The following is a 57,671-nucleotide window of genomic DNA, read 5'->3' on the forward strand; positions in this document are numbered from 1 at the left end:
GGCTTCACCAACACCGAAGAAGAAGGCGTTGGCCTGACCAAGGTTGTCCCTTTCCTGGTCGAGGACGTGCTCATCGCCCAGGGTGCTGTGTTCTCCAAGGTAAAAGACTGGGGTGTTCATACGGTCGTGGATGGCCAACTCATCACCGGCCAGAACCCGGGATCTTCCGGCGAGGCCGCCGAAGCTCTGCTCACCGCCCTGCGCCAGACCCGTATCCGGGCAGCCTGATCATTCAGCATCGTGGACGGCCGCCAGCAGACGGCGGTCGGCCACCCGAAAATCGGATATCGAGATGATCAGCTCTAAACCAACGCTCTCGGCTGTGCACGCCCGAGAGATGATCGAGACATCAAAGTCCAAGGCGACCGCCTTGAATGTCCCATGCTCGATCGCAGTCATTGGCCCGGATGGCTACCTACTTGCCTTCGAGCGCGAGGATGGAGCCATGTCGGGATCCGTTGAACTGGCGATCAACAAAGCGTTCACCGCTCAGATCTTCAACAACGCGACTGACATGCTGAGCGTGTTGGCTCAATCAGGCGCGGAGCTCTACGGAATTCAGCATTCCCACAACGGTCGCGTGGTCGTGTTCGGGGGAGGCATCCCTATCCAATTCCAGGGGCAGGCGATCGGCGCGATCGGCGTTAGCGGCGGCACAGTCGCAGAGGATGTGGCCATCGCCGAGGCTGGCGCTGGAATTCTGGCCGACCTTCTCGTCCCCGCTCGCTCCTAGGCCAAACATGGTGCCGAAGCCAAATCACCATCGGCCCCGTAATCTGATCCCATTCTGAAATCCGCATGTCCGCGGCTTGATCCCTCGTCGCAGAGCGTGGCGCCCGATTTCAACTTCGGTTGGTCGGGACCGGACAAGTGCGCCTGATCTCACCCCTCATCAATAATTTTTCAAAAGGATGCATCAAATGAAATTCCTGAACTCGCTCATCTCGGCTGTCGCCGCCGTCGCAATCACAGCCAGCGTCGCCTTGCCTGCGGCTGCGGCAGACTTCAAGGCCAAGACCGTTGTCCTCGTTCACGGCGCATTTGCCGATGGTTCTTCTTGGAACAAGGTCATCCCGCTTCTGAAGAAGGCAGGATTGAAGGTTGTAGCGGTCCAGAACCCGTTGGATACCTTGGAAAATGACGTTGCTTTCACTGAACGGGCAATTGCCGATGCTGAAGGCCCGGTCGTGTTGGTCGGTCATTCCTACGGCGGCGCCGTTATCACGCAGGCGGGTGTTAATCCGAAGGTTCACTCGCTCGTGTACGTCGCGGCCTATGCTCCAGAGGTCGGACAGTCGGTCCTCGATACCCAGAAGCCATATCCGGATGCTCCGGGCAGACCATTCATCAAGAAAGATGATGCGGGTTATCTGAAGTTCACCGACGAGGGTGTCTTCAATTACTTCGCAGCCGATCTGCCTCGCGACGAACAGGAACTGATCGCGGCCACACAGGGTGCATTTGGGGTCAAGGCCGTTTCAACGCCCGTCACACAGGCAGCCTGGCACACGGTTCCTTCCTTCGAGGTTGTGTCCACGGATGATAAGGTGATCCCGCCGCAGCTCCAGCGAGACCAGGTCAAGCGGCTCAAGGCGACAGCTGTCGAGGTGGCTGCAAGCCATGTCGTCATGCTGTCGCACCCCGACGTGGTGGCGAAGCTGATCATCGAGGCTGCGAAGTAACTCCTATGTCATGGCGGGTTGGCTTCGTCCGTGCCCGCCATGCCCATCAATCTGCTTCTCGCCCTGGAGATCCCCGATGACACACATTCTTTCCACCCGCCCGTTAGCCGACTATCGTCTTCGGGTTGTTCAGGTTGATGCTGCCAGCGCAGACGTTCCGGCAGCACTCGCCCGCCCGGCGCTTTCGTTCGCCGCCACTGTCGCTGCGATCGTGCTGGTCGCCATCGATCTTCGTCCGGGCATCGTTTCAGTCGGACCGCTGCTGCCCCATATCCGTCAGGAGTTTGGGATGTCCAACGCCGAGGCATCGCTGCTGACAGCCATCCCTGCCATGCTGATGGGCTTGCTGGCGTTTCCCACTCCTTGGCTCGCCCACCGATTTGGCCGCGACAGGGTCATTCTGACCGCGCTGATCGTCCTGATGTTGACGACAATCCTGCGCGCCTTCTCCGGCTCGGTCGCCATGCTTCTGGCTTCCACTGTGGGAGTAGGGGCGGGGATTGCGGTCGCAGGTGCGCTGATCCCGGGCCTCGCAAAGAAGAATTTTCCGAAGCAGGCCGCAGTTCTGATGGGGATCTACGCATCCTCACTGGGCCTCGGCAGTACGCTTGCGGCCGGCCTGACCGAACCGCTTGCAAATCTGGGCGGAGGCTGGAGGTTCGCTGACGGCATCCTGGCAATTCCGTGCCTGACGGCCATAGCCGCCTGGATCGTTGTCGCTGCTGCTGAAGGTAGAAGAAGGGCGCTCGTGGTAGAAACGTCAACATCGGCGCGGCGCCGTCTGCCCACCGCCAATCTTGTTGCGTGGCTCATCGCCCTCTACTTCGCTGCCAACAACATCCTGTTTTTCGGGTTCGTCTCATGGACAGCACCAATATTCAGAGAGCTCGGCATGAGTGCTACTTCGGCAGGGCTCCTGCTAGCAGGCTTCACTGGTGCATTCATGGTCGCGAATCCATTGGCTGGAGTGATAAGCCGTAATGAAGATCGTCGCATCGTGATCGCCCTATTTGCCGCACTGGCACTTACGGGATCGGCTGCCGTCGCGATTTCGCCGACGCTGCTGCCCTTCCTCTTTATCCCGATGATTGCGTTCGGTGTCGGCGGATCCTTCACGCTCGCAATGATCCTGCCCCTCGACAACGCGGCGGATGCCCACGACGCCAACACCTGGACGGCGTTCGTGATGGGGATTGGCTATTCTGCCGGAGCGCTTGGCCCGCTGCTCCTGGGGATCCTTCGTGACAGCACCGGCGACTTCAGGATCCCTCTCTGGATCCTCGCTGTTGTGGCGCTCTTGATGTTTGCTCTCTCACCTTTCCTGCAGCCGCATCACCACCGTCGCCCCAAAGCATAACATTTTCCCCGAATTGCTGGCTTAGGCCCGCATCAAACGGCTGCCTCGCGGGTGGCCAGTACCTCACCAAACTCAAGGACAAGATCATGATCAAAGACAAAGTCGTTCTCATCACCGGCGGCAGCACAGGCATCGGAGCGGAGGTCGCCAGAACTCTCGCGGCAAAGGGCGCAAAGGTGGCGATCGCCGCAAGGCGCCAAGACAAGCTCGATGCGGTCCGTGCCGAAATCGCAGCGCAGGGTGGTGACATCCGGGCGTACGTGATGGACGTTACCGACAAGCATCAGGTCAAGGCTGTCGTCGAGGCCGTGGTTCAAGACTTCGGCCGCCTCGATGTCATCATCAACAATGCGGGCATAATGCCGATCCGGCCGATGTCTGAAGTCAACACGGACGAGTGGGACGCGATGATCGACGTGAACATCAAAGGCACCCTCTATGGGATCGCCGCGGCCTTGCCATTGTTTCTTGCGCAGCAGAGCGGCCACATCATAAATCTGAGCTCCGTCGCAGGCATCAAAGTATTTGCGCCGGGCGGTACCGTCTATTCCGGCACGAAGTTCGCGGTCCGCGCGATCTCGGAGGGGCTTCGCATCGAGGTCGGAAGCGCCGTGCGTGTCACCTCGATCGAACCGGGCGCCGTTGAGAGCGATCTGAAGCTGGGGACGACGGGTACCGCGCGGGACACGGTGCATGGTTTCTACGAACAGGCCATCCCGGCATCGTCCGTGGCACGCGCAATTGCCTTTGCAATCGAGCAGCCCGACGACGTCGATATCAATGCGATCGTGATCCGTCCCACGGTGCAGGAATTCTAGTCGTCTTGGAATCGGGCGGGATTAATTTTCGCCCGATCTCCGTATTCAATCTTGAGAGCCAATGGCAGTCGTCAACCAACCATATTCGACGTTCGGCTAGCACATAGGTTAAGCTCTATACGGCCTCACAACTGTTATCCCGCGGCGAAACAGAGGGTCGACTGTTCGGATCGGCTCAAGAGCTTAACAACTGGCAGCGCCAACTTACATCTGACGACCAAATTCCCTCACTCCGAAATGCGCTCGATCAGCAATGTCTTGTAGCGTATTAAGCTGCCTTGCAGGTGTGTGTTCATTGCCTCTCGTGCGGCGGTTGCGTCCCCGCCAAAAATAGCATTGACGATACGCCCGTGCTCCTCCTGCAGGTGAGGGTTCATCGTCATCGTTCCCGTTTGGGTGCGGTTCAGGATTATGCCGGGTTTGATGAGCAGAAGGAGTTCGCTGAAGCGGCGGTTCTGGGTCGCCTGCGCAATGCCAAGGTGAAACGCGAAGTCGTCATCCCGCGTAGACAGACCCTTTTCGACGTTGGCGCCAATCCGGCGATGCACGTCGATGATGGCTTCGAGCTGGGTCGGAGAACGCCGAGCCGCCGCTAGGCCTGCAGCTTCCGTTTCGCATGCGGCTCGCAGCTCCAGCAATTCGATCACCGATGATATCCGCTCGAGTGAAAGGCCTGAAAACGGCGTTCCCTTAAGTTCCGAATCTGTGACGAAAACACCGACGCCGCGGCGTGCTTCCAGCATGCCCTCTGCTCGAAGAATGGCCACGGCTTCACGAATGACGGCACGGCTGACGGAATGCAGTCCTGTAAGATCGTTTTCGCTCGGCAACTTGTCACCGGGCTTGAATTTGCCGCCCTCGATATCCCGACGCAGCGATGCGGCGACCTGTGTCACCAGCGAGCGACCGACTAGGTCGATCTTTTCCGGATCCCTGTTCTGCTCCACCCAAAAGTCTCCATTCCAATTTTATGTGTTACCCAGCAGACAAGATGACGCCAGACATCAGGTATCTTTTACGCGATTCCTCGCATTGAAGCATAGTTTATCAGCTCTGGCAAAAGGCCTCGCTGTCAGCGATCCAAATGGTTTACCTCGGGCGTGAGAATAAATCGTCGATTAAGGGGATTGACGGACACTCTTCCTTGCCTCTAGCCTGTCTTATGTCATCTATCTGTCGTCAGACAAGTAAGTTTGCTCCTCATGTCTCGGGCGTAGCGAGCAGGCCGCTTCGAAGGCGGAACAAGTTGGGAACACCTATGAACATCATTGATGCCAGTGTACGCACGTTCTGGTACACGACACACGAGGAGATCGACAGTGATGGCCACGCTCATCCTGGACCGGCTCGCAAGGTACGCAAATCCCTGTTGACGCTGACATGTGAGGACGGCACTCAAGGGCATTCTTTTGGCAGCCCGGAACAGCTGCGACCGCATCTGCTCGATCGTTTCATTCGCCCGGTCGTTCTCAATCAGGATGCGCTGGCCCGTGAACGTCTCTGGCAGGATCTAGCGCACTGGCAGCGGGGGAGTGGAGGTCAACTCAGTGACCGGACGGTTGCCATCGTCGATTGTGCGCTCTGGGATCTCGCCGGCCATCTGTTCAAGGCTCCGGTCTACAAGATCATCGGCTCCTACCGGGACAAGGTTCCCGCCTATGGGTCCATCATGTGCGGTGACGAACTGGAAGGCGGGCTTGCAACGCCGGAAGATTACGGTCGGTTTGCCCAGCAGCTCGTCACCCGCGGGTATCAGGCGATAAAGCTTCACACCTGGATGCCGCCGGTCAGCTGGTCGCCCAGCATCGAGATGGATCTCAAGGCCTGTGCCGCCGTGCGTGAGGCTGTCGGACCCAAAATCCCGCTGATGCTGGATGCCTATCACTGGTATTCCCGCCAGGAGGCTTACGAGCTCGGCAAGGGCCTCGAGGCGTTGAACTTCACCTGGATCGAGGAGGTGATGGACGAGCAGTCGATGTCTTCGTACGCCTGGCTTGCGCAGCAGTTGAAGATCCCGGTGATCGGGCCGGAATCGGTTGGTGGCAAATACAAACACCGCGCGGAGTGGATCAAGGCGGGAGCCTGCGACATTCTTCGCACCGGCGTCGAGGATGTCGGCGGCATCACGCCGGCGCTGAAGACCATGCATCTGGCCGAAAGTTTTGGCATGAACTGCGAGGTGCACGGTCATGGAGCGGAAAACCTCACCATTTCCGCTGCCACCAAGAATTGCCGCTGGTATGAGCGTGGTCTGCTGCACCCGTTTCTCGATTATGATGCTTGCCCCGAATATCTGAATGCCATTCCTGATCCTATGGACGAAGACGGCTTCGTCTGGCTGTCGCAGGCGCCGGGTCTCGGGGAGGATATCAATTTCGATTACATCGACGCCAATTTGGCGGAGTGACACGACAGTAAAGTGGAGCGGTCGACGCGAGGCAGAGGAGGCCTGCGGCGTCAATTTGGCCGCAATGGGAGGAACCATGAAACGACGCAAAATGTTGATCGCCGTAGCCCTTATGACAACGACGAGCTTGCTCGGCATGACACCGGCATTGGCCGAAACACCGGCGAACCAGTTGGTCATCGGCTTCTCGATGACCAATGTGCTGACACTTGATCCGGCCGGCTCTTCGAGCAAGGAGCGGGTTCAGGTTCTTGCCAATCTCTACGACGGATTGGTCGGCATCGATCCCGTCGAGCGAGCGAAGGTCATCCCGGCACTTGCCGAGCGATGGGAGGTGGGGCCGGATGAAAAATCAATTCGCTTTCACCTGCGCCCAGACTTGAAATTCACCTCGGGCAACGCCGTGACAGCGGACGATGTCGTCTGGTCGCTACAACGCGTCCTGAAACTCAATCTGGCGCAGGCAACCAACTTGCGTCTGCGCGGCTATAACAGTGACAATGCCGCGCAAAGCTTCAAAGCTCTTGATGCCAGGACGGTCGAAATCGCCATTCTTCAGCCGATTGATCCGCAGATCATCCTGATGACCTTGGCGATGGCGGGGACGGGGAGCGTCATCGATAAAGAGGAAGTTCTGAGCCATGACAAGAACGGCGATCTGGGGGCGGGCTGGCTGACGACAAACTCCGCCGGAACCGCTGCATTTAAGGTGCAATCACTTCGCCCGAATGAGATGGTCGTGCTGGCGCGTAACGACAATTACTGGGGGCCGGCGCCAGCCATGAGCCGCGTGTTGATGCGGCATATCCCCGAACCCCAAAGCCAGCGGCTGCTCATCGAAAAAGGCGATCTGGACATTGCCTATTCGCTCGGTGCTGCGGATCTCGACGCCCTGAAGTCTAACGAGGCCGTCAAGGTTACCACATCGATCGGAAACGGCCTGTACTACCTTGCGATGTCTCAAAAGAACGAGAACCTCGCCAATCCGAAGCTGCGCGAGGCCATCCTCAAACTCATTGATTTCGATGGACTGAACAGGACTGTCATGCCCTATTTCGGTGTGCGGCATCTAAGTCCCATACAGATTGGCTTGGCGAAGGATCCCTACGATCCCGGCCTGAAGATGGATGTGGAGGCGGCTAAGAAGCTTCTTGTCGAAGCCGGATATGCCGATGGCATCGATCTGACAATTCGCACATTGTCGGAACCACCGTTTGATAATCTCGCCATCGTCCTGCAAAGCCTGCTGGGCCAGGCTGGAATCCGCATCAAAATTCTTACCGGCAGCGGCGAGCAAGTTTATGGCCCGATGCGTGAACGGAATTTCGAACTGATCGTCGGGCGTAGCGGGGGCCAGATCTCGCATCCTGATGGTGACATGCGAAGCCTTGCGTATAATCCGGACAATCGCGACGAGGCGAAGTTGACCGGTCTTGTGGGATGGCGCACCTCATTCAAGGATGATGAGCTCAATTCTAGAATTGACGCAGCGCTCGCTGAGACGAGCCCCGACAAACAGGCAGAGCGGTATCAGGATATCGAAAAGCTTTATGCCGATCGCATTCCCGCCATCCAGCCAATTTCGCAGGTGACGGATTCAGTTGCTCAACGCGCGGATATTGAGGGTTTTCGCATCAGTCCTGTATGGCAGACCAAACTCGACGCAGTGCGCAAACGGCGTTGACAGGAGAGAGGCCACCGTACGCGGATCACTGATTGTAGTGGCACCAGTAAACAGCAAGATCGCTGGCTGGTAATAGCTCGACCTGAACGAGGTTCAACCATGCTCCCAACGATGAGGGTACATCAAATCAGAAATGGGCGGGTAGTTGGTTCAAGTCTGGTCAAGAGCTAATAGGGAGATATTAGCGTTAGCGTAATCACTGTAGCTGCGCGGCACCTTTATCTAGCACCCAGTGCACGTTGCCATGTATCTGCAGCAGAGAGGCCGGGCAGGCTTCGCCAAGCTGTCCAGACAGGCTCTTGCGAATGGCTTCCGCCTTGGCCGCTCCGGTTGCTAGAACAACGATTTCGCGTGCATCGATAATGTCGGCAATGCCCATCGTGATGGCCCGTGTCGGTACCCGATCGAGTTGCAGCAGTGTCTGCTGGTTTACGACTAGCGTTTCCGGCGAAAGTTCTACTATCCGCACGCGGCTCGTCACCGGCGAACCCGGTTCGTTGAAGCCGATATGGCCATTGGTGCCGATGCCGAGCAGTTGCAGATCCACGGGACGGGAGCGGACGAGCGCGGCATAACGTGCTGCCTCCGCCGTTTCGTCCTTCGCCGCACCATCGATCAGGTTGATCTTAGATGTATCGAAACTGGCACCGGAAAACAGTTCGCGATGCATGTAGGCAGCGAATGAATCCGGATGTGATTGTTCAAGCCCGCAATATTCATCGAGATTGATGGTTTCGACCTTAGCGAAGGAAACTTTTTCGTCCTGTGCGGCCGCAACCAGCTTCGCATAGACACGGCGCGGCGTCTGTCCGGTCGCAAGCCCCAGCCGGCAGGTCGGGTTTGCCTGCACCAGTGTGACAAGCCTTTCCGCGACGAATTGGCTCGCCTCTTCCGCCGTTGGCAGAATGGTGATCTTGGCGGCGCGAGCGGACGCGATCCGGGGATGGTGATCCATCAGACTGAAACCTTTTAAAATTTGGAGGTGGGATTGCAGCCGGCGGAAACCGGCTGCCCGATGATCAGATGTGACCCTTGTCCATCGCTTCGAGAAGGGCGGCGATGTAGCCGTAGCAGAAGCTGAAGGCGACGCCGACCGGGTCGCGGCCGGAAATGGTCGGCACGTGATCGGGCATGACCATGTATTTGTAGCCGACTTCCTTGTAGATCTTCAGCGAGCGGATCATGTCCATGTCGCCTTCGTCCGGAAAGGTTTCTATGAAGGAAAGCTTGCCGCCGCGAATGTTGCGGTAATGGACGTTGAAGATCTTTTCCCGGCTGCCGAACCAGCGGATGATGTCGTCGATTTCCTCGCGCGGATTGTCGAGCATCTCGCCAATCGAACCCTGGCAGAAGTTCAGGCCGTGATACGGGTTTTCGCGCATCTGCACGAATTTCTTCAGGCCTTCGACCGTTCCTAGAACGCGGGTGACGCCCTTGTAGCCCGGCGGCGTGTAGGGGTCATGCGGATGGCAGGCGAGACGGACCCTGTTGCTTTCGGCAACCGGCACGACGCGCTCGAGGAAATAATCGATGCGCTCCCAGTTCTCGTCTTCGGAAAGAACGCCGGCAAGACCCGGAGCGGCGTCATGGTCTGCCTTGTCCCAGCGCCATGCCTCGTTGAGCGAGCCGCCGCGGCCGCGTTCCATTTCAGTGCGCGGAATGCCGATGATGTTGAGATTGTATTTGGCCGCCGGAATGCCGGCCCTGGCGATGTTTTCGATCATCGCGCAGACGGCGTCGATCTGACGGTCGCGATCGGCACCGCCCAGCAGGATGTCCTGATAAGGCGTTTCTTCGATCGGCCGCGACGACATCGGCAACTGGACCATGTCCAGCGTCAGGCCAAAGCTTTCGACTTTCTCGCGCTGGCGAAGAATATCGTCGAAGGTCCAGCTTGCCGGCTTGCCCGGCGGATCGGCACAAACGTTCTTGATGCCGAGCTGTGCCCAGATGCGAAACTCGTCATCGTCGCGGGCGTCCACCTGTGTTCCGAGATACATATTGGCCTCGTCATTTTTATCGATGTGAATGAAGGCGGCTCTGCCGGAGCCACTGATTTTTCAGATTGCGCTCGCCTCGAACAGCATGCGCGAATAATCGTCGTGGGTGCGGCCCTCGTAGAGGTCGTCTTTGGTCAGTTCGTCGACAAAGACGCCGCTCTTCATCACCAGAACTCGGTCGCACATATGCGCGATCACGCTCAGATCATGGCTGACCAGTACATAGGTCAGCTGACGCGCTTCCTTGAGGTCGGCAAGGAGATTGAGCACTTCCGCCTGAACCGAAACGTCGAGCGCCGATGTCGGCTCATCGAGGAGGATGATTTCCGGCTCCAGCATCAGGGCGCGGGCGATGGCCACACGCTGGCGCTGGCCGCCGGAAAGCTGGTGCGGAAACCGCTCGGCAAAAGCCGCCGGCAGACCGACCTGTTCCAGTGCTGACGGTACACGGTCCCAACCCTTGCCGCGATCCATCGCACGGATCGGTTCGGCCAGAACCCGGCTGATGCGGTGACGCGGGTGGATGGAGCCGTATGGATCCTGAAACACCATTTGCGTCAAAAGCATCTGTTCGCGGGTGCGGGTCTTGTCCACATCGGTGCCGGCAAGGTTGATCTTTCCGGTCCAATGGCGGTCGAGGCCGGCGAGCGAACGCAGAACCGTCGACTTGCCACAGCCTGATTCGCCGACGATGCCGAGCGTTTCGCCCTTGGCGACCGAAAACGATACACTCTTGACGACCTGCCGGGCAGATGCGCCGCTGCCGAAAGAGACGGAGAGATCCTGAACGTCGATCATGGGCGGGTCTCCACGGCATCGATTGCGTTTCTGTCGAGCGTTTTCAGACGCCGCACCGGTGCCTTCAAGTCCGGCATGGCAGCGATCAGACCGCGCGTATACGGGTGCTGTGCTTCTTCAAGGTTGGTCAGAGTTTCCACCACGCGCCCCTTGTACATGACCATGATGCGTTCGCAGAAAGCGGCAACCATGCGGATGTCATGGCTGATCAGCATCAGGCCGGCTTTGTTTTCGCGCACAAGTTCATCGAGCAGATTCAACACGTCGCCGCGCACCGAAACGTCGAGCGCCGACGTCGGCTCGTCGGCAATCACCATGCGCGGTTTTGCCAGTAGCATCATGGCGATCATTACACGCTGGCCCATGCCACCGGAAATCTGGTGGGGATAAAGCTTCATCGTGCGTTCGATATCGGTGATGCGCACGCGTTCCAGCATGGTCGCGGCGATTTTATAGGCTTCGGCCTTGCCGACCTTCAGGTGCAGGAGTGCTGCTTCCGCCACCTGTTTGCCGATCGGCAGGACCGGGTTCAGCGAATAACGCGGATCCTGCATGATCAGCGCCATGCGGTTGCCGCGCAGCGAGCGCATTTGTTTTTCCTTGGCGGCAAGCAGCGGCATGCCGTCAAAGGTCAATGTGTCTGCGGTGACCCGGCCGATCGGTGGCAACAACCGCATGACGGCACGACCAAGGGTCGATTTACCCGAACCGCTTTCGCCGACGATGCCGAGACGTTCCGCCTTGAGGTCGAAACTGACGCCATCAATGGCGGGTTTTGCGTAGCGGCCAAAATGCACGGACAGGTTTTTGACCGAAAGGATTGTGTCTTGATCAGGAGCGTGCATGGCGAGGATCCAGCAGGTCGCGAAGCGTATCGCCGACAAGGTTGAAGGCAAGGCTGGTAATCAGGATGGCGAGGCCGGGCATGACCGCAACCCACCAGTGATCCAGCATGAACTTGCGGCCACTCGAAATCATCGCACCCCATTCTGGCGCCGGTGGCTGCGCACCGAGGCCGAGGAAGCCCAATGACGCTGCCGTCAGGATGATACCGGCCATGTTGAGCGTCAGGCGTACGACGACGGAGGGAATGCACATCGGGGCGATATAGAGAAACAGTAGACGCATTGGCGATGCGCCGTAAAGACGGGCCGCCGCGACATAGTCGGTGTTGCGCACAACGAGTGCCTCGGCACGGGCCAGACGGGCGATCGCCGGCCAGCTTGTCAGCGAGATCGCGATGACGGCCGTGCCGAGACCGGCGCCCAGGGCCGCCGCAAAGGCAAGTGCCAGGATCAGCGACGGAAAGGACAGGACGATATCGGTAAAGCGCATCAGGATTGCATCCGTGCGGCCGCCGACGAAACCGGAGACGACGCCGACGATCAGCCCGATCGGTCCGACAATTACCGTCACCAGCATGATTGTGGAAATGGTGATGCGCGCGCCGAAAACGAGCCGCGAGAAGATGTCGCGGCCGAATTCATCCGTGCCGGCCAGATGCGACCAGCTGGGTGGCAGGAAGGCCGCCTGCAGGTTCTGCACGGTCGGATCGTATGGAGCGATCAGCGGTGCAAACAGTGCGAGCACAAGCAAAACGAACAGAACGAAGAAACCGCAAAGGCCGACCGGCTCGCGAGACAGTTTTTCCCAGATCGCCGCAAGGCCGGAGAGAATGGCCGAACGCGGGCGGCCCGGCATTTCAGTGGCGGTATTTTGCGCGCTCATTGCGTCACCTCGCGGGTGCGCGGATCGAGAACCAGATAGGCAAGATCCGAGATGAAGTTCAAGGCCATGAAGATGGCACCGATGATGAGAGTGCCGGCGAGGATGGCGTTCATGTCGCCGATCATCAGGGCATTAGTCATGTACTGGCCGATGCCGGGCCAGGAGAACACGATCTCCGTGACGACCGCACCTTCCAGCAGGTTGCCATAGGAAATGGCCAGCACGGTCACCAGCTGAACGGCGATGTTGGGCAGGAGATGACCGACGACGATGCGAGCACTGGAAGCACCCTTGGCACGGGCGGCCGTCACGTAGTCCTGGTTCAACTGCTCCAGCGTGAAGCTGCGAGTCATGCGGGTAATGTAGGCCATCGCGGAATAGGCGAGAATGCAAGCCGGCAGGATGATGTGGTGAACAGCATTCCAGAAGGTCTCCGTATCACCGACCAGCAGGCTGTCGACCAGAAGCAGGCCGGTCTGCGGCTCGATCAGCCCATCGAGATAGGTATCGACACGGCCCGGTCCACCCACCCAGGCAAGGCCTGCATAGAAGATGACGAGACCCACCACGCCGAACCAGAAGACCGGGATGGAATGGCCGACCAGCGAAATGACGCGGGCGAACTGGTCGATCCAGGTATCGCGGTAAAAAGCGGCGACCATGCCAAGGGGCACGCCGATGACCGTCGAGATGATGACGGCAAGCGTCGCCAGCTCGAGTGTCGCGGGAAAGGCCTGCGCTAGATCCTTGGTGACCGGATTGCCAGTCAGGATCGCCGTGCCGAGGTCACCCTGCAGCAGAGATGTCACGTAGATCCAGAATTGCTGGTAGATCGGCAGATCGAGGCCGAGCTTTTGCCGCATTGCTTCGAATGCGGCAGGGTCCGCCAGCTCGCCCACAATTGCACCAATCGGATCGGTCGGGAGAACCCGGCCGATCACGAAGGTCACGACAAGCAGGGCAAACAGGCTGACAACCAGCTGTCCGAGCCGCCGCGTGAGTTCTAAGAGGGTAAATTCCTTCATGATCGGCCGTCTCGCTTACTTCGCGTCCGTTTTCGTGACGTTCTCAAGTCGGTTCAGCGACCAGAGGTTCGTGCTGTAGCCGCTTACGCCTGCATTCAGAACGATTGGCGTGAAGGATTCGAACATCGGCAGAACCGCAGGCTTCTGGGCGATGAACATTTCCTGCAGCTGCTTGATCATCTCGGCGCGCTTTGCTTCGTCGCGCTCGCTGTTGGCCTTGTTGCGCAGATCGTTCAGTTCCGGGATGTCCCAGGCCGAGCGCCAGACGAAGTTGCCGGCATTCTTGGCTTCCAGGCGGTTGTCCGGGTTGGTGACGAAGTCGTTCATTGCGCCCAGTGCATTCGGCATGATGGCGGTTGCCTGCGGCAGCAGCAGATCGAAATCGCGGGCGCGGTGGGAGGCGACGATATCGGCGCCATTGCCCTGCTTGATCTCCACCTTGATGCCGATCTGCGCGAGGTTTGCTTGAAGGGCGGTGGCGATGTCGACGCGCGGCGCCTGGGCAATGGTCTTCAGCGTCAGCGAAAAGCCGTCCGGATATCCAGCCTTTGCAAGCATTTCCTTGGCCTTTTCCGGCTGCAGTGAGTAGTCGGGATTGGCGATAGCACCCTTCCAGTCTTCCGGAACCGGCACATTGCGCTGGCGGCCATAGGGGCCGAGAATGGTTTCGGCAATGCCCTTGTAGTCGACACCATAAGCGATCGCTTCACGAACCTGCGGGTTGGAAAGCGGCTCCTTGCCGGCGTTCATGGCGAGAACGAAGAAGCCGCCGATCTTGATCTGTTCGATCTTGAACTTCGAGTTGGTCATAAAGGATTTGACGTCTGGCGCGCTCAGCGCGTTGGCGATATCGATATCACCACGTTCCAGCATGAGGCGAGCGGTCTGGCTTTCCGGTACGTGGCGCATGATCACGCGCGTCATCGTCGGTGCCTTGCCCCAATAGGACTTGTTGGCTTCGAGAATAACAGTTTCATTCGGAACCCAGCGACGCAGCACGAATGGGCCTGAGCCGGCGGTATTGGTGCGCAGCCACTCGTTGCCGTAATCGTTGTTATTGACGTGTTTCTGCACCTCGACGCTGTCGACCACGCTCGAGACGCCCATGGCGAGACGGTAGATGAGGTCCTCGGCGATGACGCGGTCGGTCAGTTCGATGCGAAACGTCTTGTCGTCGACGGCCTTGGCGAGTGTCTCAATATTGTCGGCGGTGTATCCGGCGCTCTTCAGGTACTGCGAAGCCGACTGGTTCAGCTTCAGCAGACGCACCAGCGAGAACACGACGTCGTTTGCAGTGACCGCGTTGCCGGACGCAAATTTCGCATCACGCAGGTGGAAGGTGACGCCCTTGTCATCGGCTTCCCAACGCTCTGCCAGCTGCGGCTTCACCGTGTTGCCGTTGGCATCGTCGGAATAGACGAGGCGGTCGTAGGTGGCCGCCAGGATTTCCTGGGTCTTGGTTTCAGTGCCCTGCTGCGGATCGACCGACAGGACCTGCGCCAGCGAAGTGCCGATCACCAACTGGTTCTTCGGGGTTTCGGCCAGTGCCATCGGCGCTGTCGTAAGCGCGATGGCGAAGGCGACACCTGTCATCAGTTTCGAGCTGAAATGTTGCATGCAATTCCCTCCGTTCAGATTGAAACGCGATCTGCCACAGGCTGATCGGTCTTCGTAGTTCCCGTTTGCGATTTTATGTAGATCTGCTTGGCAAGATTGAGCGCGCCCCTGACCGGTGGATCGAGCAGAAGTGCGGTTTCCGTCGAAGCGCCGAGCAGGCGGCGGACTTCTCGGGTGAACGCGTTGAAAAGTGCGGGTTGGCCGGTGATGACACCGCCGGCGCAAACGATCGTTTCGACGTCGCCGCCACGTCGCTGCAAGAGCACCACGAGTTCGGCAAGCGCAAGCGCATGGTCCTCGATAATCTTGCGCGCACGCAACGAGCCACGTTCCGCGGCCTCGAACACCAGATGGGCGGCCTGCGACCAGATGCGCGGATCGATGGTCGAGAAGGCATGGGTCAGGCCATGCGGATGATCGACGCCGAAATGGGCAAGAAGATTTTCGCTCAGCGGATCCTGCTCGCCCTTGTCATACGCGTCCAGCACCTGTCTTGCCGCATCCCGAACGATACCGACGGCGCCGCCTTCATCGCCAAAGATCCAGCCCCAGCCGCCGACGGTCAATGCCGTGTCTCCGAGCGTTGCCGTCGCCGATGATCCCGTGCCGGCAATCACGCCGGTGCCGGAGGATTTGCCGTAGGCCAGGATCAGCAGGTTGGAATCGTTGACAATGCGGACGACCGGATAATAGGCCGCAAGCGGCGCACGCAGCACTGCCTCCTGTTCGGGGCTGTCATTGCCATGCACGCCTGCCACGATCACCACAGGTTGCCCGTAAGGCGCGCTCGAGGCCCGCACGAGCGCAAGCAGAGTGTCGGCGCGTGTCGCGTCGTCGAGGTTGGCCCAGCCGGTATTCGGTTGAACTTCGTCAGCTAACACATGGCCGTCCAGCGCCGACGCGATCTGGATATGCATCTTGGAGCCGCCGGCATCTATGCCAACCAGCAGGGGGGTCTGAAAATCGTTCATTATATTTTCGTCAAACTATCGGTTTTTGTGTCGATCCGCTGAAACGCAGCTTCATTGATGTCGAAGCCGCGAATGTCGGCGGCGTGAAGCGTCAGTTTCTGGGCAATGAAAGTGGAGGCAATCGCAAAGGAGATGGGATCGCTTGTCTCGAACGGAAGAACCAGCCTGTGGCAGCCGTCGGGGACGGCATCCGTGCTGCTTCCGGTGACAAGGGCAAGGCGTTTCGTTCGTTCCGAAAGCTGGGCAAGAAGCCGTGCTTCACGGTTTCCACCAAACAGCAGATGCGCGCCCGGTCCGGCGGCATCCATCGGTCCATGAAGGTACTGCCGCGTCTCCATCGCCGTCGCAAAAAGCCTCGGTCCCTCGCGCAGCATCAACACGCCTTCTTCCGCCACCGACATCAAGGGGGCAGGCGCCACGATGTCGATGCTCGCCGAATAAAGAAGCATTTCCGCCACGTCGCGGATTTCGCCGTCCAGCCGATCGGCCGTTTCCGCCGCGAGACTTATCAGATGCTTCCAGTGTTCGGTCCGGGTCCGGTCCGTCCAGCGCTCGATCAGCATGGCAAGTGCCAGCATCGTGCCGGTGAAGCTGACGACGGAAACAGAACTGTCGGGAAGGTTGCCGAGGTTGATTTCGCGGCCGCAAAGCGTGCCGAGCGGGGAGGGGGTGTAATTGGTGATGGCAACCTGACCGGAGCCGATGCCATGGCGTACGAGATCGACCACCTCGGCGCTTCGGCCGCTCTGCGAAATCAGGACTGTCAGGCCGTGATGACCCGACAGTCCTGCCGGAAGCTCGCTTGGGAGAAAACGGTGAGCATCCAGTCCATGACGACGCATTTCGTAAACCGGGGTGGCGGCGGCCGCATGGCTTGCACCGATGCCGACCAAAGTCACACGCAAAGGTTTTTCAAGGCGCGCCTGACGAAGCTGATCGTCCAGCCTGTCGACCATCGCGATCAGTTCGTCGGCCTGCGTGGCATAAGATGCCTGCGCCGAAATCCATTCGCGTCTGGGAAAAACCGCCGTGTTCAACTCTTTATCCCCTCCTTGAGATAAATTAAAGTTATCGACTTTAATAAATGCGTCAAGCGTCTTTTACGAAAATGCAGGGTCGGTTACACAAGGGTGTGATTTGATGGAGAAATTAATGAGCGCTGCTGTGGATCGTGCCCTTTCGGAAGTGGCGCAGCTGGTTTTCGCACACCTCCTTGAGGTCGGTGAGGCGACGCGGAAACTGCTTGCCGAGAGCGCCGGTTTGAGCTTTCCCACGGTCACTCTGGCGCTCACGGAACTGACCGCGAAATCCATGGTGTGCGAGTTGCGGCGAGAGCAGGGCGCGCGCGGGCGTGCCACGATCGTATACGGCGTGAGCGACGATGCGGGCTGGATTCTCGGCGTCGATATCGGGTCGACACAGATCAGTTTTTCCGCCCGTCTGCTCAATGGACACATTCTCGCGCAGGAAAGCCGCAAGCACGAGGGAGGCGCGGAAAAGCTCGGTGGGCTGGCGGGGCAGCTTGTTGCCAACTCTCCCGCGCTAAAGGTGATAGGGACGCCGCCGCTCGCGGTCGCGCTTGCGCTCAACCAGGTCGTGCCGCGGCGGCTGGTGCGCGAGGGCAAGCCGCGACCGCTGGCGCTCGAGATTGCAGAAATGTTCGTCGCGGCATCGCTGCTGCCGCGCAGCACTCCATTTTTACTGGAAAACAATGTCAACTGTGCAGCTGTCGCCGAACATCAGGACGGCCTCATGCGTGGCCACGACGATGCAGCCTACATGCAGATTGGCGTTGGTATCGGTCTCGGATTTTTTGCGGATGGCGCGCTGATCAGGGGCGGACGGGGCGGCAGCGGTGAACTTGCACAGATACCGCTGTCGTGGAGCAGCGACGTTGTTTCCGGGGTTGATGCCATTGAGCGCAGGTACGGTTCACTCGGGCTCATGCAATCGGTGTCTGGGGCCTTTGCAGGCGATCTCATGCCCGCCTCACCGGAAGCACTTTTTCTGCTCGCGACCAGCGGTGATGAGAAGGCAAGGCTGTTGATGTCGGAACACGGCGTGGCGCTTGGTCGCCTTGCCGCGACTGCCGCGACCATTCTTGATCCGGAAATCATCGTGTTGGGCGGAGGTCTCACCCGCAACGAAGCCTTTGCTCGGATCATTCTTGATGAATTCCAGAGCCGGAACCAGGATACGCAGCTGGAAATCTCTCGAAAGGGTGCCGAGGCGACCGTTCTGGGGGCTTGCCTGCTGGCAAGGGATCTGGCAATCGGCCAGCTTGTCGAACGGTTTCATAAACCGCTATCGGCTAGGCCAACTCTCTTGCCGTCGTAAGCACACGACCTTCTTTACGATCGGCCTGCCATCACAGTCCCTGCTCTTCTTTCACGCGATAGACGAAACAGGAAAAATCGGCCGCCATTGCCTGCCCGCTCGTGTCATTGGCGGACATGCCGATGAAGGCGCCGGTAAAATTGGCATGTTCCCCTTCGCCACCTTCATCCGAAAGGACGGAGTGATCGAGGACCGGGCCGATCCTTGCCCAATCGTCATCTTTCCAGAAATAGAAGCGCCCGGCCGCTCCTCTTACCTCCAGTTTCATGCGCACGGGACCATCGGGTACAGACACCGGCACCTCAAGCACCAGATCTATCATACCTTTCGGCCAACCGCCTGCGCAGGAGAGTACTTGCAGCACACGACCAGCCGTTTCGTCGTGGGTCAGGCAAAGATAGTGATACGCAAAGCTGTTGTAATACGAGACCAGTCCGGCCATCTGATGATAGCTGGAAGGTTCGGCATCGACTTCCGTTTCCGCGTCAAAATCGAAATCCGTCTGACGCCGCGCCACGAGAGATTGCTCGAATGAAGAGCCAATCGCTTCGCGGCCTGTCAACCTCAGGTGACCCGGTCTCGCCTGAAGGGAAAACAGGCGTTCGGGAAACGGCGTTCGCAGCCATTGGAAATCGGCCGGCAACCCAGAAGTTGGTGCGAATGAGTAGCGCTCGGTTCGCCCAATGCGTTCGGTCGTATCGACGCCTTTTGGCAACAGGATGCGTTCCTGTGGCACGTAGGGCTCTCCCTCCAGCCTCAACCAGCCATCTTCACCCCACTTACATTTCTGAATGGCGGTTTCCCGGCCAAGGACGGAGCGCCTGATACCCTGCAGCGGACGGCTGCACAGGTGCACCATATAGGTCTCGCCGTCCGGCGTTTCGACGATGTCGCCATGGCCGGCGCGTTGCAACGCCGCGTCCGGGTGAAAGCGGCTGGTGATGACGTGGGTGTCAGGGTGAAGCTCATACGGTCCCATCAGATCGCGTGCGCGCGCCATCGTCACGGCATGGCGCATGCCGGTGCCGCCTTCGGCGACCAAGAGATGATACCAGCCATCACGCTGGTACAGATGGGGGCCTTCCGCCAGACCATGCGAGGATCCATGGAAAATGTTGGTAACCGGGCCGACTAGTTTGCCTTGCCCATGGTCGTATTCCTGCAGGACGATGCCGCCGAAGGCTGTTGGCCGACGACGGTAATCCCATGTCAGGCTCACCAGCCATTTGCGGCCATTGTCGTCGTGAAAGAGCGATGGGTCGAAACCCGAGGAATTGAGATAGGTCGGTTCGGACCATGGCCCCTCGATTGTGTCCGAGGTGACGAGATGGTTGTGGCAGTCCTTGAAGGAACCGGATTTGCGTTTCACGTCCGTGTAGATCAACCAGAAGCGGCCGTCTGCATGCGTCAGACACGGTGCCCATACGCCGCAGGAATCCTGTGCGCCACGCAAATCGAGCTGTTCGGCGCGGTCGAGAGGCCGGGCCGCCAAGGTCCAGGTCCGAAGGTCGCGTGAGTGGTAAATCTGAACGCCGGGATACCATTCGAATGTGGAGGTGGCGATGTAGTAGTCCTTGCCGACCCTGCAGATTGAAGGATCCGGATGGAAACCGGGAAGAATGGGGTTCTGGATCATGTCGGTCTCGGATGCTTGAATCTCTGAATACGCCTGTCATGACCCGGCGCGTCGAAAAACTATGCGGGCAATGCCGCGCTGTCAGACTTCCGCCTCTCGCTCACATAGCCGCGGCTGCCATCCATCAGGATACGCGTATAGGGATGCTCTACGGTATTTTCGAGCAGCTGCTGCCGCGTCGCAACCTCGACGAAACCGCCGCTCTGCATGATCGCGACCCGATCACACAGATGCGCGACCACTGCGAGATCGTGGCTGACAAGGATATAGGTCAGCTGTTCGCGCTCGCGCAGATCCTTGAGCAGATTGAGGATTTCAGCCTGAATGGACACGTCCAGCGCGGATGTGGGCTCGTCCAGCAGCAGGATTTTTGGCTCAAGAATCAGAGCCCGAGCAATGGCCACGCGTTGCCGTTGTCCCCCGGACAACTGATGCGGATAACGGTAGCGGAAGTTCAGCGGCAGACCGACATCGGTCAGCACCTTTTCGATACGCTCCTGACGCCGGTCCTTGCCGTGGATCTCCAGCGGTTCGAGCAGGGTGCGGCCAATCGTGTGACGCGGATGAATGGAACCGAACGGATCCTGAAACACCAGTTGCTGTTTTGCCAGCTGGCTGCGCGTGCGTTTCTGGCCGATCTCCTCGCCGTCGATTTCAAGCGTGCCGGTCCACTGTTTGTTGCGGCCTGCAAGTGCCCCCAGAATGGTGGATTTGCCGCAACCGCTTTCCCCGACGAGGCCGAAGGTTTCGCCTTTCTGCACTTCGAAGGAGACGTCTTTGACAACCTTGAGGGCTGCTTCGCCGTGGCCGTAGGACACGGCCAGATGATGGGCCTTGATCATGGACATGTTCAGTTCTCCAGCCATGCCGGGTCGCGACGCAGAACTTCCAGCCTGTCCTTCGGATTGTCGAGGCTTGGAAGCGCGTTGAGGAGACCGCGTGTGTAAGGATGTTGCGCCTGATCGAGATCGGCTGCGGCGATCGTTTCGACCACACGGCCCGCATACATGATGATGACGCGGTCGCAGAAACTGCGCACGAGATTGAGATCGTGGCTGATGAAGATCAGGCCGATATTGCGCTCCACCACGAGATCGTCGAGGATCGAGAGAACTTGCTGGCGCACCGTCACGTCGAGTGCGGAAGTCGGCTCGTCGGCGATGATCAGCGATGGCTGGGCGATCAGCATCATCGAGATCATGATGCGCTGGCCCATGCCGCCGGACACTTCATGCGGATAAAGATCGAAGACCCGTTCCGGATCGCGGATGTTGACCCGTTCCAGCATGGCAAGGGTTCGGCTGCGTGCCTCCTTCGGCGTGGCGCGTTCATGCAGGATCACCGTTTCGGAAATCTGTTCGCCCACGGTCATCACCGGGTTCAGCGAATATTTCGGGTCCTGCAGGATCATGGCGATGCGGCGTCCGCGAATGGCGCGCATCTCTTCCTCGGTTGCCGTCAAAAGATCGATATCCTCGAACTGCATGCGGCTGGCTTCTACGATCGCCTGCGGCGGTTGCAGTCGCATGATGGCGCGGCCGGTCGTGCTTTTGCCCGAACCGGATTCGCCGATAATGCCGATTTTTTCGCGGCCGACGCTAAAGGACACGTCGCGCACTGCGGTGGTGACGCCGGACAAAGTCGGGAACTCGACGGACATGCTTTCGACCGTCAGAATTGTGTCGGATGTGTTAGCCATTGCGGGGATCCATGATATCGCGAAGCCCGTCGCCGAGCAGGTTGAAGGCAAGGCTGACGGTCAGGATCGCGATGCCCGGAACCGTCGTCAGCCACCATGCGTCGAGCAGATACTGTCGGCCGGATGCCGCCATTGCGCCCCACTCGGCCATCGGCGGCTGGGCGCCTAGCCCAAGAAAGCCGAGTCCGGCGGCTGTCAGGATGATGCTCGACATGTTGAGCGTGAGACGCACGATGATGGAGGGTGCGCAAAGCGGCACGATATGGCGCAACAGGATGCGTCCGGTGCCGGCGCCCTGCAGTTCTGCGGCGATGACGAAATCCGCATGACGGAAGGTCAGGGTTTCGGCACGCGCCAGACGCGCGATCGGCGGCCAGACGGTGAGCGCAATGGCGATGACCGCGTTTTCGATGCCGGGACCAAGTGCTGCCGAAAACGCCAGTGCGAGAACGAGGCTCGGGAAGGAGAGAAAGATATCGGTGATGCGCATCAGCACGACATCCACCCAGCCGCCGAGATAACCGGCAGTGGCGCCGATGACGAAGCCGATCGGTGCGACGATGACGGTGACGAGGATAGTGATATAGAGCGTCGTGCGCGCCCCATAGATCAGCCTCGAGAAGACATCACGCCCGAACTCGTCGGTGCCGAACCAGTGCACTGAGGAGGGCGCCTGCAATGCGATGGCGAAATCCTGCGTGAAGGGATCATGGAAGGCGATGACAGGCGCCAGCGCCGCGACGACCACGAGCAGAAAGACGACCGCAAAACCTGCGAACGCCAGAGGGTTTGCAAGAAGGCTCAGCCAGGCGAGATAGATGCTGTGCAGTCTGGCCTGACGCGCAGAGGTGAATTCCTCGCTGATCAGCCAGTCATGCAGATTTGAGAAAGTGCCGGACTTTGCCATTTAGCGGGTCCTCGGATCGATGAAGCGGTAGACAATGTCGGAGAGCAGGTTGATGGCGATCGAAATGATGCCGATCAGAAGCACGCTGCCGAGCACGGCGTTCATGTCGGCGAAAAAGAGTGCCGAGGTGAGATAGGAGCCAAGGCCGGGCCAGGCGAAGACGGTTTCGATCAGCACCGTGCCGTCCAGCAGGCCGCAATAGGCAAGCGCGATAACGGTCAGGAGTTGGACGCGGATGTTGCGAAACGCATGCCGCCAGACGATCGGGCGTTGACCAAGGCCCTTGGCGCGCGCAGTCAGAATGTATTCCTGCCGCATCTGCTCGAGCATGAAGCTGCGCGTCATGCGGCTGAGATAGGCCATCGACGCGTAGCCGAGGATGACGGCCGGGGCGATGATGTGATGCAGCGCACTGCGAAACACATCCCAATGACCACCAAGGGCGGAATCGATCAGGATGAAATTCGTGCGCGCCTGCACGATGCCCTCGTCATAGAGATAGATGCGGCCACCGGGTGGAATGGCGCCGAGATAAGCGTAAAAAACGAGAATGACGATGGTGCCGAGCCAGAAGATCGGCGTCGAATAACCCAACAGCCCGACGACGCGGGCGACATGGTCGACCCATGTTCCCTTGCGCACGGCGGCAATCACCCCGAGCGGGATGCCAAGACCTGCGCCGATGATCGTTGCCAGCGTTGCCAGTTCGATCGTGGCCGGAAAGACGCGGGCGAGATCCTTCGAGACGGGCTGTTTGGTGATGATAGACTGGCCAAAATCCAGATGGACGACATCACTGAGATAACCGGCGAACTGGACATAGATCGGCCGGTCCAACCCCATTTCCTTGTAGACGCGATCATAGGTGGCCTGATCCGCCTGATCGCCGATCACCGCGATGACGGGATCGGCGGGGACCATGCGGCCGACGGTGAAGGTGATCATCATCAGGCCCAGCAGGGTCGTCAGGATCACCACGAACGAGGTCACGACCTTGCCTGCAGCTTTTGGAAGCGCGGATTTTCTGGGCGCAGAGGTCTCTGAGGTCTGGATAATGCTCATGCCGCTATCCTTGAAATTTTATGAGGTCACTCGGACTTGGTCACTGTGTCCCAGCGGGTCAGCCATGTCGGGTGGCCGACATACCCCTTCACTTCGTTGCGAACCGCTTTCGGATCGGTGCGTTGGAAAGAGGTGACGAGTGCGGGGGAGGCGCGCAGATAGGCCTCGTTGATCCGTGCGTAAAGCGCGTCGCGTTTTTCCGCGTCGGTTTCATGCGCGGCCGCAATGACCATGTCCTGAATATCTTTGGGAACGTCCCAGGCGGATCGCCAGGCCACCAGTCCTGCCAGCTTCGAGTCGTCGGCATTGTTGGCATTGGTGGCGTAGGATTGCAGGACCGCATGCGGATCGGGCAGGCGCTCGCCGGTGCGCGACGAGAAAAGTTCGAACTGTCGGGCGCGAAATTTTCCGATCTGGTCGCCGATCTGCAGGTCGAGCTTGATGCCGGCCTTGGCGGCATTGTTCTGGAGCGAAATGCCGACTTCGGATTCCGGCGTGCCGGGCTGGGCGAAATAGACCTTCGAAAAGCCGTCGGGATAACCCGCTTCGGCCAGCAATTGCTTGGCCGTGTCGATATCAAGCTTGTACGGCATCGCGTCCGACGCGCCGGGCAGGCCGGCCGGGATGATGGTCTGCTGTTTGGTGCCGTAATATTTCATCACGGAATTGGCCAGACCGTCATAATCGATGAGATATCGGAACGCCTCGCGGACCTTGGGATTGGATAGGATCTCGTCCTTCTGGTTCAGTGCCAGATAATAAAATCCGAAGCCCGGTACCTTCTGGACGGTCACCTTGCCGTCTCTCTCAAGACCGGCAAGGTCCGTCGATGACAGGCGGGTGGCAATGTCGACGTCGCCGGCGTCGATCTGCAGGCGCTGCGCCGACGATTCCGGCACGTGCCCCATATAGACGCGCCGCATTGCGGGCATGCCCTTCCAGTAATCCTTGAAGGCATCGGCGATCAGAAGCTGATTGGAGCGCCAGGTGACGAGTGAGTAGGGGCCGGAGCCCGCGTCTGCCGTCTGCAGGTAGTTGCGCGCCCAGTCGCCGTCCTTCTCCTTGGTGGCGAGAAACACGCTGTCGACGATGGAGGTCGAATAGCTGGCAAGGGAGTAGAGGATGAGATTGGGGTTCCAGACTTCCGGCGTCTGCAGCACCAGCGTGTGGTCGTCTTCCGCCCGGATCAGTTCATCCACGTTTTTTGCCGAAAATCCCCATTGGCGAAGGTCCGTAGAGGGCGCGAGGCCCAGCTTGACCAGCCGATGCAGTGACCATTCGACATCGCGTGCCGTCACCGGATTGCCCGAATGGAAGGTCACGCCCTGCCGGATCTTGAAGGTGAAGGTCTTGCCATCCTCGGAGATCGTCCAGCTTTCCGCGAGGGATGGCTGGGGATCGGCGATGTTGTCGGGCGGCAGGGCGATAAGGCGGTCATAGAGGTTCGCAACCACCTCTGCCGCTTCCAGCTGATTGATCTCATGCGGGTCGAGGCCGCGCATCGTCGTCATCATGATCGCGATGACAAGCTCGTCCTTCGGTGTCGCTGCCATGGCGGCGGGACCGACGGCCGTTACGGTCATGGCGCACGCAAGCAGCGCACGTTTCAACATCTTCATATCTACCTCCCAAGGCTCCTCAACCTCGCCATATCGAAATTTCAGTATCGACATGGATTTCAAATCTGATATATCAAGTTTCACACAAATTGATCCTCGTCAACGGATTTTCGGAAAATGACCGCTGCCAACCCCTCCGCCGCAAGCCCATCCGCTTCTGGCCAGGCCGAATTCGAAAAAATCGACGCCAGCTTCCAGATGACGGTGCGCGATCATGTTCATCGCGCCATGCGCAGTGCCATCATTTCGGGGCGTTTTCAGCCCGGCCAGAAAATCAACGAACGTAATCTCGCCGAGCAGTTCGGGGTCAGCACGACGCCGATCAAGGAAGCCCTGCGCCAGCTCGAGACGGAAGGACTGGTGGAGGCGCTGCCGCGTCGCGGCGTGGTCATTCGCTTCAGCATGTCCTGGGCAGAGGAAATGATTCTTGCGCGCGCCGCGCTGGAATCGATGATCGCGCATCTGGCGGCAAAGCGTATCGATGAAAAAGGCAAGGCCGCGCTCTCGGTGATTGCCAATCGCATGAAGGAAGCAACCGCCTCCGGCGATGCCGACAGCCTGATTGCGCTCAACGAGACGTTTCACGATCACGTCCACAGAAGTTCGCAATGCGGCTATCTCGCCAAGCTGATCGAGCGGCAGCAGTTTTATGACGCCAGCATTCGCCGCGTCATTCATCTCGATCCAACCGAACGGCAGAAGGCGCTGGACGAGCATGTTGCCATTGCCGAGGCGATTGCCGCAGGCGACGCCGACAAGGCGGAGCGGACCATGCGCGACCATGTCGTGCGATCCGGCGACACGTATCTGAGCATCGTTTTCAAGAAAAAGGGAGAGGTCTGACGTGAGTGATAAAATGAAAACCGTCAGGAAGGCGCTAACCGGAATTTCCGGTGTTCCGGTGACACCTTACAGGGGCGACGGCTCGATCGATGTTGCCAAGCTGAAGACGTTGATCAAGGGAATGGCGCAGGCGCGGGTGCACAACCTGATGGCCGCCGGCAACACGGGCGAATTTTTCACCCTGACCATGGATGAGGTGCGGGAGGTGCATGCCGCGACGATCGAGGCTGCGGATGGCAAGGCGCTGGTCAGCGCCGCTGTCGGCCGCTCGTTGACGGAAGCGAAGGCGCTTGCCAAGGATGCGATCGCCGCCGGTGCCGATGCGATCATGGGTCATCACCCGATGGATCCGTTTGCCGGTCCGTCCTATCAGGCCGGCTATTTCCTGGAACTGGCCGATTTTTCGACGGTTCCGGTCATTGCCTATGTCCGCAGCGACGGTTTTTCGGTCACCGATTTCCGAAAACTCGCCCTTCATCCCAATATTGCCGGCATCAAGTTCGCATCGCCGAACCTCATGCTTCTGTCGGAGGTCATTCGCTCCACGCAGGATGCGCCAGCCATCTGGGTCTGCGGTCTTGCCGAAGGATGGGCGCCGGCTTTCTACGCCATGGGCGCTCGCGGTTTCACATCGGGCTTGGTCAACGTCTTTCCGGAACGCTCGCATGCCGTCCATCAGGCGCTAGAAGCGGGGGATTATGCCCGTGCGCGTGCCCTGATCGACGGCATTGCCGGTTTCGAGATGTTGCGCACCAAATACAATAACGGCGCCAATGTCACGGTCGTCAAGGAAGCGCTCGGCATGCTCGGCACTGATGTTGGGCCGGTGCGTCTTCCCGGCGTGGTCGCGCTCAACGACGAGGAGCGAAGCATTCTTCGCGGCATCGTCGATCGTGTCAAAGCCGAAGCGCTGGCTGCCTGATCGGAGAAATGACGTGCATATTACCGGTATCAAGACCTACATGCAGCGCGTGGATGAGCGTCCGCGCCTTCTTCTGAAGATAGAGACGAGCGAAGGCATTTCCGGCTGGGGGGAATGTTACAATCACGGCCCCGACTGGGCGCTGCCGCCGCTTCTCGACTATCTTTTCCACCAGATCGAGGGAGAAGATCCGCGCCGGGTCGAATTCCTCGTGTTGAAACTCAATCAGCAATGCCGCTTTCCTCCCGGAGCCCTCGGTCTTGCCGCGATTTCCGCAATCGACCATGCCTTGTGGGATATCGCCGGCAAGGCTGCGGGGCTTCCCGTCTACATGTTGCTCGGCGGCAGCGTACGTGATCGCGTGCGGGTCTATTGCGGCGTCTATACCGCACCTGATCCCGAACAGGTGCTTGAGCAGACGCTGAAGCTCAATGCGGATTATGGCTATACCGCCTTCAAGCTTAGTCCCTACCGCCGCGACCTGCATTCAGGCCGCTGGGGTGAGCTGGTGAAGGAGACCGGCGACTGGTTCGGTCGCATCCGCGAGATCACGCCTTCGCATTTCGAATTCGCCTTCGATGCGCATGCCAAGATTTTTGAGCCCTACAAGGCCGTCCAGCTTGCCGCGGCCATAGCGCCGAATGATCCGATGTTCTACGAGGAGCCGATCCGCCCGGAACATATCCCGGCATGGAAGGAATTGAAGTCGAAGGTGAACGTGCCGCTCGCCACCGGCGAGTCGCTTTATAATCGCTTCGAATTCCTCAATCTGTTGACCCAGCAGGGCGCAGATATCATCCAGCCGGATATCTGCGTGGTCGGCGGCGTGTCGGAAATGCGGCGTATTGCGACGATCGCAGAGGCCCACTACGTCACGGTCGCACCGCACAACCCGATGGGACCATTGGCGACTGCCGTCAATGTTCACTTCTGCGCGGCGCAGCCGAATTTCCATGTTCTGGAATTCAAGCCGCATGGCCACGCGCCCTGGGCACTCGACCCGTACATGCCGGTCGATGGTCATATGGAACTGCGTCCTGATCGCCCAGGCTGGGGTATCGAGGTCGATGAAAAGGTGCTCGAAAAGGACGATTATGTCCACTGGGAGCGTAAGGTCACCCGCAAGCCGGATGGCTCAACGGCGTATCCATAAAGAGCCGAGAAGTCACGGTTACCTCAGCGCCGAAAATCAGCGACTGAGGTAACCGAAAAATCTGATTGCCGCTGCTTAAACAAATACACCGTCTGATGGCCTTTGATATTCGACATTTTCCATAATGGAGCTTTGCGTTTCAACCGGGGGTTTACCATCCAAAGAGACGCTTTCGCAGATGCTTAGCAGATCTGAGCCTTTGATCGACGGTTCGCATCCGCTCAAGAGCTTAGTGACGCCGGCTCGTGCCCTAATTAAGGAGACCTTGAACTCTCCTGATGGCTGATGACCAAACAGCGTATCCCGCCGCATTCATGTGGACTAGGTCGGGCAGATAATATCTGAACATCGGCAGGCAGTTCTCGCCAATCAGCCCGGTGCTGGCCTCGATCCATGTCGTGTTCTCGCGCTCCGTGCACCAGTCGCGGGCCAATTGATTGAACTCCGCGAATTCGTGGCGGTAGATCCAGCGTGCCGGGCTGTCCTTAATCGACAAAACGAATACCTCGGATTGCGGCAGCATCTCAGAAACTCGGTCGCGCAATCCCTTGAGATGCCGAAAGGTCGTCTGAGCCGTAAGGCCGTCGCTGGCTATGTCGTTTTCGCCGAAATAGAGCACGATTTTGCCCGGCTTGAGAGGTGCCAGAAGCTGGTCCAGATAATGGATGCCGGAGAGAAACGTGCCCCCGCCAAAACCCAGATTGACGACGTCGAGAGACCCGAGATCCTCCGCGATGGAATTCCAGATCCGGAAGGAAGATGACCCGTAGAAGGCGATCGGATCAGCGGGAAGGCCGAGCCGCTCCAGCCGTGCCAATACGGTGATGATATCGTTTTCGTGTCGGCTCGTGCAGATGCTGGCGGGGAAATCGTACATGTCGGTCCTCAAGCGAATGGTGGGGCAGCGCATTGCCGACCATTGCGACGTCGCGCTGCGCGCCAGGGTTCATGAACGCGTATGGCGCAGCACATCCATGGCGCCACGGGTCAGCACGTCGTCGGCGCCCATGACGATGGCCAGTCCGAACACTTCCGCAGCGATGACGTAAAGATCGTTCAACCCGTCATTGCCGACGATCGTCGCTTCGTCACCGGGCGAATACCAGCCGGATTCGCGCGCCTGCCGGAATTCCTGTCCGATCACCATGCCGTGGACGTAGGAGCGCAGCTGATCGCCGGAGAGCTTGCCCGCAAGGCCGCCCGTTCGCGCCGAAAACAGCAGGGACAGCATGGCGCCGGAGTTCTTCGCTTCCTCGAGACCCCAGCGGTATGCTTGCGGATCGTTGACAACAGGCTGCGTCGCTCCGCGCGCGATGAACGAATGGTTCAGCAGCAGTGCAAAGATTTCGCCTGTCACGAATGTCTGGAAGCCGTCGATCCGGCCTGCCTTGACCTTTGCCCATTTGCTGTGTGTTCCGGGGATGATCACCGTTGCATCGCAGTCCAGCCCATGACCCACGACCTGGGTTTCCTCGCCGCGCATCACGTCGGGGAAGGGGCGGCGCGCGGGATCGGTCAGCCCCGGCAGAAGCACCAGTTCCGAACCGTTCGGCAGAACCATCCGCACCGTGCCGCGTGCAAGCTCTGCCGGACCGGCCGGGCAGGGCACATAGGGAATTTCGACCCAGCCATTGCGGCTGGTGATCATGCCAAGCGCGACGACCGGCGAGGCGCCGTGGGCGGAAAACCAGGGGTCAAGCGCTGTCATGAGTGCGGCCTCATGGTCGCCTTTTCCGAGCGACGAGATGCCCTGTGGCGTTTCCAGACTGTCGAGTTCTTCGCCGTCATTGCCGACGAGTACCGCTCTCAGCGACGCTGTTCCCCAGTCGACCACAATCGATGCTGCGTTTCCCATGCAATAAGCCTCCTCCGCTCGTTTCATCTTGGGGCTTGTCATAAGGCGTCACTGCGTATAGTGTCAATCTGTGAGTTTATAGTGCCACGATATGATACTTTATTGGGAGGTGAGGAAATGGTAGCTGGTCTGAAGGGCATCTTGCCCGTCCTGCCGACACCCTTTTTGGCGAATGGGTCCGTGGATGAGGCAGGCATGTCGCGGCTGGTGCAGTTCGCTCTCGAGCAGGGTGTTGATGGCGTCGTGTTTCCGGGCTTTGCCAGCGAGGTGGAAAACCTTGATGCCAACGAGCGCGCCAGGCTTTTGAAGATCGTGGTGACCACTGTGGCCGACCGGGTGCCGGTGGTGGCCGGTGCCAGTGCCGCCGATTGGCGCGACGTGGTTGCGCATGGTCGCATTGCGGCAGATCTCGGCATCCGTTACCTGATGGTGCAGCCGCCGAAATCGGTGGGCACCGATGCGCAGGCGCTGATCGAATTTCTACGCAAGATCGTCGAAGCGCTGCCGGAGGTGGAGATCATCCTTCAGAACGCGCCAGCGCCGCGCGGTTCCGACCTGTCGCCACAGGCAATTGTCGAGATCATCGAAGCGCTTCCGCAGGTCGCCTATGTGAAGGAAGAGACGCTTCCAGCCGGCCCGGCGATCAGTCATATCATTGCGCACGCGCCCAAGACGCTGAAGGGTGTGATCGGCGGCGGTGGTGCGCGCTATATTCTCGACGAATATGCCCGCGGCGCGACTGCCGCCATGCCGGCGCTGGAGATTGCCGGAGAGCATGTTGCGATCGATCGGGCGCTTGTTGCCGGCAGGCGGGATGAAGCGCGCAATATCTATGTGCGCACCCTGCCGCTTCTGGTGTTGCAGGCGGTTTACCGCATGCGGCTGACAAAGCATGTACTTGTGCGGCGTGGCGTGATCGATGGTGTGGGTGTTCGCGCGCCGACACCTGATCTCGATGCGGCGGCAATCGCCGATATCGATGGCAATCTGGTGGAGCTCGGTCTGCTTTCTGCGGAGGCCGCATGAACAGCCCCATTTCGACGGTCGAGGTTTTTACGCTCACGCAGCCGCGCAAGGTGCCCTATCTCGGCGCATTGAGGGAAGGTGAAGTGGTCAATGCGAACGGCTACATCGTTCGCAAGGGCAATCGCACGGTCTATCCCACTTTCGACCGCAGCGTGCTGGTCCGCATGACGACCGAGGCCGGCATTGTTGGCTGGGGCGAAACCTATGGCATTGTCGCGCCGGGCGCGGTGGCGGCGTTGATAAACGATCTTCTTTCCGGTTTCGTTATCGGCCGAGATGCGACGGATCCTTCTGCGATCTACGACGATCTCTACGACATGATGCGCGTGCGCGGTTATACCGGCGGCTTTTACGTCGATGCGTTGGCAGCGCTTGATATCGCGCTCTGGGATATTGCCGGCCAGGAAGCGGGCAAGTCCGTGCGCGATCTGTTGGGCGGCGGGGTCGAAAGTTTTCCGGCTTATGTGTCCGGCCTGCCGGAAAAGACGCTGCAGGCGCGCGGCGAGCTGGCGAAATACTGGCAGGATCGCGGCTTTGACGCCTTCAAGTTTGCGACGCCGGTGGCCGATGACGGCCCGGCGGCCGAAATGGAAAACCTGCGTAAGGTTTTAGGCGTTGACGCAAAAATCGCTGCCGACATGCACTGGAACCAGACGCCGGAGCGGGCGCTGGAGCTAATTGCCGAAATGGCGCCGTTCTCTCCGTGGTTTGCCGAGGCGCCGGTGTGGACCGAGGATATCGCAGGTCTCGAAAAGGTTTCCAAAGGCACCCATATCCCGATCGCCGTCGGCGAGGAATGGCGCACCCATTGGGACATGCGCGCCCGGATAGGGCGTTGCCGCATCGCCATCGTGCAGCCGGAAATGGGTCACAAGGGCATCACCAATTTCGTTCGCATCGGCGCGCTGGCAAGCGAACACGGCATCGACGTGATCCCGCATGCCACCGTCGGCGCCGGTATCTTTCTGGCGGCCAGCCTGCAGGCGTCGTCGACACTACCGACGCTTAAAGGACACGAATTCCAGCATTCGATCTTCGAGCCGAACCGTCGCCTTCTTTCCGGCGACATGGATTGCCGCGAAGGTCGCTATTACCTGCCATCAGGGCCGGGAATAGGGGTGAAGCCGTCGGAGGCGGCGCTCGCGCTACTCGAACGTATCTGAATTGGTTCTTTGGAGGAGGAAACCATGAACAAGAGAGTGAAAAAACTGGCGCTCGGCGCCGCGACTGCAACCGTGATAATGATGAGCAGCCTTGGCCCCGCCATGGCCGACACCGTGCTGAAATTCATCTCGTGGCAGACCGATGACGCCGGCACTGGCGAATGGTGGCATTCGGCAATCGCCGAATTCGAAAAACAACATCCCGGCGTCAAAATCGAATTCACCAAGGCGGAGCGCAGTTCCTACGCGGACACGATGACGACGCTGTTTGCGGCCAACCAGCCGCCGCAGATCGTGCATCTCGCATCCTTCGAATTCCAGATGTTTGCCGATAGCGGCTGGCTGGAACCGCTCGATCCGTGGCTGAAGAAGGACGGCGTCGACATGACCGGCTGGGCCGGCCAGAAGACATGCGAATGGAACGGCGAAACCGTCTGCATCATGACCAATTATTTCGGTTTCGTCATGGCCTATAACAAGAAGATTCTGGATGCTGCCGGCATCGCCGTGCCGAAAACCTACGACGAGTTTCTTGCCGCCGCCAAGGCCACCACCAAGGATCTCAATGGAGACGGCATTGTCGACCAGTTCGGAACCGGCCATGAAACCAAGGGCGGTCCGGGCCAGTATCTGACCGAAATGCTGAACTACATCATCGATGCCGGCGCTTATTGGACCGATAAGGACGGCAATATCACCATCGATACGCCGCAAATGGTCGAGGGCCTGACGCGCTGGAAAACCGTGATGAAAAGCGGCATCAGCCCGGTCGACATGAGCGCCAGCGATGTGCGCAAATTGTTTGCAGACGGCAAGATGGCCATGCGCCTGGATGGTCCATGGCTCTATGGCACTACCGAAAAGGGAACGGCCAAGAGCGATATCGTCTACGCCGCGCCACCGCTGACGCCGCCGCTCGGCGGCTCGTCGAATGTGCTGGCCATGCCGTCCGACATTCCCGACGATCAGAAGCAACTTGTCTGGGATTTCATCAAGCTGACGATGACACCTGAATTCCAGCGCAGTTATGCGACGATGGGTGGCAATACGCCGCCAAGCCCGAAGGCCGATGTATCGGGCGTCGAAAAGACCATTCCGCATTTCCCTGTTCTGCTGCAAACGATGAAGGCGGCGTCCGAAAAGGGCATCGACCGGGTGCCGATCGGGCTGGAGCTCTATTACAATGAGTTCAGCAAGATGATCATGGAAGAAACCCAGCGGATGATCATTCAGGATCTCGATCCGGCGGAAGTGGCAAAAACCATGCAGTCCAAGGCAGAAAGCATCAAGGGCTGATCCGTTTCGAGATCATGGCCCGCCGTCTCGCGGGCCATGGACATCACGAAAGCATCCGGCAGGAGAACCATTCATGACCGACACCGTTCGGGCGGGGCGGGGCAAGTTCTTTGACCTTGCGCGCCCCAGCCGTCAGCATCTTCTCGGCTACATCCTTATCGCGCCCGCGGTGCTGATGGTTGCCGCCATCATCGTCTGGCCGCTGATCCTGGCGATCGATCTGTCGTTCCAGCAGGTCAAGATCCCTCGGCTTGGCGGCGCCAGCCGTCCGTTCTCGCTCAACAACTACACCTGGCTGTTTTCCTCGGAGGAATTCTGGCTGGCCTGCTGGGTCACATTCAAGCTTGTGGTGGTCGTAACAGCTGGCAGCGTCGCCGTGGGGTTGAGTACGGCACTACTTGCCAACAACCGCTTCAAGGGCCGCACCGTGGCGCGTCTCGGCATCGCACTACCCTGGGCGGTGCCAGAAATCATCGCGGTCGTCATCTTTGCCTGGATGTTCGACACCTCTTTCGGCCTGTTCGGCTGGCTGGCGATCCAGCTCGGCTTCTCCGACCAGATGATCCCGTGGGTCAGCAGTTCGACGGCGGCCTTCTGGGCGGTGGCGATCACGATGGTGTGGAAGGGCTTTCCCTTCGTGTCGATCATGTGCCTTGCCGGCCTACAGTCCATTCCATCCGACTACTACGCCGCCGCCAAGGTGGATGGTGCCAGCGTCTTTCAGCGTTTCCGCTGGATCACCATGCCGCTTCTGATGCCGGTTCTGGGCGTCACGCTTGTCCTGACACTGTTGTGGGTGTTCCGCGACTTCTCGATCATCAAGGTGTTGACCGGCGGCGGTCCGCTGCGCTCGACGCAGACGCTGTCGATCATGACCTACGACCAGGCCTTCCAGTACCACAACTTTGGCCGTGCCGCGGCCGTCGGCGTGCTGACGCTGGTCATCTGCATCATCGCCAGCCTGCTGATGCTCGGCCGGCGCTCGAAATCAATCTATTGAGGAGGCCTCGATGAGACGTACATTCGCCCAGAGCCTCGCTCTTTATGCCACGGTGATCTTCACGCTGCTGATGATCCTGTTTCCGGTCTACTGGCTGGTCGTCACGGCACTTTCGACCACAAACGAACTCTATCGCCTGCCGCCGACCTTCTGGCCTGCCGATCCGCAATGGGATATTTTCGCCCGTGTCTGGGCGGCAAAGCCCATCCTCATGTGGCTTTGGAACTCGATGCTGGCCGCCGTCGGCTCGGTGGCGCTGTCCATGCTGGTTTCTGTCAGTGCAGGTTACGCTCTGTCGCGCTATTCGATGCGCGGCGGCGCAACGATGGGGCTGTTTGTTCTGACAGCCAAGATGCTGCCGGCGACGCTGCTGGTCATCCCGCTGTTCTCGATCTTTTCCAGTTTTGGCCTGATCGGCAGCCTGTGGACGCTCGTGCTCGCGCATTCCACGATGATAATTCCCTTCGCCACCTGGATGCTGAAGGGATATTTCGACACCATACCGAAAGAACTCGAACAGGCGGCAATGGTCGATGGCTGCTCGCCGATCGGTGCCATGGTGCGCGTCGTTCTGCCGATCGCAACGCCGGGCCTGGCCGCCACCGCGCTTTATGCCTTCGTGCTCAGTTGGGCGGATTACGCATACGCGCGGACCTTCCTTGTGAACTCGCCCGACAATTGGACGGCCAATCTCGGCATCACCACGATGCAGGGCGAATATGTCACCTACTGGAATGACATTTCCGCCGCCTCGGTCTTCATCGCCCTGCCGATCATCGCAATTTATCTGTTCCTTGAACGCTATTTGGTCGGCGGCCTGACCGCTGGCGCGGAGAAATAAGCATGGCCAATATTTCCATTCGCAATGTCAGCAAGTCCTATGGCGCGCTCAATGTCCTGCAACCCTTCTCGCTTGAAATAGAGAATGGCGAGTTCGTTGTGCTGGTCGGTCCCTCCGGCTGCGGCAAGTCCACGATGCTTAAAATTTTGGCCGGCCTGGAACCCGCCAGCGGAGGTCAGATCTTCATCGGCGAACGCGAGGTGACAGACTTAGCGCCCGGTGATCGTGACATCGCCATGGTGTTCCAGAACTACGCACTTTATCCGCACCTGACCGTTCGCCAGAACATTGGCTTCGGGCTGAAAATGCGCGGCACCGACAAGACGGAAATCGACCGCCGTGTCGACGACGCGGCGCGCATCCTCGAGGTGACGCCTTATCTCGACCGCAAGCCCAAGGATCTCTCGGGTGGGCAGCGCCAGCGTGTGGCTTTGGGCCGTGCGATCGTGCGCCAGCCGCAGGCATTTCTGATGGACGAGCCGCTCTCCAACCTCGATGCCAAGCTGCGTGTCCATATGCGCGCCGAAATCGGCGCGCTTCACAAGCGCATCGGCGTCACCACGGTCTACGTCACCCACGATCAGGTCGAGGCGATGACCATGGCCGACCGCGTCGTCATCATGCAGGGAGGCCTCATCCAGCAGATAGCCGCACCCGACGAGCTGTTCAACAACCCCGCCAATCTCTTCGTTGCCGGTTTCATCGGTTCGCCGGGGATGAACTTCCTCAATGCGGAACTGCGTGATGGCCAGCTTACCGCCTTCGGGCAGCAGATTTCGCTCCCGCGTGCTACCACCCATCAGGGACCGGTCGTCGTTGGCCTGCGGCCGGAACATCTGACGCTCGGTGAAGGGCCCGTGACCTTCCGCGTGCGGCCGACGCTGGTCGAAAGCCTCGGCTCGGAGAAATACGTCTATTTCGAAGCTGAAGGCGCCCGGATCACCGATGGCGAAGACGGCAAGTCGAAAGGCCTGATTGCCCGCGTGTCTCATAGCGGCACCTTGCCGAGAAACGAGGAGATCAGGCTCGGTTTCGATCCTGCCCAGCTCTACCTTTTCGACTTCAAGACGGGTGAACGGCTATGATCCTCGTCACGGGATCGGCTGGTCGTGTCGGCCGTGCCGTGGTCGCTGCATTGCGGGCAAAAGGCCGAGCCGTGCGCGGCTTCGACCTGCGGCCGTCCTCAGCCGACGGCGAAGACATCGTGGGGTCGCTTGAAGATGCGGATGCCGTGGCACGAGCTGTCGAGGGCGTGAGCGACATCCTGCATCTCGGTGCCTTCATGTCTTGGGCACCGGCGGATCGCGATCGCATGTTTGCCGTCAATGTCGAAGGCGCGCGGCGACTGCTGGATGCAGCGTCCACGCAATCTGTGCGTCGCTTCGTGTTCGCATCCTCCGGTGAAGTCTACCCGGAAAATCGTCCGGAATTCCTGCCGGTAACCGAAGATCATCCGCTGGCACCAAATTCTCCCTACGGCCTGACCAAGTTTCTGGGCGAGGAGCTGGTGCGTTTCCATCAGCGAACCGGCCGGATGGAGACGGTGACCCTGCGTTTTTCCCATACGCAGGATGCGGCCGAGCTGCTGGACGAAGACAGTTTCTTCTCTGGCCCGCGCTTTTTCCTGAAGCCTCGCATCCGGCAGCAGTACAATTTCGGCAACACGGCCATGGCGGATCTTTTGCGCTCCAAGGATATCGGCGAGCCCGCTCATGTGCTGGCGCGAAATGAAAACGGCCGGCCGTTCCGCATGCATATCACCGATACCCGCGACATGGTCGCCGGCATTCTGCTGGCGCTCGATCATGCCGATGCGGCAGGCGGCGTTTTCAATCTCGGCTCCGATGAACCGGCAGACTTTGCTGAACTTCTGCCGCGCATGGCGGAGTTGACGGGCCTTCCACTTGTGCCAGTCGATTTTCCCGGCGCAGGCGTCTATTACCACACTTCGAACGCGCGGATCAGGAACACGTTGGGGTTTGAAGCGGAATGGACGATGGACCGGATGCTGGAAGAGGCGGCCGCCGCAAGGCTGCACCGTCTCGCCGGGAGGACGAGGCAATGAAACCGGAAACACCCGGCGGCACGGCGGCACTTGCAAAAGGGCTGACGCTTCTCGACATGGTGGCCGATGCGCCCGAACCGCTGCGCTTTGCCGAACTGTTGCGGGCATCGGGCCTGCCCAAGCCCACCTTTGCCCGTATTCTGCGCACTCTGATCGCCTACGGGCTGGTGCGACAGGACGAGGCGCGAGGCACCTATGTGCTAGGGCAACGTTTTCTCGAAATGTCCCACAAGGTATGGGAGAGTTTCGATCTCGTCTCGGCGGCGATGCCGGAACTGGAGCGGCTTGCATCCGAACTCGGTGAAACCGTCGCACTGTGTCGCCTCGATGGGGTGGTGACGCAATATCTGGCCGAGCGTTCTCCCAACGGGCTTTCGGTGCGTGTCGAGGTCGGTCGTCGCGTGCCGCTGCATTGCACGGCACCCGGCAAGGCGCTTCTCGCCTTCCAGGATCCCGCCGTCGGGCGCGCCCTGATCGACCGGCTGACGCTGGACGCCGAGACGCCGCAGACCATTACCGCGCTCGATGCCTTGCAGGCCGACCTGACGCTGACGCGGGCACGGGGATATTCGATTTCCTACGAAGAACATCTTCGCAGCGTGAATTCTGTAGCGGCGCCCGTCATGGGTCGCGACAACACGCCGATCGGCGTGCTCGTGGCGCTTGGCCCGTCCTCGCGCCTCGATGCCTCCAACATCCATCCGGCCGGTCGTGAGCTGATTGCGGCCGCTCGCCGGATCACCGGTGCGGCGGGCGCCGTTGCCATCAGTTCGCGCCCCCGTCCGCGCACCGCCGTCGGCCGACCGATGGCGGATCTCAGCTGTATTCTGCCCTGGGGTGCCCAACTGGGCGAAAGCCCTGTCTGGCATGAGGCCGAAAAGGCGCTTTACTGGGTGGACATCCTGCATCCGGCGGTGCATCGCTTCGATCCGGCCACCGGCCGCAACGAAACCACCGAAACCGGCAAACTCGTCAGCGCCGTCATTCCGGTGACGCAGGAACGCCTGCTGGTCGCTTCGCAGGACGGTATCGAATGGCTGGATTTTGCCTCCGGTCGCCTGACGCCGTTCGTCAGCCCGGAAGCCGGCATCGTCGACAATCGCCTTAACGATGCCAAATGCGGACCGGATGGTGCCGTCTGGGTGGGATCCATGCGCATTGATGCCTCAAAACCGACCGGAGCGCTCTACCGGATCAACGCCGCCGGCGCTTTCGAGCGCAAGGAAGGCGGCATCGTCGTTTCGAACGGACTTGGCTGGAGCCCTGACGGGCGTACCTTCTATTTCGTCGATACGGTGCCGGGTTTCATCCATGCCTATGACTGCGATCCGCTGACCGGCGCCTTGTCGGGGCGGCGTGAATTTGCCCGGGTTCCCGTGGCTGATGGCCGGCCTGACGGGCTTGCGGTCGATGCCGAAGGCGGCGTCTGGTGTGCGATCTGGGATGGTTGGAGCGTGCGCCGTTACCTGCCGAACGGCAAACTCGACCAAGTGATCGAACTGCCGGTGCCGCGCCCGACCAGCATCGCCTTCGGTGGTGAGGACCTGTCGACCATGTTCATTACCAGCGCCCGCACGCGCCTGCCGGCCTCCGCCCTGGCGGATGCCCCCTTGTCCGGCGGCCTGTTCTCCTGTCGTCCCGGTGTTGCCGGTGCGCGCATTCCCCTGTTTCAAGGATAAGAAGATGCGTCTCGAAACCGTCTTTGGCCTGAAAGGTCGCACAGCGCTTGTCACTGGCTCCAGCCGCGGCATCGGCGCTGCGATTGCGGAAGGTTTGGCCGGTGCCGGCGCGCATGTCATCCTGCACGGCACGAAATCCGGGAGCGCGGCCGCTGCGCAACAGCGTATTTCGGATGCGGGGGGTACGGCGCAGGAACTGGCAGGCGACCTTTCCGCCCCCGGTGCCGGCCGCGACCTCATCGAACGCGCCGAAGCCATTGCGCCTTTGGACATCCTCGTCATCAATGCCAGCGCCCAGGTTAACGCGACGTTGGTGGATCTGACGCCGGACGATCTTGCCTTTCAGTTGGCGGTCAACCTCGGATCCACTGTGGACATGCTGCAGACGGTCCTGCCGCTCATGGCTGCCCGAAAATGGGGGCGTGTGGTGTCGATCGGCTCGGTTAACCAGCTTCGCCCCAAAGGCGTTGTCACTGCTTATGCCGCCACGAAAGCGGCGCAGCATAATCTGATTCAAAGCCAGGCACGCGATTACGCACGCGACGATGTTCTTCTCAATACGCTTGCGCCCGGCCTGATCGATACCGACCGCAACGCTCATCGTCGGGATGCAGATCCAGTAGGCTGGGAAGAATATGCCCGCACGTTAAACTGGATGGGACGGGCCGGACAGCCGGAAGAAATGGTGGGTGCCGCAATCTTCCTGTCGTCGCAGGCCTGCAGTTTCATGACCGGCGAGACCGTTTTCCTGACCGGTGGTTACTGATGGATTTGCCGGCACAGCTGGGTTCGCTTCTGCGGGCTGGTGCCGTCCTCACCGGCGATGACATGTCCGCCTATCTGCAAGATTGGTGGGGGCGGCAGACAGGTCCCGCGCTCTGCGTGGCCCTGCCCAAAACGACGGAAGATGTAGCTGCAATCGTCCGCGCCTGTGCAGACGCCGGGCGTGCCATTGTTCCACAGGGTGGGAGGACCGGGCTGACCGGTGCTGGTGTGCCGGGTGCCTGCGACAGGCCGCCGGTCATTTTGTCCCTTTCGCAAATGCGGCGCATCCGCAAGATCGATGCGATCAACGGTTCCATCGACGTCGATGCCGGCTGTGTTCTTTCCGATGTTCAGTATGCCGCAATCTGTATGAACCGCCTGTTTCCCATTAGCCTCGGTTCAGAAGGCTCGTGTCAGATTGGTGGCATCATCAGCACCAACGCCGGCGGCACCAATGTTCTGCGTTACGGAACGACCCGCGAAAACGTTCTCGGTCTTGAGGTCGTACTGCCCGACGGTACGACCTGGGACGGCATGAAGGCACTTCGCAAGGACAATGCGGGTTATGCTCTGCGGCATATGTTCATCGGGGCGGAAGGAACGCTTGGCATCATCACCGGTGCGGTGTTGAAGCTTCATCCCTTGCCCAACGTTCATTCAACCGCTTGGGTCGGTGTTGCGGATCCCGAATTAGCGTTGCGGCTTCTAAACAGGCTTCAATCGTGTTGCGGTGAACGGCTGACGACGTTCGAACTGATGAACGAAGAACAGCTTGCGAGCGTTATCGCTTATCGACCGATTGCCGCATCACCGATCGATGCTCCCTGGCATCTGCTGATCGAACTCGCCGATATGTCAGGTCCGGAATTGCTAAGTGAAATGCTGCTTGCCTCTCTGGAAGCGGCAATGAATGCAAGTGAGATTTTGGATGCCGCTATTGCGCAGAACGGCACGCAACGCGATAATTTCTGGGCGCTACGACATGGCACGGCTGATGCCAACCGTAATATCGGGCATGTGCTGTCCGCCGACATTTCCGTGTCCGTGTCATCTGTGCCACGGTTTTTGACCGCCGCGTCTGCCGCAGTGCGCACACTTTATCCAGAGGCGCAAATCGTTGTCGTTAGCCACATGGGAGATGGCAACGTGCATTTTGCAGTTAGATTCAGCCACCGAGATTGGGGTCGCTACGATGATCCGGCCGGCACGGTGGTCGCTATCCGCACCATCGTGAACGATTGCGCGGATGCGCTGGGCGGCAGCTTCAGTGCAGAACATGGCATTGGTCGCAAGTTGATCGATGAATTAAGAAAGCGAACCGACCAAGCCGGCTTTCAGTCAATGCAGCGACTTAAAGACGCATTCGATCCGCAGGGCATAATGAACCCGGGTTGTGTTCTAGGTGAGCAAGATCAAGTCAGTTGATAGCTTCTTCATGTGCAGCTGACATGAAGCAGCCACACGGCAGTTTCGAGAGGCGAATTCGAATTTCCGGGTATTTAGCAAAGCCCTTTCACGGCTCACTGTTATTTCATTTAAAATGAGAAGCGGGTTGTGGGTTCGATTCTCATCAAGAGCTTAAAAGCTCAGGTCGGGACACGAAGTGCGTTGAGCACCATTGCGCCTTGAATGTGAGAGCGCTATAGGTAGTTACGTTCCTACATGGAGGCGCATATGGGTACCAGCAGCTTGACCAGTCGCGAATTGAACCACGATGTCGGCAGAGCAAAAAGGGCTGCTGAGGCGGGACCGGTTGTTATCACTGATCGAGGCCGACCGTCACACGTGTTGATGACGTATGTTGAGTTCGAGCGCCTGACAGGTAAACGTCACAATCTTGTCGATGCCCTATCAATGCCCGGCTTGGCGAATATCGATTTTGATCCGCCGAGAGCAATCACAGCAGCTCGCGAAGTTGATTTGTCTTGAATTATTTGCTCGACACAAACGTCGTTTCCGAACTCCGGAAGGTTGGCGACGGCAAGGCTGATCCGAACGTGACGGCCTGGATAAGTGCGCAGGATGCCCGTGATCTGTATATTTCTGCGATAACAATTCTAGAGCTTGAACGTGGGATCCTCGGTATCCAACGTCGTGATGTTACGCAGGGTTCTCGCCTGCGGGCATGGATGGATAGCCGGGTTCGACCGGAGTTTTCGGAACGTATCCTACCTATCGACGATGCAATTGCGACGCGCTGCGCTCATTTACATGTTCCAGATCGCCGCAATGAAGCCGATGCAATCATTGCCGCCACAGCGCTCGTGCACGGGCTTGCTGTCGTGACGCGCAACATTCAGGATTTCCAAGGCACTGGCGTTGTCCTCGTGAATCCGTGGCAGGCTTGAGGTCGGACACATCTGGTGTGTCGGAGTTTCGCGACTAATTCAGGAAAATCTCGTAAGGTATTCTCAGCGTGCTGAACGGCGGTCTTAAACCTATACAAGCCAACGGTTGTGATTCGAAAAAACGCCGCCCGATGATCAGCGTAAGGTAAGTATACCTTGCCAATTCTATCGTAAAAATACCCATTTTGCGATTGTATTATGACGGAAATTTAGATCTATCAGCGATAAGAACGTATATCTGTTGATGAAACCGTTTGTTCACTTCGTTTGTATTGCGATTGCACGCCTGCGTTGACATTTTTCCCCCGTTCTCAGTAACTGAATTCGAATATTATTATTCGCGTTTTTCTAATATGTGATTGCGGGGGCGGTCGTGTTGAGCAGGGGTTTTTCGTTCGGATGGCTTTTGCCATTCGGATTTTTTTCAATTTTCTCGGTACAAGCGACGGCCCAGCAGCCTGCGCCCGGTGGGACAGAGGCCGCGCCTGCCGTTGAGCGTTTTGGCGCCTGGAACGTCAGATGCACAGTGGCTCAGGGCGCCACAGCGAAACAATGTGAGGTCGTACAGGTCGCCACTATCAAGCAGGCCGACCAGGACGTCACGATCATGACTTTTGCCGTCGCGCCAGCGGATGGCGGGAAAGGCGCAAACGAACCGGCGCATTCCCTCACAATGCTCGTGCCCCTTAACGTCCTGCTGCCGGCCGGCCTTTCGATCTCTATCGATGACAAACCCGCGGCAAAGCTGTCCTACCGCAACTGCAACCAGTCAGGTTGCTGGGTCCAAAGCCCATTGAATGCAGCACTGCTGGCTCAATTGTCGAAGGGGCGTTCGGGCAGTGCAAAGCTCGATCTCGTCAATGGACAGACGGTCAATATTCGCTTTTCTCTGGATGGCCTGACGGCTGCGATGAAGAAACTCAACGCCGCAAGCTAAGATCCGGTCATCACATGATTTCGCATTCGACAACCTGGCGCAGCGCGCTCATGGCTCTTGGCCTGTTCTATTCAAGTCAAGCCATGGCACAAAATCCGGCCGATGATTTCGCTCGCCGACAAAGTGAAGCGATGCGCAGCGAGCGCATCGAAACGCTGACCAGGCAAACGCCACGATCCGACGCACCAACTGTGCAGCCAGTCCCCGTTGGAGAAACCTCGACAGCCTGTTTCGAGATTACCCGCGTGGTTGTTGAAGATGCAGCGCGACTCGGTTCTCAAATTGATGCTGTCACGCGTCCTTATGCGAATACCTGCATCCACCTTCCCGGCATAACCGAGTTGTTGCGGGCCGTCACAAACGTCTATCTCGATCGCGGCTATATCACATCGCGGGCATATGTGCCTGAGCAGGACCTCGTCGCCAGTCGGATACTGCGCATCAAGGTCGTTGAAGGTGTGCTTGAAAAAATCGAGATCAACGGTAAGGACGGAAGCGGCAGTTCAACACTTGCAACGGCTTTCCCGGGAATGTTGGGCGAAACTGCGAACATGCGCGATGTCGAGCAGGGACTCGACCAACTTAACAGGCTCCGCTCCAATAAAGCCAAATCGGAATTTCTTCCGGGCACTGCCGAAGGAAGCTCAACGCTCAACATCTCGCTGGAGCAAAGCCGCCCGTGGCATGTGACGGTCGGCAATAACAATCTGGGACAGGAAACCACCGGATACTCGAAATCGTCCGTAGCAGTTACCTATGATGGTCTGCTCGGTCTGAATGATCTGATGTCGTTCAGCTACGAGCGATCCGGCCCGGATTATCCCGGCGGCGGTGACGGGCGTGGGTCCAGCAACAGCTATTCAGGCAACGTAAGCGTCCCGTGGGGCTACTGGACTGTTTCGCTGAATGGCTCCTGGTACGATTACAAAAGCATGGTGCCCGCGGCATTCTCCGATGTCGAGACGACCGGAACCTCGGGGCAGGCTGGATTCGACATTGAGCGGGTCGTTCAGCGCGACGCGGACAGCCTGACAAAAGTTCACGGCGGACTGCTCTACAAGGAAACCGATAATTTTCTGCTGGGACAGAAGCTCGAAGTTGGCAGCCGCCGTTATACGGTCGGCTCGTTCGGCGTCTCGCATTCGCAGCGCATGCTTGGTGGCCTATGGAATCTCGACGCGCAGGTCGATCAGGGCCTCGGTATTTTTGGCGCCGTCGATCCTGATGCGCCTGCCGCCGGAGAAGCCGAACCTCGCTTCACCAAATTGTATGCCAGTTTGTCGGCCGCGCGGCCCATCGACCTCGGCTTTACCGCCTTTGAGGTGAACTCACAGGTCAACATGCAGCTCTCTGGTGACAATCTTCTCGGATCCGAGCAGATGGCGCTAGGTGGCTGGTCGACTGTGCGTGGCAGCCGGGAAAGCAAGCTTTTCGGCAATAACGGCTTCTTTGTGCGCAACGAAGTCTCCTGGCGGACCAATCCATGGCAAGCCAATGAGGTGATGACCTCCTACCTTGGCGAACTGCGGCCCTATCTCGGCTTCGATTATGGGCAGATATTTCGCCAGACACGTTTCGATATCGGTGGTGGTGAGGCCTATGGCTTTACCGCCGGAACACGGCTTGGCGGTGGCCGCATCAATCTCGATACGGGCTTTTCCGCTCTGCATGTCAGCCGCCGCAATGGTGGCAATGAGCAGCTTCTCTTCATCAATTTATCGACGCAGTGGTGACAATGGTTAAGGTGGCACGCATGCAGACCCTGAAGGCTTCCGCCAGCCGCGGTCTTGTTGTTGCATTCAAGCGGACAGTCAGCACGGTTCTGACCGTTGCCATGCTCGTTCAACCGACGCTGGCGCATGCGCAGGCGATTACGCCAGGAACGCCAACCGGTGGCCCGGGCATTTCTGCGGCGCCGAACGGCGTTCCCATGGTCGATATCGTCGCTCCAAACGGCGCCGGCCTGTCCCACAACCGATACGGCGACTTCAATGTCGGAACACCGGGCCTGATCCTCAACAACTATAACGGTGAAGTTGGCAGCTCCAGTCTTGGTGGTGTTGTTCCCGGCAATCCCAATCTTCGCGGCAAGGCTCCGGCGTCCGTCATCCTCAACGAAGTGATTGGTGGCAATCGAAGCCGTCTCGAGGGCGCAACCGAGGTGTTCGGTGGGCGTGCATCGGTCATCATTGCCAACCCGAACGGCATGACCTGCGACGGTTGCGGTTTCATCAACACGCCGCGAGCAGTCCTGTCGACCGGCGTGCCGGGCATCGGCGCCGACGGATCGCTGGAAGGCCTGACCGTTCGAAAGGGCGACGTGACCATCGGCAGCCGTGGCGCAAACCTTGCCAACGGCGCTGGTGCCGTCGACATTTTCGATATCGTTTCGCGCACCATCCGTATCGACGGACCAGTTTATGGTAAAGATCTGCAGCTTACTGCTGGCTCGAGCGATTATGCCTATGGTTCGCGCTCATCGACCGCCGCTGGCGATGATAGCGGCGGCAATGAGTATGCCATTGACGGCTCGGCGCTCGGCGCTATGCAGGCCGATAGCATCAAGATCATCGTCAACGATAAAGGCGCCGGCGTGCGCATGCGCGGCGACATGGCAGCCAATGTTGGAGAGCTGTCTCTTTCCGCCGATGGCAAGATCAGCATTGGTAAGGCCTCAGGCGCTGGCGGTGTGAAGGTTCGATCCGGCGCCGACATCAAAGCTGCCGAGATCAAGTCCACCCAGCGCGTCGAAGCCGAAGCTGCGAAAGGTATCACCATCGACACCATCGCTTCGAGCGGCGACATTGGTCTGTCGGGTGGGGCAGGCCTCATAACGGTGACTGGTGCTCTCGATGCTGCCGGCACGATTTCGATCGATGCCGATGGTGGTCTCCAACTTGGTAACGTCCAGGCCGGCAATGATATTCGAGCGGTCACTGGTGGATCGGTCAACGCCCAGGGCGGGCTGACCGCAGCTAAGGAGATTATCGTCACTGCGATCTCCGGTTCGATTTCCGCGCAATCTGTTGTCAGCTATGACAATCTAACCCTCACGGCCGGTGGCGCGCTCAATGTCGCGCGAGACATTCTCGGTGGCGCGGATGTCCGCATCGCAGCCGATACTGTCAGCGTCGGCAATGTCATGGCAGGCGTGGCGCTGAATGCGTCGCAGTCGGGAACCGTTCAATTTGGTTCGCAGGGCAATCTGGATATTGCGGCATCGGACGCTATCGAGGCCAAATCCGTCGCCGCAGCCGGCAACGTCACCATCAGTGCCGATACCGCCAAGCTCGATAATTTGACTGCAAATGACAGCGCCCGGATCGTTGCTGACCTTGTCGTCAATGACGAGGTTTTTGTGCGCAATAACGTCGATATTCTGGGCGACAGCATTGACGTTACGAGGCTTTATAGTGGCGGCAATACGCTCATCGACGGCAGCCGGATCACAATCGACGAGCTTCTGACCGGCGTCGAGCGTCTGGCTGATGGCAGTGCCATCCTATCCGGAAACGGAGATGTCACCATCCGCGCATCGTCCGGCAATGTGACTGCCGGCACGATCTTTTCTTCGGGGCTTCTGTCCATTGACGCGGGCAGCATCGATGCGAGCAGCCTCAGCGCACGCGGCAGCATTGATATCGACGGATCGATCGATGTTGCGGGTTCGATCTGGAGTTCCAGCAATGTCGATCTGAGTGGCAACACAATTCGTGGCGGAAACATCGCCTCCGGCGTTGTGTTCGATTCCCAGGGCAGGGCCACAGGCGCGCGGGAAAATGCATCGATCACGCTGACGGCAAATCACGGTTCAGTCGAGACCGGCACGGTTGACGCTTATGGTTCTCTGCAGATCGGCGCGAACCAGTTTGTAGCTGGCAACGTTCGCGCACGCGGTGGCATCACCATCGACGCTGCGACTGATGTCTCTCAGGATATTTTGTCTGGTGCAGACATCAACCTGACGGGCAATTCGATATCGGCGGCCAAGATCGTCTCGGGTCTGGATTTCGAGCGAACTTCAACACAGGGCGGAAGTCCCCGTCTGGCTGCAGGCGGTGATCTCACAATCGACGCCACATCGGGAACCGTCGAGATCGGATCAGTCCTGGCGGCAGGCGCATTCGACAGTCGTGCGAACAGCTACCTCGGTCAGGATGTTCTTGCCAACGGCTCGATCAATATCATCGGTTCTGCCGATATCGGCGGGCAGCTTCTTTCGGCTTCCGACGTCACGATCAAAGGCGGGCGAGTGACGCTGGGCACCGCCGCTTCCGGTATCGGCGCGCTCGCCGGCGGTACAAAGCCCGCGAATGCCACTGGCAACATGGTAATCGAAGCAACGCAGGATCTTGACGCTGGCAGCCTGCTTTCCGCCGGATCGATGGCATTGTCTGCATCAGGTTCCGTGACAGCGCAGGCGACCAGTCATGCTTCGTTGAATATCGAGGCCGGCAACAGTGCACGCCTGACCGGGCAGACGGTTTCGGCTGGTGATCTCACCATTTCCGCAAGCGACATCTCTGCCAACGACCTGATCGCCGGTGTTGATTTTTCTGCCAGCAATACCGGTCTGCGGCTGGGCACTGCTGGCCAGTTGCGGCTTGAGGCTCTGTATGGTGCGATCAACACTGGCGGCCTGACGAGTGCAGGGGACCTCATCGCAAATGCCGCCGGCAACGTTTCCTACGCCAGCATGACATCGTTTGCTGATGCAAGCCTTAGCAGCAGCAACGGCGCGATCTCGATCAACCACCAGACCCGGACCGTCGGTAATATCAGTCTGGCAGCTCGAAACTTCGATCTCAGCAATAACCGAGCAAAAATCCAGTCGTCTGGTCAGCTGTCGATGACCGGTGAGACGGCAACATTTGCCGGCAGTACCTACGCTTTCGGTGGCCTCGATCTCAATTTGAGCGGCAATGCCAATCTTGCGAATGCGAAACTTCGGTTCGTCGACCAGCCGGGCACGTCCGGTGATCTCGGCCTTCGCGCCGGAACGATCACAACGGACGCCTCGACCGCAATTCTCGCCCAGCGTGATATCGCTCTGACGGTCGGTGATCTTGACAACAGCGGCCAGATAGCGGCCGGCCGCGATCTGCGTATCGACGCCAACAACCTTACCAACCGGGCAAGCGGACTTGTCTATTCAGCTGCCGATCAGAAACTCTACATTCGAAACGCGCTCGTCAACGAGCAGGGCGCGATCATGTCGGAACGGGACCTCGACATTGCCGCAGCAGCCGATGGCTCGGCATCACAACGTGTCGAAAACCTCTCCGGTCTCATTCAGGCCGGTCGCAATATCGCGCTCAACGCTGCAGTCTTTTCCAACCGCCGACTGGTGAACCCGACCTGGACGACAGACAATCTCGTGTCGTCACAGACAAGCGGGGCGTTCAGACTGAACGCTGCCGTCGCTGCGCGACCGTTCATGCATCTGTTTTATGGTCCAAATAATGACTCGCAATGGCTCTATCAGGACCTGCCTCGTCAGAACTGGGACGACTACAAGGACGATCTCTGGTCTGAAGTTCGCCTGGCAGACGGTTCGTCTTTCCGGGCCTGGACGTGGATTTCCAGTGAAGGTCCTACGAAATCTGCCAATATCCTCAATTGGGTCCGTTCGCACGCGCCGCGTGACGCCAATGGCAATCTCGTCATCGACCCAAACAACCCATCGAAGATTTTCGTCCAGCAGGCTGAGAGCAGCAAGTGGGACTACGCCACGATCTTCAATTTCGACGAAAACGCGTACATTCGCGAGACGGTAACCGAGGATCGCTTCGTTGACGGCGGCAGCGCGCAATCCATGCTTCGTGCCGGCGGCAATATCGCGCTGACCGCGCAGCAGCTGTCGAACTCCTTCAGCGCCATCGAAGCGGAAGGCGATATCAGCCTACGTGGGCAGACGCTCAACAATGACGGCGTCGCGCTTTACAGAAAAACCCAGACCTACTGCCAGGCGCAGGGTGCCTGTGAGGCCTACGATGCTCAAGGTAACCGCGATGCATCGCGTGATGTCGCGTCCGGCACTTCTACCCTGACGAAAATGGAAGTGGTTGGCGCGGCAAGCGGCACCATCAAGGCACGCGGCCACCTCGACATTGCCGGCTTCACGTCTATCAACAATTCTGCAGTCGATGGTTCAGTGGCAGGTGGTGCAAGCGTTGGCACAGCATCCGGTTCGACGGATCCTCTGGCCGGTCTTGGCGGGATCACAGGCGGGGGTGCTCTCTTTACCGGCAACAGTGCTCTTCCCGGCCTCAACCTCGCAGACATCGTCATCTCGTCGCCCGGTTCTGCCAATACCGGCTCTGAGGTCGGCGGCCAGGCGGGCCCCGCCATCAATGCCGGCGGCCAGAATGGCAGCGGCTCGCTAGCCGATACCCTCAAAACCAGTGGTGACGCGCTTGCCGCAGCCGCCAAGCCGAATTCCGGCGGTTTCGGAGGCACCATCCCTGGGCAGGTATTCCTGTTTGAAACGCGTGCGGAATTTCTCGACGTCAGCAAGTTCTATGGTTCAAGCTATTTCATCAGCCGTATCGGCTATCAGCCAAACTCCCAAATACCGTTTCTTGGCGATGCCTATTTCGAAAACCAGCTGATCGAACAGCAGTTGCGCCGACAGACCGGTTACGGTCTCGGCAACAGCTTTGCGCCCGGCAAGGATGCGATCCAGGAGATGAAACTCCTGCTGGATAACGGCATCGACTACGTCAAGGCCAACAACCTGTCGATCGGTGAGCGCCTGTCGGATGACCAGATCGCCAAGTTGACGCAATCGATCGTGGTCTATGAAAAGCGTATCGTCGAAGGTGCCGAAGTCCTTGTCCCGGTCGTCTATCTCGCGGCGGCAGACAAGGCACAACTCACCGCTTCCGGAGCGCTTCTGTCCGGTGGTTCCGTGTTGGTTCAGGGTGACCAGATCGCCAATTCAGGGGCGATGGTCGCAAGTGCCGGCATGTCTGTGCAGGGCACAGACATTATCTCGCAGGGCGGCAGCTTCATCTCCGGCGACAGTTTGCAGCTTTCCGCAACGCGCGACCTGACACTCAACGCCCAATCCTTCAATATCGGAGGGCAGGAGGTCGTCAACACGAACCTTGCGATCTCGGCGGGCGGCAATGCGCTGATCTCGGCGGGAAGCGCTCTGGCTCTTAAGGGTGTTTCTGGAGACATTGGTGGCTCAGCATCGCTCTCCGGCAACAAGGTCACCATCGGTGCCGCGACGGTCGGTGAACCTGGCCAGGAAAATGCCGTTGGCTCGAATGTGTCCGCCGGCGGCAATCTCGTTATCAGCGGCGACCAAGGCATCTCTGTTTCCGGAAGCGATTTGAGTGCTGGCGAAGCGTTGTCGCTGTCTGCGCAAAACGGATCCGTGGATATCGGGACCGTGGGTGTCGACCGGACCGTCAATGACGGTTACCGGACCACGACGAGCACCTCGCAACAGGGTTCGAAGCTCTCCTCGGGCGGTTCGACCGCGATTGTCGCAGGCGAAAACATCGGCGTTTCGGGATCGACGATCGATAGCGGCGAAAGCGTAATCCTGAAGGCCGAGAAAGACGTAACAATCGGTTCCGCCCAGGATGTGGCATCGGCGACATATGGCCGTAACAAGATTGAAACGGTACGCCAACAGGGTTCGTCTATCACCGCAGGCGGATCGATCATTGCCGAAGCCGGCAACGCCAACCAGTCCGGCGATCTGACAATCATTGGTTCCAAGTTGGCAGCCGATGAAAAGGTCGATCTGCGCGCAAGTGGCGATCTTACCATTACCGAGGCACGCGATGCCGAGGTGGCCGACCTCGCCTCCAAGGGACGCAAGTACAGCACGTCGAGCCATATCGAGCAGAACCAGTCGGTTTCTTCTTCCATCTCGGGCGGGAATGGTGTCGCACTGACGTCCGGTCAAGACACGCTGATTTCCGGTTCCGATCTGAAGGCTGGAAACGAAAATCAGGCTGCTGATCTCTCGATTAACGCGGGCCGGGATCTGACCATCGCGGCAGCCACCGACACGGTCGAGATGCATGAAAAGTCGTCCGCCAAGGGTTTCCTGAAAAAGACCAACAGCAGCATCGACTCCTATGACGAGACGACGATTGCCTCGAACCTTTCGGCGTCGGGCAATGTCGATTTGTCCGCAGGACGGAACGCTGTCGTGGTCGGCTCCGGTATCGAGGCGGGTCAGAACCTTGCAATCGAAGGTGACAATGTTGCAATCCTGGGCGGCCAGGAAAGCCATTCTTATGACACGGCCAAGAAGTCTTCAGGCCTTTTCGTTGGCTCGGGTGGTGGCTTCTTCTCGGTATGGGGCAAGGCCCAGAACGAAAGCGAAAACAGCTCGACCCAGAACGTCGCCTCTGCACTGAAGGCAGGGCAGGATATCGATATTACGGCCCGCAACGGCGACGTGTCCGTGATCGGCTCTGATATTGCCGCCGAGCGTGATCTCGCCATCGACGCCAGCCGCGATATCAACGTGACGCCGGGTGCAGAAAGTTTTGCATCGCGCGAAATGGAGAAGCGCTCCGGTATCGGTGTTTCGTTCAGTGCGGGCAATGGCGGCATCTCGGTCGGCGTCGGTTACAATGCCGTTAAGGATGAAACCAGCCAGGCAGGCGAGATGAATTCGGCATCTCAGCTCTCTGCCGGTCGCGACGCCATCTTCAACGCCGGTCGTGATGCAAACTTCCAGGCGGCCAATGTGGAGGCGGAGAGGGATCTCAGCATCACTGCGCTTAGAAAAGTCAATCTATTGTCCGCGCAGGATGTTACCAATTACGAGAGCATGCATGAGAGCCTCTTTGTTGGCGTAACCGCGCAAGTTTCCAGTGGTTTGGTGCGCTCGGTAAACAAGGCGGCGGCCGCAGCGAGCCAGAGCGGGTCGGAAAAAGGAACCTCTGCCTTCTCGCACGGTGTTTTCGCTGGCATGTATGGCTATACCGCGCTCGAAGAATTGAAAAACATCGGGACGTCTGGAAACGTAGGACTTTCTGCCTCTCTATCAGCCGGCTTCAACAAATCGAAAAACGAGTATCAGGCCGTCAATTCGGCTCCCGTTGTAACGACGATACGCGCTGGCAAAGGAGTTGTGATTGAGGCGGAAACCGGAGACATCAATAGCTCTGGGGCGCAGGTTGTTGCAGGCTTTGATAAAAATGGCATTCCCGCGAACACTGCGATTGAGGGGTTTGGAGATCTAACGCTGAAGGCTGGCAACGACATCAATCTCGGTAGCGCGGTCGGAACGTCTCAACACCATTCCCGTCAAAACAGTACAAATGCCGGTGTCGCGATTGGCTTCGACATTGGCGTCGGCACTGGGGGCGTTAATGTTGCCGCAAATGGAATTAGTGCAAATTTCGGGTCAAATCGCGGAAGCGGCGATGGTAGTTCGACAAGCAATGTCAATACGAGAATTAATGGTCTCGGTGATATTCAGTTGCTGTCGGGCAACGATACGAATTTGAAGGGTGCAGTCGTATCTGGAGAAGGTGTCAGAGCTCAGATTGGCGGCGACCTCAATATTGAGAGCCAAATTGATCGTGCCACAAGCGTCGCAAAACAAAATTCTATAAGCGCATCTGTTGGCACAAGTGGATTCAATGGTTCCGGAACAATACAAAACGCAAACGGCGATGTAGCCGTCGTCTCGGAACAATCAGCGATCCGCGCTGGAGCTCTAGGTTTTGATGTTGATGTTGAGGGTACGACCTCGCTCAAAGGAGGGCTCATAACGAGCCGCGCCGCGGAAGAGGACAATCGGCTGGCAACCGCAAAGCTGGAATGGGAGGATATTGACACCTATTCCAAGTGGAAAGCGCAAACATATGGAGGTTCGGTCGGGTCGGACGGAGCGAGCGTCGCGCCTCCACTCAGGGATGGCGCCAACGAAACAGGAAAAGCTCTCAGCGCAGTTTCGCCCAGTTACATTTACATCAACGATCCTCTCAATCAGACGCAGGATCTAGATCTGCTGCGACGTGACACACACGCGACAAACTCATCGCTGCCAGGTATTCCAGACTTACAGAAAATTCTCACAAAACAGTACCAGACGCAGGCATCCTATCAGGACGCGGCGGCAACAATGGCAAGAATTGTCGGTGATATTGCCGATAAACTTAGCACGGATGCACTTCAGCGTGGTGACATCGAGCAGGCTCAATTTTGGGCCGCCGGAGGTGTTGGCAGAGCCGCCCTGCATGGTCTCGGCGGCGGGCTTCTTGGCGGCGTCAATGACGTCAGCGGAATGGTCAAAGGCGCATTTGGCGGCGCCGCCTCGGTACTTATCGCCCCTTACGTGGATCAATTGGTCACGGGCCTTTTGGGCGAAACCGACCTTGGGGGGACACAGGCAGGTTAATCCCTGTCCAGAATTGTGACTGGTGGTATCGTTATGGGGCTCACCTCAGCCGTCGGAGGTGGGCAGTCCGCCGCGTACGCTGGCGCTGAAATTCGCTATAATTATCTCACGCATCAGGAACTAACTGAAGCGATCGCTGTCAGGAAAAAGCTGACGCAGTGCGTTGCGAGCCATTCGTCATGCTCGAAAGACGAGATTGACGCACTATCCCTTCAAGACAACCAGTTCATGGAGCAGTCTCAGCAAAACACAAGGAGCCTAATAAATATTTGTAAAGAGGCTCCCGAATCCCAATCCTGCCGTAGCAAAATCTATGACCTGCTGGCATTTTCCGACGCTATGGACAAAGATCGACGCGAGGGAAGCACCGGAAATGCCAACGCATCAGGTTTCGCCGTTAAGCAGTCGGGGTTCGAGTACGATCTCCTACTCGCAGAGAGCTTGCGGAGCGCGGTAACCGGTTCCAAACCAGCTAACGTCGCTATCGAGGAGTTCCTCGTCGAGCTGGCAAAGAAAGAGGGGGGCGTTAATGCGTTTCTCGATGCCGTCGGGGTGGTCGGTGGAGTAGCGGCTTGCAGCAGCGGAGCAGGCACTGCACTTTGCGTTGCCGGTGCGATCGGTGCAGTGGCCAGTGCAAATCACCTTTATGGCGATATGCAGCAGGCCATTAGCGGGGAAACCGCAAAGACTGCGTTGGTGCAAACGCTCGTCGCCAGCGGAATGACCCCGGAAGAGGCTGAGAAGTATCAGCGCTTCGTAGATATTGGTACTGTTGCTGTCGCTGTAACCTATGAAGGCGGACGGGCGATCTATCGCTTGTCGGTCAATCTCAGCAAATTGAAGACGGGTGAACAAGCCGTTGCAGCGCTGAATGGAATGCCGCTCAATGAAGGTGCCAGCTCCATAGTTGCACAGGACTTGCTGCGCAACGAACTCGCGATTCGAAGCGGAATTCCCAGAAACATCTCCCAAGTGGCGGGTTCTAGCTTCGAAGACCTTGCAACCAGTTACCGCCTTGATGGCGCTACTGTAACTCGAGGTACGCCGACGGCTAGTTCAACCGCTGGCATTGAAATTTTAAATATTCAAAACCATAAGCTTGTCAAACAAGTGGAAATCCATCCGGGCGGTGGCAGTCATGACTCAGGCAAGTATTACAAGTTCACCTATCATGATGGAACGACTGTCAGAGTGATTGACACGTCGCAGAGATTCATACCGGGCCAAATCTTCGATAATCAGCACTATTATGATTTCGCTGGAAACCCGATTACGTATGTCAAGGGCACGCCTACGGTAGGTGAAGTGCCTGGAACCGTGGCCCATTGGGTAATAAAGGAAAATAAATAACCAATGTCGGATGATCACTCTCACCAGTTACCAGTCATGAACGCTCCATTTGTCCCTGCTAAAAGTGCAGCGGGATTTGTAGTTGGAATGTCATTCTCTGAAGCTGTCAGTCGAATTTCGGCTCAAGACAAAATTACTTTTGATGAACGAAATATGGCGAGCATTGATTATGATAATTTCATTGAAAAAAACGAGGGTTGGGTTTCCCATATTCAAAAAAATATACAAGATCAATCAACAAAAAAACAAATTGTATTTCGTTCAAAAATTGTAGTTCTTAATTTTGCTAGTAACGATATTCTTTATCGAATAGTTGTTGGAGGTGATTATCAAAGTAAAATTGGCGGTGTGGGTACTGGCGATGATATTGCTCAAATCGGCGCAGGTTATTCGGTCGAGTTTAACCCAGTGGAAGACGATTTCATTCTGTATAAGGACGGAGAATGGGTGCCTGGGTTACATTTTTGGACCGATGCAATGCAACCTTTGAATTTGGTGCCGCATCAGGTGATCAATTTTGTATCCATTCATGATGTTTCTCTCGCAGGGTAACGCCAAGTCAAGTATCGGTTCCATAATAGCACCTTACGCGGACATTGAGCCCCCGGAATTTCAAAAAAGCGTACGTGTTCAGATGCTTATATATTTAAAGTGCGACATGTTGATGGTTCGATTCCGTTCAAGACCTTATAGCAACCTGAGCTTAGGCGCACCTACCGATAACTCAAGTCGGGCTGCCAAGTCGGTGCGATAGGTAGAAAATTGAGTCGACCAGGGCAACGGCGGCAAGGGGCAATGCCAATGTCATTCCCCAAAGTCCGGGTGCGGCATCTGGAAGAGCTTTGAGCGCGGCACCCCACGGTAAAGTATCAGCCCTATACGAATCGAAGCCGGCAATAAACGATGCCATAATCGATGTGATGCAGGCGGCCGCCATTCGCACCCCTGCTTTCGATCTCTGCTGAACCGTTCGACCCAGAACGAAGAGGCTGAAAAAGCCGATCAAAATCGCAACCGGTGCTCCCGGATTGAATAGACCTTGATGGCCTTTCTCAGCCACATCCTTAAACGTTGTGACGATGTTATTACCAAGGGTCGACCAGTCGGCAGTTGCGCCACCGAAACCCATCAGCCAACTAAATGGCAGGTACGATAACGGTTCAAGATTTATCCGGGGCAGGGCGGTTACTACGCAGCTTGCGATGGCAAGGGTGAAGAGCCGCCGCGCTGAGATCAAAACCGGACCGTGCGTAGATCCGACGATCAGCATCGAGACGATGACGGCGTTCAGGGCCGCGGCGAGAACCTGAATTGCCAGGTAATTGAGCACGCCGTCCAGGAGATATGGGGTGGCGAAATTAATCGGCAGCAGGAAAACGAGCACTACGGACAAAAGAAAGAACTCGAGCTTCGGCGTCACGAGCAGGGACGGGGACGCGAGGATGGACAATCGTTCCCGCTGAGGGATGTGAGAGAATGACGGCGACAGGATGGTGGTGAGCAGGTCCCGATCGGTGGTTTTTTGTACCCGTTCGTGCGTCGCGAAGATCTGTGTGTATTGCCGCAAGCCGCCGGTCCAAAGAGCGCCCGCAACATCCGCCCGCACCTCGATCAATGACGTCACGAAGGCGACCTGACGGCGAAGTGCCAGCCAACCGAGCGGGATGAGGATCAGGATCACGCCAGCCGCTGCGACAATCCGAACGCAGGCAAAGACGATTGAGAGAGACCCGTCTCCCCGGTCCAGAATCCGCAAACTCTCGTAGCCCAGTACAAGGAGGACAATGACGGCACCGAATCCGGCGGTGACAGCGAGAATGCCTCTTGTTGCGACGACGATGATGTTCAACCAGAACAGGGATCGGGGATCGCGATAGATGAGGTGGGACAGCTCATGGGCGACAATCGCCGTGGCAATCGGATCATCAGACGTTGCCGCGCGCCAGAGCCCCGCGCTGACCTGCAGTTCCGGCCGCGCGTCGCGCGTTGTGGCGTAGGCCGCGATGTCCAGTGCCGGAAACCAGCGAATGCTGGGCGGCGCGCTGTCCGGCGCGAGGCGCCGCCACATGGCCGCAACCATCTCATGCAACTTCAAACCTTTTTCACCCGACAGCTCCCTGAGCCCAGGTGGTGCTAAAATCAATTGTCGCCTTTCCACCAGAACACTCGCCACGCCGATCACAAGGGCGATGGCGCCAGCGAAGATCAAAGGGCTATAACGATCGTTTTGCAGCCATTGGGAGACGGCGTTATCGGGAATGACCGATGCCAACATTGTTGCGCCGATGGCAAAGAGCATGCCTGGGAATACCAGGGCCAGGACTGGCACCAGCACGAAGACCAATACCGCGTAGTGCGTGAGCAACTCCACGGTGGCGCTCTGAGCGAAGGCCACGTCGATTGTATTGTCCGCGTCATTTTCATGTTTTTGCAAGCGCGGCTTCCAACCTTTCGGGAGCAGTGGCTGCGATAAGAGCTTCGATGTCGGCGACTTTCATTTTGCGGGCTTCGCCCGCGAGTGTGATAGCGTTTGCAAGCTTTTGGCTAATCAGGCTCTTGTCCTCAGGTGGTGCTCCAAAGAACCACTTTTTGATCGCAACAAGGGTTGCGTCGGCGGCGGACTTCCCGGTCTTCTCAATGAGCTCTTTTTGGTAGCTCGCCCAGAACTGTTTGGCGGCTTCGACCAGCACCGGCACGACA

47 protein-coding genes and 1 pseudogene (1 of these 48 running past the window's edge) are annotated in these 57,671 nt (G+C 58.5%); 28 read left to right on the forward strand and 20 right to left on the reverse strand.

Going from position 1 to position 57,671, the window contains the following annotated elements:
- The 5 genes and pseudogenes from AAIH70_RS28805 to AAIH70_RS28825 form a co-directional block, all read left to right on the forward strand.
- Nucleotides 1-228 (forward strand): annotated as a pseudogene (locus AAIH70_RS28805) (type 1 glutamine amidotransferase domain-containing protein); the annotation flags it as partial.
- A gap of 64 nt (nucleotides 229-292) precedes the next feature.
- On the forward strand, nucleotides 293-733 hold the full coding sequence (locus tag AAIH70_RS28810; protein WP_132281771.1) for a GlcG/HbpS family heme-binding protein: 441 nt from the start codon (nucleotides 293-295) through the stop codon (nucleotides 731-733).
- 187 nt (nucleotides 734-920) lie between these two features.
- Nucleotides 921-1,682 carry an alpha/beta fold hydrolase gene (locus tag AAIH70_RS28815; protein ID WP_132281769.1) on the forward strand — a complete coding sequence of 254 codons (762 nt, stop codon included), beginning with the start codon at nucleotides 921-923 and terminating at the stop codon, nucleotides 1,680-1,682.
- 76 nt (nucleotides 1,683-1,758) lie between these two features.
- Nucleotides 1,759-3,039 carry a CynX/NimT family MFS transporter gene (locus tag AAIH70_RS28820; protein ID WP_132281767.1) on the forward strand — a complete coding sequence of 427 codons (1,281 nt, stop codon included), beginning with the start codon at nucleotides 1,759-1,761 and terminating at the stop codon, nucleotides 3,037-3,039.
- A gap of 86 nt (nucleotides 3,040-3,125) precedes the next feature.
- The gene (locus tag AAIH70_RS28825; RefSeq protein WP_430037403.1) at nucleotides 3,126-3,857 is read left to right on the forward strand and encodes an SDR family oxidoreductase; all 732 of its coding nucleotides are present in this window, start codon (nucleotides 3,126-3,128) and stop codon (nucleotides 3,855-3,857) included.
- A 227-nt stretch (nucleotides 3,858-4,084) separates the two neighbouring features.
- On the opposite strand, the gene AAIH70_RS28830 is transcribed toward AAIH70_RS28825, so the two are convergent.
- Nucleotides 4,085-4,804: a FadR/GntR family transcriptional regulator gene (locus AAIH70_RS28830; RefSeq protein WP_132281359.1), complete on the reverse strand. Its 720-nt coding sequence runs from the start codon at nucleotides 4,802-4,804 to the stop codon at nucleotides 4,085-4,087.
- Between the two features lie 311 nt (nucleotides 4,805-5,115).
- Between AAIH70_RS28830 and AAIH70_RS28835 the strand changes: the two genes are divergently transcribed.
- Both AAIH70_RS28835 and AAIH70_RS28840 read left to right on the forward strand, forming a co-directional pair.
- Nucleotides 5,116-6,264, forward strand: a complete 1,149-nt coding sequence (locus AAIH70_RS28835; protein WP_132281362.1) for a mandelate racemase family protein — start codon at nucleotides 5,116-5,118, stop codon at nucleotides 6,262-6,264.
- 76 nt (nucleotides 6,265-6,340) lie between these two features.
- A complete protein-coding gene (locus tag AAIH70_RS28840; RefSeq protein ID WP_430037407.1) occupies nucleotides 6,341-7,948 on the forward strand; it encodes an ABC transporter substrate-binding protein in 1,608 nt (535 codons plus the stop codon).
- A gap of 196 nt (nucleotides 7,949-8,144) precedes the next feature.
- Here AAIH70_RS28840 and AAIH70_RS28845 read toward each other — a convergent pair whose 3' ends face one another.
- The 9 genes from AAIH70_RS28845 to AAIH70_RS28885 all read right to left on the reverse strand — a co-directional run bounded on the left by AAIH70_RS28845 (nucleotide 8,145) and on the right by AAIH70_RS28885 (nucleotide 17,124).
- Nucleotides 8,145-8,903 carry a glucosamine-6-phosphate deaminase gene (locus tag AAIH70_RS28845; protein ID WP_132281368.1) on the reverse strand — a complete coding sequence of 253 codons (759 nt, stop codon included), beginning with the start codon at nucleotides 8,901-8,903 and terminating at the stop codon, nucleotides 8,145-8,147.
- A gap of 64 nt (nucleotides 8,904-8,967) precedes the next feature.
- On the reverse strand, nucleotides 8,968-9,948 hold the full coding sequence (locus tag AAIH70_RS28850; protein ID WP_132281371.1) for a mannonate dehydratase: 981 nt from the start codon (nucleotides 9,946-9,948) through the stop codon (nucleotides 8,968-8,970).
- Between the two features lie 60 nt (nucleotides 9,949-10,008).
- Nucleotides 10,009-10,746: an ABC transporter ATP-binding protein gene (locus AAIH70_RS28855; protein WP_132281374.1), complete on the reverse strand. Its 738-nt coding sequence runs from the start codon at nucleotides 10,744-10,746 to the stop codon at nucleotides 10,009-10,011.
- A complete protein-coding gene (locus tag AAIH70_RS28860) occupies nucleotides 10,743-11,591 on the reverse strand; it encodes an ABC transporter ATP-binding protein (RefSeq protein ID WP_430037412.1) in 849 nt (282 codons plus the stop codon). Before AAIH70_RS28860 ends, AAIH70_RS28855 begins: the two co-directional genes overlap by 4 nt.
- Nucleotides 11,578-12,447, reverse strand: a complete 870-nt coding sequence (locus tag AAIH70_RS28865) for an ABC transporter permease (RefSeq protein ID WP_245519420.1) — start codon at nucleotides 12,445-12,447, stop codon at nucleotides 11,578-11,580. The genes AAIH70_RS28860 and AAIH70_RS28865 overlap by 14 nt, the downstream gene beginning before the upstream one ends.
- 23 nt (nucleotides 12,448-12,470) lie before the next feature.
- Entirely contained in the window at nucleotides 12,471-13,499 is a 1,029-nt protein-coding gene (locus AAIH70_RS28870; RefSeq protein ID WP_132281383.1) for an ABC transporter permease, read from the reverse strand.
- 15 nt (nucleotides 13,500-13,514) lie between these two features.
- Nucleotides 13,515-15,116 (reverse strand): ABC transporter substrate-binding protein, encoded by a 1,602-nt coding sequence (locus AAIH70_RS28875; RefSeq protein ID WP_132281386.1) that lies wholly within the window; start codon nucleotides 15,114-15,116, stop codon nucleotides 13,515-13,517.
- A gap of 14 nt (nucleotides 15,117-15,130) precedes the next feature.
- Complete coding sequence (locus AAIH70_RS28880) at nucleotides 15,131-16,087, reverse strand: N-acetylglucosamine kinase (protein WP_132281389.1); 957 nt, start codon at nucleotides 16,085-16,087, stop codon at nucleotides 15,131-15,133.
- A complete protein-coding gene (locus tag AAIH70_RS28885) occupies nucleotides 16,087-17,124 on the reverse strand; it encodes an SIS domain-containing protein (RefSeq protein ID WP_132281392.1) in 1,038 nt (345 codons plus the stop codon). The genes AAIH70_RS28880 and AAIH70_RS28885 overlap by 1 nt, the downstream gene beginning before the upstream one ends.
- A gap of 115 nt (nucleotides 17,125-17,239) precedes the next feature.
- Here AAIH70_RS28885 and AAIH70_RS28890 point away from each other — a divergent pair, with 115 nt between their 5' ends.
- The gene (locus AAIH70_RS28890) at nucleotides 17,240-18,424 is read left to right on the forward strand and encodes an ROK family protein (RefSeq protein ID WP_430037417.1); all 1,185 of its coding nucleotides are present in this window, start codon (nucleotides 17,240-17,242) and stop codon (nucleotides 18,422-18,424) included.
- Between the two features lie 31 nt (nucleotides 18,425-18,455).
- Here the strand turns inward: AAIH70_RS28890 and AAIH70_RS28895 are convergent, their stop codons facing one another.
- Genes AAIH70_RS28895 through AAIH70_RS28920 form a run of 6 tightly spaced genes read right to left on the reverse strand, consistent with a single transcriptional unit; the run spans nucleotide 18,456 to nucleotide 25,347 of the window.
- A complete protein-coding gene (locus AAIH70_RS28895) occupies nucleotides 18,456-20,060 on the reverse strand; it encodes a glycoside hydrolase family 43 protein (RefSeq protein ID WP_132281398.1) in 1,605 nt (534 codons plus the stop codon).
- Nucleotides 20,061-20,119: 59 nt separating this feature from the next.
- On the reverse strand, nucleotides 20,120-20,908 hold the full coding sequence (locus AAIH70_RS28900) for an ABC transporter ATP-binding protein (protein ID WP_132281401.1): 789 nt from the start codon (nucleotides 20,906-20,908) through the stop codon (nucleotides 20,120-20,122).
- Between the two features lie 2 nt (nucleotides 20,909-20,910).
- Complete coding sequence (locus AAIH70_RS28905) at nucleotides 20,911-21,759, reverse strand: ABC transporter ATP-binding protein (RefSeq protein ID WP_132281404.1); 849 nt, start codon at nucleotides 21,757-21,759, stop codon at nucleotides 20,911-20,913.
- Complete coding sequence (locus AAIH70_RS28910) at nucleotides 21,752-22,666, reverse strand: ABC transporter permease (RefSeq protein ID WP_132281407.1); 915 nt, start codon at nucleotides 22,664-22,666, stop codon at nucleotides 21,752-21,754. The genes AAIH70_RS28905 and AAIH70_RS28910 overlap by 8 nt, the downstream gene beginning before the upstream one ends.
- On the reverse strand, nucleotides 22,667-23,728 hold the full coding sequence (locus tag AAIH70_RS28915; RefSeq protein WP_132281410.1) for an ABC transporter permease: 1,062 nt from the start codon (nucleotides 23,726-23,728) through the stop codon (nucleotides 22,667-22,669).
- A 26-nt stretch (nucleotides 23,729-23,754) separates the two neighbouring features.
- The gene (locus tag AAIH70_RS28920; RefSeq protein ID WP_245519419.1) at nucleotides 23,755-25,347 is read right to left on the reverse strand and encodes an ABC transporter substrate-binding protein; all 1,593 of its coding nucleotides are present in this window, start codon (nucleotides 25,345-25,347) and stop codon (nucleotides 23,755-23,757) included.
- 117 nt (nucleotides 25,348-25,464) lie between these two features.
- On the opposite strand from AAIH70_RS28920, the gene AAIH70_RS28925 reads away from it, so the two are divergent.
- The 3 genes from AAIH70_RS28925 to AAIH70_RS28935 are packed head-to-tail and all read left to right on the forward strand — an operon-like array spanning nucleotide 25,465 to nucleotide 28,265.
- A complete protein-coding gene (locus tag AAIH70_RS28925) occupies nucleotides 25,465-26,190 on the forward strand; it encodes a GntR family transcriptional regulator (protein WP_132281413.1) in 726 nt (241 codons plus the stop codon).
- A 13-nt stretch (nucleotides 26,191-26,203) separates the two neighbouring features.
- Entirely contained in the window at nucleotides 26,204-27,112 is a 909-nt protein-coding gene (locus AAIH70_RS28930) for a dihydrodipicolinate synthase family protein (RefSeq protein WP_132281467.1), read from the forward strand.
- 13 nt (nucleotides 27,113-27,125) lie between these two features.
- Nucleotides 27,126-28,265, forward strand: coding sequence for a mandelate racemase/muconate lactonizing enzyme family protein (locus tag AAIH70_RS28935; protein ID WP_430037423.1), 1,140 nt, complete (start codon nucleotides 27,126-27,128; stop codon nucleotides 28,263-28,265).
- Between the two features lie 250 nt (nucleotides 28,266-28,515).
- Here AAIH70_RS28935 and AAIH70_RS28940 read toward each other — a convergent pair whose 3' ends face one another.
- Both AAIH70_RS28940 and AAIH70_RS28945 read right to left on the reverse strand, forming a co-directional pair.
- Nucleotides 28,516-29,142, reverse strand: a complete 627-nt coding sequence (locus tag AAIH70_RS28940) for a GDSL-type esterase/lipase family protein (protein ID WP_132281419.1) — start codon at nucleotides 29,140-29,142, stop codon at nucleotides 28,516-28,518.
- 69 nt (nucleotides 29,143-29,211) lie between these two features.
- Entirely contained in the window at nucleotides 29,212-30,120 is a 909-nt protein-coding gene (locus AAIH70_RS28945) for a 2-dehydro-3-deoxygalactonokinase (protein ID WP_132281422.1), read from the reverse strand.
- Between the two features lie 117 nt (nucleotides 30,121-30,237).
- Between AAIH70_RS28945 and AAIH70_RS28950 the strand changes: the two genes are divergently transcribed.
- From AAIH70_RS28950 to AAIH70_RS29030, 17 genes are all read left to right on the forward strand, one after another.
- Nucleotides 30,238-31,146 (forward strand): dihydrodipicolinate synthase family protein, encoded by a 909-nt coding sequence (locus AAIH70_RS28950; protein WP_430037426.1) that lies wholly within the window; start codon nucleotides 30,238-30,240, stop codon nucleotides 31,144-31,146.
- Nucleotides 31,143-32,309 (forward strand): mandelate racemase/muconate lactonizing enzyme family protein, encoded by a 1,167-nt coding sequence (locus tag AAIH70_RS28955; protein WP_430037429.1) that lies wholly within the window; start codon nucleotides 31,143-31,145, stop codon nucleotides 32,307-32,309. Before AAIH70_RS28950 ends, AAIH70_RS28955 begins: the two co-directional genes overlap by 4 nt.
- 24 nt (nucleotides 32,310-32,333) lie before the next feature.
- Nucleotides 32,334-33,605, forward strand: coding sequence for an ABC transporter substrate-binding protein (locus AAIH70_RS28960; RefSeq protein ID WP_430037431.1), 1,272 nt, complete (start codon nucleotides 32,334-32,336; stop codon nucleotides 33,603-33,605).
- Nucleotides 33,606-33,678: 73 nt separating this feature from the next.
- The gene (locus AAIH70_RS28965) at nucleotides 33,679-34,605 is read left to right on the forward strand and encodes a carbohydrate ABC transporter permease (RefSeq protein ID WP_132281434.1); all 927 of its coding nucleotides are present in this window, start codon (nucleotides 33,679-33,681) and stop codon (nucleotides 34,603-34,605) included.
- 10 nt (nucleotides 34,606-34,615) lie between these two features.
- A complete protein-coding gene (locus tag AAIH70_RS28970) occupies nucleotides 34,616-35,446 on the forward strand; it encodes a carbohydrate ABC transporter permease (protein ID WP_132281437.1) in 831 nt (276 codons plus the stop codon).
- Nucleotides 35,447-35,448: 2 nt separating this feature from the next.
- A complete protein-coding gene (locus AAIH70_RS28975) occupies nucleotides 35,449-36,531 on the forward strand; it encodes an ABC transporter ATP-binding protein (RefSeq protein ID WP_132281440.1) in 1,083 nt (360 codons plus the stop codon).
- Nucleotides 36,528-37,511: an NAD-dependent epimerase/dehydratase family protein gene (locus AAIH70_RS28980; RefSeq protein ID WP_430037437.1), complete on the forward strand. Its 984-nt coding sequence runs from the start codon at nucleotides 36,528-36,530 to the stop codon at nucleotides 37,509-37,511. The genes AAIH70_RS28975 and AAIH70_RS28980 overlap by 4 nt, the downstream gene beginning before the upstream one ends.
- A complete protein-coding gene (locus AAIH70_RS28985; RefSeq protein ID WP_132281446.1) occupies nucleotides 37,508-39,190 on the forward strand; it encodes an SMP-30/gluconolactonase/LRE family protein in 1,683 nt (560 codons plus the stop codon). The genes AAIH70_RS28980 and AAIH70_RS28985 overlap by 4 nt, the downstream gene beginning before the upstream one ends.
- Before the next feature lie 4 nt (nucleotides 39,191-39,194).
- Entirely contained in the window at nucleotides 39,195-39,956 is a 762-nt protein-coding gene (locus tag AAIH70_RS28990; RefSeq protein ID WP_132281449.1) for an SDR family NAD(P)-dependent oxidoreductase, read from the forward strand.
- Nucleotides 39,956-41,380: an FAD-binding oxidoreductase gene (locus tag AAIH70_RS28995; RefSeq protein WP_132281452.1), complete on the forward strand. Its 1,425-nt coding sequence runs from the start codon at nucleotides 39,956-39,958 to the stop codon at nucleotides 41,378-41,380. Before AAIH70_RS28990 ends, AAIH70_RS28995 begins: the two co-directional genes overlap by 1 nt.
- A 249-nt stretch (nucleotides 41,381-41,629) precedes the next feature.
- Nucleotides 41,630-41,884: a type II toxin-antitoxin system prevent-host-death family antitoxin gene (locus AAIH70_RS29000; protein ID WP_132281455.1), complete on the forward strand. Its 255-nt coding sequence runs from the start codon at nucleotides 41,630-41,632 to the stop codon at nucleotides 41,882-41,884.
- Nucleotides 41,881-42,303: a type II toxin-antitoxin system VapC family toxin gene (locus AAIH70_RS29005; RefSeq protein ID WP_132281458.1), complete on the forward strand. Its 423-nt coding sequence runs from the start codon at nucleotides 41,881-41,883 to the stop codon at nucleotides 42,301-42,303. The genes AAIH70_RS29000 and AAIH70_RS29005 overlap by 4 nt, the downstream gene beginning before the upstream one ends.
- Before the next feature lie 373 nt (nucleotides 42,304-42,676).
- Nucleotides 42,677-43,240 carry an invasion associated locus B family protein gene (locus tag AAIH70_RS29010; protein WP_430037458.1) on the forward strand — a complete coding sequence of 188 codons (564 nt, stop codon included), beginning with the start codon at nucleotides 42,677-42,679 and terminating at the stop codon, nucleotides 43,238-43,240.
- Nucleotides 43,241-43,254: 14 nt separating this feature from the next.
- The gene (locus tag AAIH70_RS29015; protein ID WP_430037443.1) at nucleotides 43,255-44,973 is read left to right on the forward strand and encodes a ShlB/FhaC/HecB family hemolysin secretion/activation protein; all 1,719 of its coding nucleotides are present in this window, start codon (nucleotides 43,255-43,257) and stop codon (nucleotides 44,971-44,973) included.
- 20 nt (nucleotides 44,974-44,993) lie between these two features.
- A complete protein-coding gene (locus AAIH70_RS29020; RefSeq protein WP_430037446.1) occupies nucleotides 44,994-53,621 on the forward strand; it encodes a hemagglutinin repeat-containing protein in 8,628 nt (2,875 codons plus the stop codon).
- A 33-nt stretch (nucleotides 53,622-53,654) separates the two neighbouring features.
- Complete coding sequence (locus AAIH70_RS29025; protein ID WP_430037448.1) at nucleotides 53,655-54,971, forward strand: hypothetical protein; 1,317 nt, start codon at nucleotides 53,655-53,657, stop codon at nucleotides 54,969-54,971.
- Nucleotides 54,972-54,974: 3 nt separating this feature from the next.
- Nucleotides 54,975-55,523 carry a hypothetical protein gene (locus tag AAIH70_RS29030; RefSeq protein ID WP_132281918.1) on the forward strand — a complete coding sequence of 183 codons (549 nt, stop codon included), beginning with the start codon at nucleotides 54,975-54,977 and terminating at the stop codon, nucleotides 55,521-55,523.
- Between the two features lie 172 nt (nucleotides 55,524-55,695).
- On the opposite strand, the gene AAIH70_RS29035 is transcribed toward AAIH70_RS29030, so the two are convergent.
- Both AAIH70_RS29035 and AAIH70_RS29040 read right to left on the reverse strand, forming a co-directional pair.
- Nucleotides 55,696-57,405, reverse strand: a complete 1,710-nt coding sequence (locus AAIH70_RS29035) for a hypothetical protein (RefSeq protein WP_430037451.1) — start codon at nucleotides 57,403-57,405, stop codon at nucleotides 55,696-55,698.
- On the reverse strand, nucleotides 57,392-57,671 hold the 3' portion of the coding sequence (locus AAIH70_RS29040) for a hypothetical protein (RefSeq protein WP_132281870.1). 194 nt of this gene lie beyond the right edge of the window; 280 of the gene's 474 nt are visible here — the last part of the coding sequence; its start codon lies beyond the right edge, outside the window; the stop codon is at nucleotides 57,392-57,394. Before AAIH70_RS29040 ends, AAIH70_RS29035 begins: the two co-directional genes overlap by 14 nt.

Origin of the sequence: Neorhizobium sp. BT27B (genome assembly GCF_050455485.1) — a bacterium.
In the GTDB taxonomy this organism is placed as follows: Bacteria; Pseudomonadota; Alphaproteobacteria; order Rhizobiales; family Rhizobiaceae; genus Neorhizobium.

Coding starts and splice junctions, on each gene's coding strand:
- AAIH70_RS28845 (WP_132281368.1), bottom strand. CDS start 8,903: ATGGATCACCATCCCCGGATCGCGTCCGCTCGCGCCGCCAAGATCACC.
- AAIH70_RS28925 (WP_132281413.1), top strand. CDS start 25,465: ATGACCGCTGCCAACCCCTCCGCCGCAAGCCCATCCGCTTCTGGCCAG.
- AAIH70_RS28995 (WP_132281452.1), top strand. CDS start 39,956: ATGGATTTGCCGGCACAGCTGGGTTCGCTTCTGCGGGCTGGTGCCGTC.
- AAIH70_RS28895 (WP_132281398.1), bottom strand. CDS start 20,060: ATGATCCAGAACCCCATTCTTCCCGGTTTCCATCCGGATCCTTCAATC.
- AAIH70_RS28850 (WP_132281371.1), bottom strand. CDS start 9,948: ATGTATCTCGGAACACAGGTGGACGCCCGCGACGATGACGAGTTTCGC.
- AAIH70_RS28955 (WP_430037429.1), top strand. CDS start 31,143: ATGAACAGCCCCATTTCGACGGTCGAGGTTTTTACGCTCACGCAGCCG.
- AAIH70_RS28980 (WP_430037437.1), top strand. CDS start 36,528: ATGATCCTCGTCACGGGATCGGCTGGTCGTGTCGGCCGTGCCGTGGTC.
- AAIH70_RS28945 (WP_132281422.1), bottom strand. CDS start 30,120: ATGGGAAACGCAGCATCGATTGTGGTCGACTGGGGAACAGCGTCGCTG.
- AAIH70_RS28890 (WP_430037417.1), top strand. CDS start 17,240: ATGAGCGCTGCTGTGGATCGTGCCCTTTCGGAAGTGGCGCAGCTGGTT.
- AAIH70_RS28820 (WP_132281767.1), top strand. CDS start 1,759: ATGACACACATTCTTTCCACCCGCCCGTTAGCCGACTATCGTCTTCGG.
- AAIH70_RS28815 (WP_132281769.1), top strand. CDS start 921: ATGAAATTCCTGAACTCGCTCATCTCGGCTGTCGCCGCCGTCGCAATC.
- AAIH70_RS28940 (WP_132281419.1), bottom strand. CDS start 29,142: ATGTACGATTTCCCCGCCAGCATCTGCACGAGCCGACACGAAAACGAT.
- AAIH70_RS28965 (WP_132281434.1), top strand. CDS start 33,679: ATGACCGACACCGTTCGGGCGGGGCGGGGCAAGTTCTTTGACCTTGCG.
- AAIH70_RS28870 (WP_132281383.1), bottom strand. CDS start 13,499: ATGAAGGAATTTACCCTCTTAGAACTCACGCGGCGGCTCGGACAGCTG.
- AAIH70_RS28865 (WP_245519420.1), bottom strand. CDS start 12,447: ATGCCGGGCCGCCCGCGTTCGGCCATTCTCTCCGGCCTTGCGGCGATC.
- AAIH70_RS28990 (WP_132281449.1), top strand. CDS start 39,195: ATGCGTCTCGAAACCGTCTTTGGCCTGAAAGGTCGCACAGCGCTTGTC.
- AAIH70_RS29020 (WP_430037446.1), top strand. CDS start 44,994: ATGCAGACCCTGAAGGCTTCCGCCAGCCGCGGTCTTGTTGTTGCATTC.
- AAIH70_RS28855 (WP_132281374.1), bottom strand. CDS start 10,746: ATGATCGACGTTCAGGATCTCTCCGTCTCTTTCGGCAGCGGCGCATCT.
- AAIH70_RS29015 (WP_430037443.1), top strand. CDS start 43,255: ATGATTTCGCATTCGACAACCTGGCGCAGCGCGCTCATGGCTCTTGGC.
- AAIH70_RS28835 (WP_132281362.1), top strand. CDS start 5,116: ATGAACATCATTGATGCCAGTGTACGCACGTTCTGGTACACGACACAC.
- AAIH70_RS28960 (WP_430037431.1), top strand. CDS start 32,334: ATGAACAAGAGAGTGAAAAAACTGGCGCTCGGCGCCGCGACTGCAACC.
- AAIH70_RS28840 (WP_430037407.1), top strand. CDS start 6,341: ATGAAACGACGCAAAATGTTGATCGCCGTAGCCCTTATGACAACGACG.
- AAIH70_RS28930 (WP_132281467.1), top strand. CDS start 26,204: ATGAAAACCGTCAGGAAGGCGCTAACCGGAATTTCCGGTGTTCCGGTG.
- AAIH70_RS28915 (WP_132281410.1), bottom strand. CDS start 23,728: ATGAGCATTATCCAGACCTCAGAGACCTCTGCGCCCAGAAAATCCGCG.
- AAIH70_RS28910 (WP_132281407.1), bottom strand. CDS start 22,666: ATGGCAAAGTCCGGCACTTTCTCAAATCTGCATGACTGGCTGATCAGC.
- AAIH70_RS28950 (WP_430037426.1), top strand. CDS start 30,238: ATGGTAGCTGGTCTGAAGGGCATCTTGCCCGTCCTGCCGACACCCTTT.
- AAIH70_RS29025 (WP_430037448.1), top strand. CDS start 53,655: ATGGGGCTCACCTCAGCCGTCGGAGGTGGGCAGTCCGCCGCGTACGCT.
- AAIH70_RS28920 (WP_245519419.1), bottom strand. CDS start 25,347: ATGAAGATGTTGAAACGTGCGCTGCTTGCGTGCGCCATGACCGTAACG.
- AAIH70_RS28860 (WP_430037412.1), bottom strand. CDS start 11,591: ATGCACGCTCCTGATCAAGACACAATCCTTTCGGTCAAAAACCTGTCC.
- AAIH70_RS28970 (WP_132281437.1), top strand. CDS start 34,616: ATGAGACGTACATTCGCCCAGAGCCTCGCTCTTTATGCCACGGTGATC.
- AAIH70_RS28825 (WP_430037403.1), top strand. CDS start 3,126: ATGATCAAAGACAAAGTCGTTCTCATCACCGGCGGCAGCACAGGCATC.
- AAIH70_RS28810 (WP_132281771.1), top strand. CDS start 293: ATGATCAGCTCTAAACCAACGCTCTCGGCTGTGCACGCCCGAGAGATG.
- AAIH70_RS28900 (WP_132281401.1), bottom strand. CDS start 20,908: ATGTCCATGATCAAGGCCCATCATCTGGCCGTGTCCTACGGCCACGGC.
- AAIH70_RS28975 (WP_132281440.1), top strand. CDS start 35,449: ATGGCCAATATTTCCATTCGCAATGTCAGCAAGTCCTATGGCGCGCTC.
- AAIH70_RS29000 (WP_132281455.1), top strand. CDS start 41,630: ATGGGTACCAGCAGCTTGACCAGTCGCGAATTGAACCACGATGTCGGC.
- AAIH70_RS28985 (WP_132281446.1), top strand. CDS start 37,508: ATGAAACCGGAAACACCCGGCGGCACGGCGGCACTTGCAAAAGGGCTG.
- AAIH70_RS28905 (WP_132281404.1), bottom strand. CDS start 21,759: ATGGCTAACACATCCGACACAATTCTGACGGTCGAAAGCATGTCCGTC.
- AAIH70_RS29030 (WP_132281918.1), top strand. CDS start 54,975: ATGTCGGATGATCACTCTCACCAGTTACCAGTCATGAACGCTCCATTT.
- AAIH70_RS28880 (WP_132281389.1), bottom strand. CDS start 16,087: ATGAACGATTTTCAGACCCCCCTGCTGGTTGGCATAGATGCCGGCGGC.
- AAIH70_RS28875 (WP_132281386.1), bottom strand. CDS start 15,116: ATGCAACATTTCAGCTCGAAACTGATGACAGGTGTCGCCTTCGCCATC.